The sequence below is a fragment of the Couchioplanes caeruleus genome (assembly GCF_003751945.1).
Lineage (GTDB): Bacteria > Actinomycetota > Actinomycetes > Mycobacteriales > Micromonosporaceae > Actinoplanes > Actinoplanes caeruleus.
This window is the reverse complement of record NZ_RJKL01000001.1, coordinates 4,965,856-5,023,185: the sequence shown is the minus strand read 5'-3', so window position 1 is coordinate 5,023,185 and position 57,330 is coordinate 4,965,856. Positions and strand designations below refer to the sequence as shown.

Sequence of the window (57,330 nt, the reverse complement as noted above, 5' to 3'; positions counted from 1 at the left end):
TACACATCTCCAGCGGACGGGGCAGTCGCGTAGCGGGCTGGAGTGACCAGTCCTGCCTCGTAGGCGACCACCACGGCCTGGGCACGACTACACAGGTCCAGTTTGGTCATGGTGCGGTTCAGGTGCGTCTTGACCGTCGCGGTACTGACCACCAGCCGGGCGGCGATGTCGTCGTTCGTCAGTCCCCGGCCGACCAGGCGGAGCACGTCGACCTCGCGGGCCGTGAGCGCGCTCAGGTCCGGCAGCTCGGACCCGATCTCGGCCCGCGTGGCGTACGCCTCCACGAGCCGGCGGACCACGGTCGGCCCGACGAGCACGTCACCCGCGGCGACGACCCGGATCCCGCTGATCAGCCGCTCCGGCGGGGTGTCCTTGAGGAGAAAGCCGCTGGCGCCGGCCCGCAGCGCCGAGTAGACGTACTCGTCGAGGTCGAAGGTCGTGAGGACCAGGACGCGGGGCGATTGCCCGCGGGCCGCGGCGCGGATCCGCCGGGTGGCCGCGACGCCGTCGAGGACAGGCATGCGGACGTCCATCAGGACCACGTCCGGGCGCGCCGCCGCGGCGACGCTCACCGCCTCCTCCCCGTTGCCCGCCTCACCCACGACGCGTAGCCCGTCGGCCGCCGCGACAAGCGCGGCGAGGCCGGCCCGGATGAGCACCTGGTCGTCCACGACGAGTACGTCGGTCACCGACAGCCCTTCCCCTCGGCTATCCGGGCGGCTCCCCACCCGGCGCATGCGCCGCCGCGACCGGAGTGGGCAGGAGGAGGACAACCTGGAAGCCGCCGTCCGGAAGCGGGCCCGCACTCAGCGCTCCACCATAGAGCCTCACTCGCTCCTGCATACCAGGCAAGCCGTGACCTCCGGGAGACACGTGACGGATCCCGGACGAGCCGGCCGTATTGACCACCCTGACCGTCACCCGCTCCCGCTAGTAAAGAACGTCCACGGTGGCCCGTGCGCCCTGGGCGTGCTTGAGCACGTTGGTCAGGCTCTCCTGCACCACCCGATAGGCGCAGAGGTCGACGCCGGAAGCCAGGGGGTGGCGCGGCCCGGTCACCCTCACCTCCACCGGCACCCCGGCGGCCCGCACCCGGTCGACCAACTCGCCGAGACGATCCAGTCCCGGCGCCGGCAGGTACCCGCCGGACCCCGCGTCGTCCCGGCTGTCGCCCGCGGGACCGGTGTGCAGCAGGTTCAACATCCGGCGCATCTCCCGCAGCGCCTCGCCGACGCCCTCCCCGACCACCACCAGCGCGTTACGCGCCGCCTGCCGATCGCCGTCCAGCACGTACTGCGCCAGCCCGGCGTGTATCGACACGACCGCCATGTGATGGGCGATCACGTCGTGCAGCTCCCGCGCCAACCGCACCCGCTCGTCGATGATGACGCGCCCGGCCCGCTCCCGCTGTTCGCGCTCCAACTCCACAGTGAACAGGGCGAGCCGGCGATTGCGCTCCGCCAGTTGCCGGGCGGTGTAACCAACCCGCCACACCACCGCGGTCCAGCCTCCACTCTGGACGATCGCGGTCAGCAACGCATCCTGTCCCGAGGATGAGCCGGCGTAGACCCAGACTCCGGCGAACAGTACGGCGGCCACCGCCGTCAGCCGCGTCGACCGGCTCGCCGCAACGGTGTACAGGGCGAGCAGGGCGCCGCCCGCGTTCACCACCGGCCAGTATCCGGCGGCCACGAACACCACCCAGAGCAGCCAGTACACCAGCGCCGCACCGAGCGGACAACGCCGGCGGACCACAAGCGTCAGCGTGACCGCACCCGTCAGGACGTAGCCCAGCGCGTCGAAGGGCCGCTCCCCGGGCTGCGGCGGCTGGACGGCGAGGGCCAGGCTCACCGTGCCCGAGGCGGCGGCGATCAGCGAGTCGGCCAACAACGGATGCCGTTCGCCGAGCCGTGCCAGCCGGACCAGCACGGCGGGCGATCCGGCGCGCTCGTCCGTCGACCCTGGCATGGGCGCACGGTAGCGGACCGGCATCGGTCCGTCCTGCCGCGACGGGTTGAGCGGGGTCGCCGACGTACCGCGGAGGGTTGACACGAGATCAGCCCTCCGTTCGACGCCCAGCGGTACGGAAAGCTCTAACTTAGGCCGAAAGGCCACGGTCGTGATTGACAAACGTCTTTGTGTAAAGACGCCGAAACTCGGCCGGACAGGCACTGGATTCAAGCTATAGGGAGGCGTTCAGTGGTCAAGAAACTGGTTGTCGTCTGGGCGGCGATGGCCGCGGTGTTGTTCGGTTCCGCCACCGCCGCGCACGCGGGATCGGACAGCGCCTGGGCCTACACCACCGATGCCAGTCCTGGCGGCAAGGCGCGTTTCATCAGCAACGGCGACAAGATCCAGGCGTGCGACAACCAGGAGGACGGCTACTACGCCTGGGGCTACATGTACGACCTCTTCGAGACCTACCTCGAAGCCGTCCGGGAGGAGACGACCGGGGACTGTGACTCCGACAGCCACGACGTCCCCGAATGGGAGACCATCCTGGTACGAGCCTGTCTGGGCAACTCCGACGCCTCGGTACGCAAGTTCTGCACCCCATGGTCGAAGGCCACCGTGGGAACCGCGTGACGGACTGACATCCCGTTCCCGCCGAAGGTGGCGGCCCGTTCCGAGACGGGCCGCCACCCGGTCTTCCCACAGAGGTGGTGTCCATGGTGCGCCGAATCGCGTACTGCCTGATCGCTGTCGTCCTTGCCGTGTCCGGCTGTGCCGACGGCGGCGGTCCCGCCCTACCGGCCGTGTCCCGCATTCCCGTCCCGAGCGCCGGAGTCGCGGCGCCGCTCCCTCTTGACGACTATTGGCCCAGCCCCGAGCAGGAAGACACGCTGATCCGCGCGAAGCGGCTGATCGCCGACAAGTGCATGGCCGATTTCGGCCTTGACCTGTCGGGCCTGCCCGCCTTCCCGCCCTCCGCGATGACGATGACGCGCCTGCGCCGGGCCCAACTCCTCGACGAGACCCTGGCAAGCCGCTACGGCTACCACTACGACCGGTATCCCGAGGCCCCGACACAGGACGGCCCAGGCGACCGGAGTTCCGGAGGTCCGGCGCAGCGCCCGGATCCGGCGGCCGTCCAGGTCTTCCTCGGCAGGACCCGGGAATACGGCGGCAGAGCCGTTCCCGCGGGCGGCTGCCGGGACCGCGCGGAGGGCGAGCTGACCCGCGGTGCGCCCTGGCCGGATCCACAACCGGGACCCGAGGGTGTCCTCTCCATGCGCGACGAGGTGTCCTTGGAGAACTTCCTGCTCGGCCTCCGCTACCAGGCGTACGAGTCCGCGCTGCGCGACCCCCGGCTGGAGGAGGCAGCCGACCGCTGGAGCTCCTGCATGGCGCGCAGCGGCTACCGCTATCCCCACCCGGCCGCCGCGGTCGAGGACAAGCGCTGGGACACCGACGGCAAAGACATCACCCGGCCGGAGACGGACGCGGCGACAACCGACGTGCGCTGCCGGGTGACGGTGAACTACCTCGGCATTCAGGAGGCGCTGCAGGCCGCCTACGAAACGCGGCTCGTCGGCGAGCACGCCGAACCGCTCCGGCTGATGAAGCAGAATCTGGAGATCCGCCTCCGGAACGCGGCCACGGCACCCGAGCCAGCTCCCGAACCGCGCCGGCATGGCGCTTGAGTCCGGCAGGGTCACGTCAGCGATCTGTCGCGTAGGGCAAGGGCTTCTTCCGGCAGGAGCGGACGAAGACCGACGCTCGAAACCGTATAGATGATCATGAGGCCCTGGCCGGCGTCTCCACCGGTCAGGGCCTTGCGCTGAGCCCCGGTCGGAATCGAACCGACGACATCCTGTCCTCGAACAATGTGACCTTGGACTTGTCAGCGTCTGTCGGAACTTGGCGCCCTCACATGCGTCTGCCTCGCCGTCATGGCCCTCGACCCGACCGGGGCCGGCCGCCGCCGCTGGATCACCCGTGGGAAACCCGCTCTCAACGCCTTCGACCTAGCCTTCGAAGGACGCCTGTCCGCAGGCCGTAACTGACCCCTCAGCAAGATCGAGTTACACCATTTTCTTGACAGTCCCCATGCACGAGGTCGTTAGCTCTGGTCACGCGACTGGACTGCTGACAACACCGACAGCCACGCGTAAGCTTCCACCTACCGCGCGGAGTAGGCATGCTGATGCCTGAAGCTATCGAGGAAAGGTCCGGAGAGGACTAGATCCGTCCCCCGGCCTCCGTCGCCGGCTCACGGGGCGGCGACCGCGGCGGGACAACCAGGGCGCTGGCGGACGTATACCCGGGCCCGGCGAAACGACATGATCCGGCCAGCGAGCGCCGGGCGGAACAGCGTGGGGCCGGCGCGGCCGACGACGGCACAACCTCGATGGCAGTCATTCTGGGCCGGCGTGGGCTGTGGCGTTCGGCGAGCGTGGGAGGAGGGAAGTGCCGTGGCTATGAGTCTGGACGCGAGAGAGCGCCTCGATGGGCTACTGCGCAGCAAGGAGTCCGAGATCGTCAAGCGGTGGACGGCAATCTCCACGAAATCACTGGGTGGGCGGATGGCGGCCGCGGACCTGGCACGTCAGGTCAGCGAGACCTACGCGTCGTTGCTCTCCATGTTCGGCGGGCAGGATGAGGTCGAGTTGAGGGGTAAGGCCGGAGACCTGCTTCGAACCAACCTGGCCGACCTGTCGACGAACTGGGTACGGCAGGGCTTTACGCCGGGCGAAACCGCCTCGACGGTGTTCGCCCTCAAGGACGCACTCCTCGGTGTGTGGGTCGCCGACGAGGGCGTATCCGCAGAGGTTGGCAGGGATCTGGTCGACTTCAGGGAGCTCTCCCGGCTGGTCGATCAGATGGGACTGCACATCTTCGAGACGTACGCCCGAGAGCGTGAGGAGATGATCGCCGAGCAGAGCGTGCAGTTGCTGGAACTGTCCACTCCGGTGATCAAGATGTGGGACGGAATCGTCGCGGTTCCGCTCATCGGCACCCTGGACTCGGCCCGAGCGCAGGTGGTGATGGAGACGCTCCTGCAGGCGCTGGTCGACACCGGTTCGGAACACGCGATCATCGACATCACTGGGGTTTCCGCGGTCGACACCCAGGTCGCTCAGCACATCCTCAAGACGGTCGTCGCGGCGCGCCTCATGGGCGCAGAGTGCATCATCTCCGGCATCCGCCCGCAGATCGCGCAGACTGTCGTCGGCCTCGGCATCGAGTTCGGTGACATCCTGACGAAGGCGACGCTCGCCGACGCGCTCGTGCATACGCTGCGCGCCAGCGGGGTCGAGCTCGTACGCCGGGGGGCGTGATGGTCCGGGTGCCCATACTCCAGCTCGGTGACGTCCTGCTGGTCTCCATCCAGATCGACCTGGAGGACCGATCCGCGCTGCAGTTGCAGGAGCACCTCGCCCAGCGGATTGTCGACACCAGCGCGCGCGGTGTCGTCATCGACATCTCGGCTCTGGACGTGGTCGACTCGTTCCTGGGCCGGACGTTTGCCACGATGGCGGCGGTGTCGTGGGTGCTCGACACCGAGACCGTCGTCGTCGGCATGCGCCCTTCCGTCGCGATCACCCTGGTCGAGATGGGTCTGTCGTTGAAGGGCGTACGCACCGCGCTCAACCTGGATCGGGCGATGAACATACTTACGGTGCGCGCGACCGGCCGGCCGCGGGCCGTCCCGGACCGCGGCCGGCCGTCGTGGATGCCCGTCGGCGCGCCATGACAAGCCTCCAGCAGACCGAGGAGGTGGGCCGGCTGTCGATCTACCGCGAAGAGGACGTCTTGCGGGTGCGCCAAGCCGTCCGGGCGGCGGCCAACGCAGTCAGGCTGCCCTTGGTGGATCAGACCAAGCTGGTCACCGCGGCGAGCGAACTCGCTCGCAACGCGCTTGTTCACGGCGGGGGCGGCTACGCGATCATCGAGCGGCTCGGCAACGGCCGCCGCGGCGGCGTGCGGGTCGAGTTCGTCGACTCCGGCCCCGGCATCGAGGACCTGGCGTTGGCGATGACCGATGGTTACACCACTGCGAGCGGGTTCGGGCTCGGGCTAAGCGGCTCGCGGCGGCTGGTCGACCAGTTTGAGATCGACACTGGTCCGGGTAGGGGCACCCGCGTGACGGTTACAAAGTGGGCCCGGTGAGCCGCCGGCCCGCGCCGCCAGCCGCGCCGGTCCCGGAGGAGGTTGGCTGGTTCGACGTCAACACGTCCGCCGGCGCCGGGATGGCGCGGCGGGCCGCGGCGGCGGCCGCCGATCGGCTGGGATTCGACGAGACCCGCACGACGGAGGTCGCCATCGTTGTCTCCGAGGTCGGCAGCAACCTCTACAAACACGGCGACAGAGGTCGAATCGTGATCCGCTGCCTGCGAAGCGGGAGCCGCGCCGCCGTCGAGCTGGTGGCGATCGATGCCGGGCCCGGCATGGCCGACCTCGTCCTCAGCCGGCGCGACGGACACTCGACCGTCGGAACGCTGGGCATCGGAATGGGTGCGATCGCTCGACTGTCCAGCCAATATGACGCGTACTCCGGGCTCGGTCGGGGCACCGTCCTGACGGTGCGGTTGTGGTCCCACAAGTCCGACTCCACCGAGCCCACCGTCGGCGGCCTGTGCCGGCCGACCGCGGGCGAGCAGGTCTGCGGTGACAGGTTCGTGTCTCGGATGCACGTAGACGGACCGCTCATGATGGTCGTCGACGGCCTGGGACACGGGCCGCTTGCGGCGGCCGCCGCCGCCGCGGCCGTGGATGCCTTTCAGACAACGGACGCCGATGAGCCCGCGGCGATCGTGGAACACGTACACCGGAGCATCCGGCAGACCAGAGGGGCGGCGGTCGGCGCCGCCAAGCTCGACCCGACCCACCGGACAGTTCGCTTCGCCGGGGTGGGCAACATCGCCGGTTTCGTGGCCGCGGGCGCCGACCGGTGCGCCATGGCGTCGGTGCCTGGGATCGCCGGTTACCACGCGCGCAGCATCAGAGCGTTCAGCTACCGGTTGGAGCCCGACGCGATCGTGGTGATGCACTCCGACGGTGTCACCGACCGGTGGAGCCTGTCCGCCTATCCGGGCCTGGTCAAGCACAGTGCGCTGATCATCGCCGCGACCCTGCTGCGCGACGCCGGGACCCGTCACGACGACGCGTGCGTGCTCGTGGCGAAGGCGGCCTGATCATGGAGGTGACACGCCTGGAGCTGCCGCGTATGGCCGTGCGGACCGAGCGTGATGCTTTCCTCGCCCGGCAGCGGGGGCGCGAGATCGCGGCGGCGTTGGGCATGCAACGGCTGGACCAGGTACGAGTGGCCACCGCGCTGAGCGAGGCGAGCCGGCGGCTGCTCGGCCCGGCCGGCGGCATGTGCGTAACCTTTGATCTTCGGGCAGAGCCCGAGCCGGCGCTCGCCATCGTGCTGGAAGACTTCGGCCAGCACCTCCCTCCGGGTGTGCGCGACTCGGAGGGACTCGTCGCCGCTGGGCGACTGATGGACGCCGTCGAACTGGTCGATGCCCGGTCCGGACCGATCGTCCTGATCAGGTACCTACCCCTCGCCGCGGCGCACATCGACCCGGGGCGCCTGGCGCGGCTGCGCGCGGATCTGGCGATCAGCGTGCCGACGAGCCCGCTGGACGAGCTGACGGTACGCAACCAGTGGCTGGCGGCCGCGCTGGAGGACGCACTGGCGGAGCGGGAGGAGTTACGCCGGCGGGGTGCTGAGCTAGACCGGCGGGGTGCTGAGCTAGAGCAGACCAGCCGCGGCGCCATGACGCTGTACAGCCAGCTCGCCCAGGAACTGGCACAGACCAACCGGGGCGTGGTCGCCCTGTACGCCGAGCTCGACGAGCGGTCGGCTCAGCTACGGGCGGCGAGCGAAGCCAAGAGCCGATTCTTCGCCAACGTGAGTCACGAGTTGCGCGCCCCGGCGACCGCGATCATCGGGCTGGCCCAACTCCTGCAAGATCCGAGATCGCAGGCGCTCACCGACCGGCACTTCGCCCAGCTTCGGCTGATCCAGACGGCAGCGGCAGACCTGCTCGGCCGCGTCAACGACCTGCTCGACCTGGCCAAAGCCGAGTCGAACCGGATCGAGCCACGCTGGGGCCCGGTCGACCTGCGTACCCTCTTCGGCCAGCTTCACGGCATGTTACGACCGACGGCGCGGGCCGGCGTCGAACTCATCGTCAGCGACCCGCACAGCGGGCACACGATCGTCACCGACGAGGTTCTCCTGGCCCAGATCCTACGGAACCTGTTGACCAACGGCCTGAAGTTCACCGAGGAGGGCGAGGTCCGCCTCACTGCCGTGCCGCACCCGTCGAGCGACCGAATCGATCTGGTCGTCACGGACACAGGGATCGGCATTCCCGAGGGCGAACAAGAGCGGGTTTTCGAGGAGTTCCACCAGGTGCGCGGCTCGCTGCAGGTCGGCACCACGGGCACCGGCCTCGGATTGCCGCTCGCCAGGCGGCTGACCACGCTCTTGGGCGGCGAGCTGACGATGCGCAGCAACCCCGGCGTGGGAAGCACCTTCACCGTAACCCTTCCGACGAGGCCCGCTGCGGACCGGGAGGGGCCAGAGGACGACCGGCCGCGGATCGGTCAGGGGCTCATCGTCGACGACGACCCCGCGTTCCGCCAGGTATTACGCAACGCGCTCGACGGCTTGGCGGACACCGTCGTGGAGGCGGAGGACGGCCGGGCGGTCCTCGACATGGACTCCCGGCACCGACCGGACGTGATCTTCCTTGACATGTGCATGCCCGATGTCGACGGCGTCGAAGTCCTGGCCGCGCTGGCCGATGACGAAACGCTGCGCGACGTCCCGGTCATCGTGGTCACCGCGCTCGATGTCGGCCAGATCGACTCCGCCAGCGTGGCCCACGCTGCGGTGGTGCTGGACAAGTCCAAGGTCAGCCGGCGTGCGGTCGAGGCGGCGTTACGCGAAGCGCTTGCCCGCCGGCGGTATGAGGCGGGCCCGTCCCCGCCAGCACCTGGCGCTCATGTACCCATGATGCCACTCTGAGTGAGGGTATGCCGTCGCAGCGCAGGCTTCCTGGCTGACCAGGTGCTCGCGCCCGCCGGATTGCGGGGACCGAGGCCGAGATCCGGGGTTGCCACTCGGATGGGGGAGGCCCGTGACGATGTGCGGGAACGGTGACCACCTGCCCGCCACCGACCGGGCGGAAGGTCTCGATCGCGACTTCGACCTGTCCTCGATCCGGCGGCTGCGCGACGAGGTGAGGGCCTGCGGCATCGCCTACGGCCTGGCTGACCTGCGGCTGGCAAAGTTCGTACTGGCCGTGAACGAGGTAGCGACCAACGCGGTACACCATGGCGGCGGTCGTGGTCACCTGCATCTGTCGCGGGACGGCTCTGACCTATGGTGCCGCATCACCGATCAGGGCCCCGGCTTTCCGCAGCAGCGCCGCACCCGTCAGTCGCGCCCCCCGCCCGTGTCGGCGGTGGAGGATCTATCCGGTGGCTACGGTTTGTGGCTGGTTCAACAGGTGTGCACGGAGGTCCGCATCGCCTCGACAGCCCACGGTACCGAGGTGGTGTTGCGCTATTCCTTGTCCGCCGGCTGAAAGCCCAACAGCTCGGATAGCCGGAAGACGGCGATCAGCGCCTCCGTGTACCCATCGGCGTTGGTGATCATCATGCGGTAGCCCGCCCGCGTCGCGGTGTCTCGCACAGCCAGCAACGCCCGCAGGCCCGCGACGTCGCAGAAGCTCACCTGCGAAAGATCAAGCTCCAGTAAGCCCTCCAGTACACGCACCCCGCCGTCGGGCAGCAGCGCCTCGACCTGGGTACGAAATCGGTCCACGGTCAGTAGATCCACCGGTCCGGAGACCGTGGCCAGTATGACGCCGGCCCGGCACGGCTCGACCGCGGTGATGGTCAATGGCTGGGACGTTTTGCTCATGATGCTTCTCCATCCCGCCGCACCGAAAGCTCTGCCTGCTGGTCAGCTCGGGTATCCGCTGCGCGACCCTTTCCTGACTATTCCGAGCCCACCGTCCCAGTGTCACGGGACGCTACGTCCCGTTTCGGTGGGTCCCTGTCCCAACCCGCTCGGGTCGCGACGGCGCTCCGGCCACGACAGCGCACTCCTCGCCCCACGACCGCGGGTCCGGAGTAGGTTAAGCAGGACGCCGATGCGGGATGCACCGCATTAACCGGGCAGGTTACACATGATCCGAGCACGCATGGCAACCAGCGCGTCGGCGATGGGCCATGGGTGACCGCATCCGGGTCCTGGTGGCCGACGACTACCCCATCATTCTGGAGGGGCTCAGGACTCTCATCGAGATCACGCCGACGCTGGAGCTGGTGGGTGCCGCGGCGACCAGTGCCCAGGCGGTCGAGATGGCCTCCGCCTCCGGACCCGACGTGGTCGTGATGGATATCCGGATGCCGGACTTCTCGGGGATCGACGCCACCCGACGGATCGTCGCGGCCCGCCCGGACGCCAAGGTACTGATCTTGACGATGCTCGAACACGACGACTACGTCTTCGCCGCGATACGGGCGGGGGCGCACGGTTACCTCCTGAAAGGCTCCGACCCGACCACCATCGCCCAGGCGATCACGGCCGTCGCCAGCGGTCAGGCGGTCTTCGGTCCCGGCATCGCGTCGCGCATCATCAGCTACTTCGCGCATCCGCCGCCGACCATCGCTGGCCATCCGTTCCCTGAACTCACCCATCGGGAGCGGCAGATACTCGCCCTGGTCGCGAAGGGACTCGGGAACGCCGCCATCGCCCGGGCCCTCAGCATCGAGTCAAAGACCGTCCGCAACTACGTCTCGAATATCCTCGCCAAGCTGCACGCGGCCGACCGGGTCGAGGCCATCGAACGCGCCAAGGAGGCCGGACTCGGGTGATGCCACGATGGTGGCGTCGCGCCACGCGTGTCTGCGCGAGATGGACAAGACGGCCGATGACGAGCGCACGGTTGAGCCTCACCCCAAGGTCGATGCGCCACTGACCTGGAAGAACACTATCTGTCCGTGTATGGGACCGAGCACGACCGCGGACGGGTCCTCCGCCCGGCCGGCCTTCTCCCTCGCCTGGCAGCGCAGCAGATCATGGATGATCTGGTCGGTGCCGTCGTCGCGCCACAACGCGAAGTAGTAGTACGTCGCGGACTTCGGTGGCAGGTCATGCGGCAGGTACGCCCACTGACACCCGGTGCGATTCTGATAGAAGATCGCGTTCACGATCTCCCGCAGCTCGTAGAGGCCCTGATGCCCCGACACCGACGGATGCCGGGCCTTCCACGCCGTCAGGAACGGGCCGACCACCGCCCACTGCTCATCGGTGAGATCGCTCGGGTAAGCCTTCCGTTCGCCCAGGCCCAGCCCTACGCAGCCCGGCACCGGCCAGCCTCACCACCAGCCGGAACACCACGCCATCGAGCGACGACGAACTACCAGAACCTCACGAACCGGCCTCTCACACACACCAGCTAGGGCCCAACCTGCCCAAAACACTCAGTCGCCAATGGACGACCGAGCCCGGTGGCTGCATTCGATCGACAACGCCGCGCTGACCCAGGCCTACGCCGTCGTCTCCGCGGTCGGTCACCCGCACCAACTCGGGATCGGCCTGCTGTCCGGCGTCCTCGGTAGCGGCGGCGCGGCTCTGCTCGCGGCCGCCGGACGGATCAGCCGCGCCGCCTGGTGCCGCTGGTTCATGCTCGCCGTCGCGGTCGTCCTGGCCGTGCACTCCACCGCATTGGTCGGCCTGGACGGCGGCGCCACCACAGTCTGCGCATTCCTGTTCCTGGCCCCACCCCCGCTGATCGCCCCTCACCGCGCCGCCCGCTCCGCGGTTCCCGTCCTGGGCCTGTTCTCCTCCCTCATCCTCGCCACGGCAGTCCTGGTCGGCGCCGATAGCTGGTGGTTCGTAGCCACCCACTTCGGCGGTGCCCTGGCCGCCGCAACGGTGTGCGCTCCCCAGAGAGTCAGATTCTCGGCCGCCGCTACATGAAGTCGAGACCGGGGCGGATCAGGCCGGATTCGTAGGCGAAGATGACGGCCTGGGTCCGGTCCCGCAGCCCGAGCTTGGCCAGGATCCGGCCGACGTGCGTCTTGACCGTCGCGTCGGCGACCTGCAGCCGCTCGCCGATCTCGTTGTTCGACAGGCCCTGAGCGAGCAGCAGCAGCACCTCGCGCTCGCGGTCGGTCAACTCGGGCACGTCGCCGGGCGCACGGGCCGGCGGTGGCGCGAGCCGGTCGGCGAAGCGGTCGAGCAGCTGCCGGGTGATCCGCGGGGCCACCACCGCCTCGCCGCCGGCCACCGTCCGGATCGCCGCCAGCAGATCGTCCGGCGGCACGCTCTTGAGCAGGAAGCCACTCGCGCCGGCTTGCAGAGCGGCGAACGCCTCCTGGTCGGTGTCGAACGTGGTCAGGACCAGCACCCGCGGCTGCGGGCCGGCGGCGCAGATGTGCCGGGTCGCGGCCACCCCGTCGAGTACCGGCATCCGCAGGTCCATCACCACGATGTCGGCCTCGATGCCCCTCAGCAGCCGCAGCGCCTCGGCGCCGTCGCCGGCCTCACCGACGACCGTCATGTCCGGCTGCCGGTCGAGCACCATGCGGAACCCGGCCCGCACCAGTTGCTGGTCGTCGACCAGCACGACCCGGATCACACCTCCACCGCCCGTTCCGCCGCCCCGCCGATCGGGATGCTCGCCCGCACCCGCCAGCCGCCGTCCGCGCGCGGTCCGGCCACGAACTTGCCACCGTACAGCTGCGCCCGCTCGCGCATGCCGACCAGGCCGAACCCGCCGGGCCGGGGCGGCGCCGCACCCCGGCCGTCGTCCTCGACCTCGACCTCGATGGCGTCCGGCCGGTACCAGACGTGCACGGTGGCGACCGGATGACGGCCGGCGTGCTTGAGCGTGTTCGTCAGCGACTCCTGCACGATCCGGGTGACCGCGAGCGCGACCCCGCCGGGCATTGCCGGCGCGACGCCGTCCACCACCAGGTCGACCGCGAGGCCGGCGCCCCGGGCCCGCTCGACCACGGTCTCGATCTGTTCCGGCACGGCCTGGCTCGGACCGCCCGCGTCACCGGCGTCACTGCGCAGGTGCTCGACGAGCTGCTGGATCTCGGCGAGCGCGTCACGTCCGGTCATGCTGATCGTTTGCAGCGCCTCGCGCGCCTCGCCGGGGTCCTGGTCGAGCACGTACGAGGCGCCGTTGGCGTGCAGGACGATCACCGACAGCGAGTGGGCGACGATGTCGTGCAGCTCCCGGGCGATCCTCGTGCGTTCCTCGGCCACGGCGATCTGCGCCAGGTGCATGCGATCGCGTTTGGCGCCGGCCCGGCGTTCCTGCGCGATGGTCCGCTGCTGCTGGATGAGGCGCACGATCAGGGCCGCCGCCCAGATCACCGCGCTGAAGGCGGCTACCTGACCGAACGCCTCAAGCGCGTCGAGCAGCTCGAACCGCCTCCAGCCCAGCCACGGAGGCGGCCGCATCATGACGAGGGCGGCGCTGAACAGCAGGGTCGCCAGGCCGGCGCCGGCCGCCATCAGGAAGTTCGGTACGTACACCAGCACGGCGTACAACGCGAAGCCCAGGGTGACCAGCGACATGCCCACGTGCAGTCTTGTGCCGTGCACCTGGACCACCGCGGCAATGGCGCACAGCACCATCACCGCAGCGAGGACAGGCAGCGGCCGGTGCCGCCGCCACATCAGCACACCGCCGGCCAGGCACCCGAAGAGCAGCCCTCCCCACGGGAACTGGTGCCACCACCAGGTGGCGACCACGGCCACCGTGCCCGACACGATCACGTCGGTCACCATCGCGTATTGCCGTGGTGCACCTCGCTCGTCCATTCCGCCCCCCGGTCGGTTGGTTCCGGTCCGCCATTGTGCGCCTCATTCGGTGCGCAGCTCCTGGACCCGGGTGAAGCGGAACAGCAGCGGCAAGCCGGCCGCGGTGACCGCGAGCACCACGGCGATGGCGGTGGCGGTGAGCCCGGCGATGGCCACCTCGTCGAACTCGATCGGTCCGTTCGTGGCGGCCAGCAGCGCCGCCGACAGGCCGCTGCCGACCGACACGGCCAGGGCGAGCCCGAGTACGGCCGGGATCGCGCTCTGATAGAGCAGCGACATCGAGAGGACCCGCCGGGGCGTGCCGAACGCGGTGAGCATGGCCAGCAGCCGCCGGCGTTCGCGGAGCTGCTCGACGCTGCTCACCAGCAGGCTGGCCCCGATGAAGATCAGCAGCAGGACGGCTCCGGCCTGAGCCGCCTGGGCCGCGCCGGCGAACTGGTCGGCCACCCGACGGTCACCGAACACCTCGACCGTGGCCGCCGGCGCCAGCCGGGTCGTGACGTTGCGGACCCGTTCGATGGCGTCCGGGTCGCCGGCGTCCAGCGACACGAGGAGTCCGTCCTGGTTGAGGCCGCGCAGAGATGGCTCGATGCCCACCGCCTTCGGGGTCGCCAGGTACTCCCACAAGCCCAGCTTGATGTTGCTGTACCGGGTCACCGTGGTGATTTTCGCCGGCACCGTCGGGCGGGACAGGGCCTTGTCGCCGGCGTAGTCGTACAGCTGGACGGCGGTGCCCGGGCTCAGCGATGCCCCGTCCGATCCCGGCATGCGCACAGCGAAGATGTCACCGTCGGCGCACGACGGCAGGGCGGCGGCCTGCCGCAGCACGTCGCAGTCGCCTACCCGCACCCCCGCATGGGGCTGCTCGGGTCCTTCGATCCGCAATTTTCCGTACGCCGTCCGGCCGACCTCGCGGACGCCCTCGACGCCGCCGAGTGCCTCGGCCCAGCCGTTGGTGTCCCCGCTGTCGCTGAAGACGACGGCCGCGAAGCGATCAGCGGGAGGCTGCGCCGCCAGGTTCGCCGTCACCGAGGCGTTGAGGATGCCCTGGAAGGCGATGATCCCGGCCACCGACACCGCGATGCCGGACACGGCCCGCACCGCGGTGTCGCTGTCCAACTGCAGGCGGCGCACCGCCAGCTGCCATGCCACGCCCGACGCGCGGAGCCGGCGGACCACCGCCGGGACCAGCCACGGCAGCAGTACCACGACGCCGATCAGGAGCAGGGCGACCCCGATGGCGACCTGGCCCAAGGAGGCCCCGGCGCGGTTGCCGCCGAGCAGCGGGACGAACAGCGCCGCCCCGATCGCCGGCGGCATCAGCCGCCACCACAGCCGGCGACGCTTGGCGCCGGCCTGCCGCACCACCCCGAGCGGCTCGATGACGACTTGGCGCAGGGCGGCCAGGGTTACCGCCACGGCCGCGGCCGGCACGAAGCCCGCGATCAGCGCGGCCGATGCGGTCGGCGGGCTCATGTCCGAGGTGAACGGGGCGAAATCCGCGGGCAGCAGCTCACCGGCGAGTGGGCGCACGGCCAGGAACATCAGGGCGCCCAGGCCGAGCCCGAGGACGGCGCCGACCAGGCTGTCGCCGGCCGCGATCCGGTGCGTCATCCGGCCGTCGGCACCGACCAGCCGGATCGCCGCGAGCTGGCGTTCCCGGGCCGAGCTGCCGAAGCGCACCGCGGTGATCAGGAAGATCAGCACCGGCACCAGCATGATGACCGCCCCGACCACCGCCAGCAACAGGAACTCCGCCCGGACCGTGCCGGCCGGCCGGCCGCCGAACGAGCTGACCCGCACCGTGTTCTCGCCGCCGGCCAGGTCACCGGAACCGACGTACACGTACACCTCGCGCGGGCCGGCCAGGCCCGGCGGCGCGATCGTGCCGGCCACCCGCGCCGACCACCGCGCGCCGAGCACATCCCCGCCGGGGCCGTCGAGCAGCTCCGCCAGGGCCGGCGACACGAACATCTCGCCTGGCGCGGGCAGCCGGGGCAGACCGGGCGGCACCGGCGCGACAGGGCCGTCCGCGCGCACCATCCGGCCCCGAACGGGCTGGTCACGGAAGCGCGACTCGATGGTCCGGACCAGCAGTCCGCCCTTGTCCGTGGTGTGGGTCAGGCCCCGGTCACTGCGCCGCTGCTCACGGTTCCCGCTCGCGGTGGGCACCGAGGCCACCAGCAGCAGCATCGCGACGCCCAGGCCCACGCCGGTCGCGATCATGGCGAGCCGCAGCCAGCCGGACCGCCCCGCGGCGATGCTCAGCCGCACCCCGAGCATCAGATCCCTCATCGGACGGCCCCCATCTCGTGTCGGCCGGTTCGCGCCTCGCTTACCTGGCCGTCGCGAACCACCGCCTCGCGATCGGCGTACCGGGCGATCCGCGGTTCATGGGTGACCAGCACGACCGCGGTTCCGCGCTCCTTGGCCGCGCCGATCAGCAGGTGCATCACCCGCTCCCCGTTGCGCGAGTCGAGCGCGCCGGTCGGCTCGTCGGCGAAGATCACCTGGGGGCCGGCAATCATCGCGCGGGCGATCGCCACCCGCTGACCCTGCCCGCCTGACGCCTGACCGGGGCGCTTGTCCGCCACGTCGGCGACCTCGAGCCGGGCCAGCAGCTCGGCCGCCCGCCGGGCCGCCTTCACCCGCCGCACACCGTCCAGCCGCAGCGGCAGGGCCACGTTCTCCAGGCAGGTGAGCTCGGGCACGAGCTGACCGAACTGGAAGACGAACCCGAAGGTCTGCCGCCGCAGCGCGCTGCGTTCCTGGTCGGACAGGTCGGCCAGGTTCCGGCCGGCGAAGCTCACCTGCCCCTCGTCCGGCGGGATGATCCCGGAGAGGCAGTGCATCAGCGTGGACTTGCCCGAGCCGGACGGCCCGGTCAGCGCAACAACCTCACCGGCGCGTACTCCCAGCGAGGCGCCATCGAGTGCCCGCGTGACACCGTACGACTTGACCAGCGCATCGGCGTGCAGCAGCGGTTCGGCGGGACTACTTCCATCGGTCTGAACTGGCATGACCATGAACCGTAGGGCTCTCGATCAGTGAGAGCGTCCCCGAAAAGAATGAGGGCTTCCGTACGACCTAAGACTTACGCCGTACCAGCGAGGCCGCATTTTTGTACCACCGGAGACCTCGTGCCGAGCGTAGCGGCAGCGAGGCGACACGACCTGACGACGTGCAGTGGACGGTGCTCAAACCGGTGCTGCCTGCGGGAACGGGTTGAGATCGGCCACGCAGACCCTGACGGTCGTGGACCGGGCAGGTCTCGTATTCGTCGGGACTTCGGTAACCGAGTTCCTTCTGGAATCGTCGGGTGTTGTACCAGATGTCGATGTAGGTGAAGGTCGCGTCCTCGGGCTTCGTCGCGGGTTCGCCACGAGGTTCGGCGTGGCACAGCGATCGCGGCGACGGGGGCGGCTGCGCCAGGGCTTAGTAGCCGGACACGGACACGTCCAGCACGCGGCAGCACAGGTCGACGGAGAAGCTCGCTTTCTGCAGCGGATCCGGGCTGATCTCGAACGACATGGTGATACCACAAGGATCTATGCCAACTTTGTGGGCGGTCTGGAACGAGCCGAGCTCGCCTGGCAGGTCCCGCCAAGGTGAGCAGGTGCGGTACATCCACACGATGGCCTCAAGGGTTCGGCGATGGTCGGCCCACCGCCGTCCGCGCACCAGACGGACGGTTCCTGATCTACATCTCTTCAACCTCAGCGCTCGGTTGATGCGGACGGTGTAGCTTGATCCACTCGCTGACGTCGTACTCGAGCCAAATCTGCCAGGCGACAGATCTCTTGTCGCACCAAAGCCGTCTACCGTAGGTCCCTCTCGTGGGACGCTGTGTCCAGCAGCCTTGGGGGCAGCGAGTCGTTCTGGCGGCCACCCGAGTCGCTTCATCGCCAGTGGGCGAACGCCGATGGCTTCTTGCCGCCGTGGGGCGGCTGCACTCGGGTCTGGAGTGACGGGCATGGACAGCAGTGGCGCGCGGGTTGACACTCCGGTCGAGCTGCGGTTGCGAGAGCAGGTCGCGCTGCGGCGGGCGGCGCTGTCGGATCGGGTGTGCTGGGCGGTAGCCGGAGCCGGGGTCGTCTGGCTCGGGCTCTACGCGGTGCTGACGGCGCTGGCGCAGGACAGTCCACGGCTGGCCTGGTTCCAGGGCAATGTGCTTTACCCCGTTCCGATGCTCGTGGCAGTGGTGCTGAGCGCGATGGCCGCACGGGTCAGTCAGGGCCGTGGGCGCGCGATGTGGCGGCTGTTGTTCGCGGTAGGTGTCTGCTCGCTGGCGGGCGACCTTATCTGGACGGGCTACGGGCTTGTCACGGCCGGTGGTCCGCCGACCCCGTCGATCGCCGACGCGGCGTATCTGCTCGCCAACGTGCTGACCGTCCCGGCGATCGTGATCGGCTTCGGCGCCGCCCATGTGCTGCGCCGCGCGCGCGGGCTGCTCGACGCGGCGCTGATCGCGGTCGGGCTGGGTGCCGTGGGCTGGCCCCTGCTGATCGCCCCGCAGCTGCCCGACAGCTTCGACCTGGATGCCGTGGTCGTGGTCGCCTATCCGCTGCTGGACGTGATGATCCTCGCCACCCTGGCAGCGGTGGGCTTCGCTGGTCACCGGCTCGTGCCCTACCCGGTGCTGCTGATGGCGGCGTCGTACTTGGTCATGGCGGTCACCGACTGTGTGTTCACCTACGTCGCGGTGGTGCACACCTACACCGACGGCAGCTGGTTGAACGTCCCCTGGCAGGCGCGCCGCGTGCTTATCGTCCTCGCCGCGCTGGTGGCCGTGCGCCACCGCAGCGAGGCCCGGGTGGCACGGTTCGACCGCGACCTGGCCTTTCCTGCGGTACTGGTGGCCGTGTTGTCTGTCGCGGCCCTGGTCGGTGCCGAGCAAGTACGCAACGGCCGGGTCGGCGGCGGCACGCTCGGCGTCGCCGCGTTCGTCTGCGGCGGGCTGCTGGTACGGCAGCTGTTCACCACCCGCGACCGTACCCGGCTGGCCCACGAGCTCCAGGTCTCGCTGCAGGAGCAGGAGCGCCTCGCCGTCACCGACTCCCTCACCGGTCTGTACAACCGGCGGTTCTTCCAGGAGATGCTCAAGTTGGAGTCGGAACGAGCCGTCCGTGCCGACGAGCCGATGGCGCTCATCGTGGTGGATCTCGACCGCTTCAAGCAGATCAACGACACGCATGGCCACCCCACCGGTGACGCCGTCCTGGTCCAGGTCGCCGACCGGATCCGGCAAGCCGTGCGGAACAGCGACATCGTGGCCCGCTACGGCGGCGAGGAATTCGTGTGCCTGCTCCCCGGGGCCGGCGAGGAGGCAGCGGCCGAAGTCGCCGAGCGGGTCCGCTGGTGCGTGCGCCGCACCCCGATCCAGACCGGGCCGGGCCACGAGATCGCCGTCACGGCCTCGCTGGGCTTCGCCGTCACCACGTCCGTCACGACCGACGGCGCGGGCACCGACGGCATCGATGTCGAGCGCCTGGTCGCCGCGGCCGACCGGGCCCTCTACGAAGCCAAGGCCGGCGGTCGCGACCGGGTGGTCAGCGCGGACCGTCCCCTCGCGACCCCGATCGAGGAGGACATCGCGCTGCCGGCGGGACTGCTGTGGCTCGCTGACCAGGTCGACGCCGAGCACGGCACCGGTCAGCACAGCGCGGTAGCCCGCTGGTGCCTTGCCGTCGGTGACCGACTCGGCCTGGACATGGCCACGCTTCGCGCCACGGCCGCCGCCGGACGACTGCACGACATCGGCAAGATCACCGTAGACGAGGCGGTCCTGCGCAAGCCGGGGCAGCCCGACGCCGACGAATGGGCACAGCTGCGCTGCCACCCGCAGGAGGGCGCCCGGCTCGTGGCTAACCTCGGCGAACACGGCGACCTGGCCTCGCTGATCGCCGCCCACCACGAACGCTACGACGGCACCGGCTACCCGCAGGGCCTCGCCGGTGAGCAAATCCCGATCGGCGCGCGCATCATCGCGATCTGCGACGCCTGGGCAGCGATGCGCACCGACCGGCCCTACGCCCGCGCCCTGACCACCGCCGAGGCCCGCGCCCAGATCGAGCTCGGCCGGGGTGGGCAGTTCGACCCGACGGTGGCCGACGCGTTCCTCGCGCTGCTGGACGAGGGCGTCATCGACGACATGCCACCGGCCCGCGCTGTCCCCCGCGACGACGCAAGGGCTCGCTAGATCGCCGCAACCGTTCATGGTCCCGTTTACGGGTGGTCGTCGCAGGCCCCGGCCGCCGAGCGGTCATGCCGTCGCGAGAGTGGCGGTCTGTGCCAGGACGGCGCTGATGTCGTTGCGTAGCTGCCGAGGCGAGAACGGCTTGGACAGCCAACGGGTGATCAGCCCGTCCCGGTCGAGGTCCGGGTCAGCCGCCGCGCTGAGCACCACGATCGGCGCGGCTGCCGTGGCCGAGGCCCTGCGGCGACGATCAGGTTCGTCGGACCGTCGGATTCGCGATGGTCGGGGCTGTCGTCGTGGGCGCGGTCGTCGTGGGCGTGGGGGTCGGTGCCGTCGTTGCGGGGGCCGTGGTGGGAACGGTCGACGGTGTCGCTTCGCCGGTGTGCGTGTACGCCCGCACGTAGTCGACCAGCAGCCGCCGCGGGAACGTCGTGCTGGCGTCCGGGTCGCCGGGCCAGCTGCCGCCGACCGCCAGGTTGAGCAGCAGGGAGAACGGGTGCTCGAAGACCCAGGTGTTGCTGCCGACGGAGGCCGGTGTGGCCCGGTGGTACTCGACGCCGTCGATCTGCCAGACGATGAGGCCGGGTCTCCAGTCCACCGAGAACACGTGGAAGGCGTCGGAGAGCGGCGCGCTCAGGGTCTTGGACGACTGAATGCCCGCGGCCGCGGAGTAGCCGGGGCCGTGGATGGTGCCGTAGACGGTGTTCGGCGCCTTCGCGCCGAGGTGCTCGAGGATGTCGATCTCGCCCGAGGCCGGCCAGCCGGCCGTGCCGATGTCGTCGCCGAGCATCCAGAACGCCGGCCAGATGCCCCGCCCGCCGGGCACCTTGATCCGCGCCTCGAACCGGCCGTACGCCTGGGTGAACTTGCTCGCGGTGATCAACCGCGCCGACGTGTACTGGCAGGCGCCGTACCAGCATTCATAGCCGGCCGGATTCTCCTTGCGGGCGGTGATGACCATGTTGCCGGTGCCATCATGGGCGGCGTTGCTCGTGCTGGTGGTGTACCACTGCCGCTCCTGGTTCGCGGCGCCGGGCTCGCCGGTCTCCATCGTCCACTTGGTCGCGTCGACTGGCGTGCCGGCCGGGGCGTTGAACTCGTCGCTCCAGGTGAGCTTGGTGGTGGCCGCGCCGGCCGAGTCGTGGCGGGAAGCCGCGTAGAGGCTGCCGCTGAGGGCGGCCGCGACGGCCAGCGTCGCGACGAGTTTCCGTGAGCTACGCATGGGTGATGCCTTTCGAAGGAAGTTTGGAAGCGCTTCCTGTCAATGACCGTCCCACCGTGCGCCACGTCGCCAACCCCAGTCAAGGCCACCGCGGGCATCTCTCTCGATGTTTTTCCAGTTCACGAGCGCTTCGTGAGGACCTGCGTGACTTTCGGTCAGCTTTCCTTAATGAAGCTTTTAATCTTGCTGAAGCCTCGAACAGGAAGCGCTTCCAGTAGGCGGTCAAGCGGATTCGCGGACGGCCATGCGGGTGGGGAGGATGAGCGGCGCCGGCTGCTGGCCGTCGAGCAGGGCCACCAGCATGCGGGCCGCCTCCCGCCCCAGCGCCTGCACCGGCTGGTGCACGGTGGTCAGCCGCGGCTCGGTGTGCACCGCGATCGGCAGATCGTCGAAGCCCACCACCGCCACGTCGCCGGGAACGGTACGTCCCGCGTCGCGCAGCGCCCGCAGCGCACCCGCGGCCATGTTGTCGTTCGCGGCGAACACGGCGTCGAGATCTGGATGCGTCCGTAGCAGCCCTCGCATGGCCTCGGCGCCGCCGGACTCCGTGAAGTCGGCCGGCTCGCTGGCGTACGGGGCGAGTCCCGCCAGCACCAGAGCCTCGGTGTATCCCCGACGGCGGGCCTGGGTGACACCGGTGTCGGCGGGTCCGGTGATCATGGCGATGCGGCGGCGTCCGCCGGCGACGAGGTGCTCGGTGGCCGCCCGCGCGCCCCCGACGTTGTCCACGTCGACATACCAGGGCGGGGTGCCGTGCAGTGGCCGTCCGCCGAAGACCGTCGGCAGCCCGGACTCCGCGGCGGTGCCGATCAGCGGGTCGTTGCCGCGCAGCGCCATCAGGATGACGCCGTCGGCACCCCGCGTACGCAGGAAGCTCTCCAGCCGCTGCTGGCCGTTGCCGGTGGTGGCCAGGCTGAGCACCAGGTGCAGGTCGGTCTGCTCGAGCGCGGCCGAAACCCCGACGATGACCTGCGCGAAGAAGGGGTCCGCGAACACCTCGGGCCCGTCACCGGAGACCGCCAGCACCACCACGCCGGTCTGCCGGGTCGCCAGGGCCCGGGCCGCCCGGTTGGGGGTGTAACCGAGCTCCCGGATCGCCTTCTCCACCGCGTCCCGCTTGGCGCGGCTCACGTGCGGCACATTGTTGATCACGCGGGACGCGACCGTCCGCGACACCCGCGCCCGCTCGGCGACCTCGTCCAGGGTCGGGGGCCGCCGGGGCGAGGCCGGTGTCGCCATTCGTCATCCCATCAGCGGCGCCTATTGATCTCCAGGCCAGTGTAGGACCTCAAGAGACCGTCACCCGCGCCAGCGCGGCCTGGATGTCGCCGCTTTCGGCGAAGGCCAGGACGACGAGCATCCGGGTGCGATTCAATGGGCCACCCTCAAGATGATCTTGCACCTCAGGGCGAGTCTGGCGAGCCCGGTGGCTCGATGGTTGCGGGGCTCCAGGCATGACGGCTGTCGACTGCCCCGTGTCGGTGAACATACCGGCGCGGCGGCGTACGCGTGGGTGAAGCGCACGCCGTCGACGGCGAGCCGGTCGATGTTCGGTGTCTCGTTGAACGTATTGCCGTAGCAGCCGAGTTCTCGCCGGGCGAGGTCGTCGATGATGATCACGACGAGGTGAGGTCGCCCGGCAGCGGCCACGGCATCCCTGGCGATCGCGTCGTCGCTCGCCGGTGCGGCCATCGCGTCAGGCGGCGTCGCGGCTGCTGGAGCTGCCGCGGCGAGCCCGCCGAGGCCGCGCAGGACCGACCGGCGTTTCCAGTTGTTCGTTGCCATGCTGCACTTCTCGGAGTCGGTAGGTCAGTTCCCGCAGCAGGTGACACCGGAGCATGTGGTGATCACATCGAGGCGTCGGGTCAGGTCGGCTCGGATCGATGCATAGGCTGGTTCGGTGTAGACGTTGACCTTTTCTCGCGGATCCGTGATCAGGTCGTACAACTCGCGTTCGCCGTTGTCGTGCTCGAGCAGCTTGTACGCGGCGGTACGGATGCCGCGGACCGTCGCGTCGGGGACGTCGTAGTACTCCTCGTCCACACCCATCAGCGGTACGTCGCGCCTTCACACCTCGGCCGGATTCTTCAGTAGGGGAAGCAGTGATCGTCCGTCGAGCGGCCGGGCCGGATCTGCGCCGGCCACGTCCATGAGGGTGGCCGGCAGGTCGGCGTTGGTGACGAGGGTGTGCGAGACCGCTCCCCGTTCGGCGCCGAGTCCGGGGGCACGGATCATGAGGGGGACGCGCAGTGCCGCCTCGTACGGGATGCGTTTGCCGTAGGTGATGCGGTGTTCCCCGAAGAACAGACCGTTGTCGGAGGTGAACACAAACATCGTCCGGTCCAGCTCGCCGGTGGCTTTCAGCGCGGCGACCATCTGACCGACGGCCTCGTCGACGGCGAGCAGGCTGCGTAGCACGGCACGGTACCGCTGGGTGATCGTGTCCTCCACGGCCGGGGTGAAAGAGGGTAGGCCGCGGATCCACGACGGCTTGTCGGACACGTCGGCCTCGTTGTACGGCAATGCCTTGTCGGGATGAGCGTTCGGGAACGCGGAGCTGTGACGTGGCGCGGGAATCGGGTTCTCGCCGATGCCGTTACGCACCTGGGTGTGCGGCGCCAGCGGAGCCAGCGTGAGGAACAGGGGCGCCTCGTGCGGCACGGTACGCCCGATGACCTCGACGGCCCGGCGCGCCAGTACGTCGGTCTGATAGTCACCCGGCGCGTGGCCGTACTGCCGGATCGTGCCGTTCTCGCTCAGCTTGTAGTCGTAGTACTGATAGGTGGTCGGGTCGACCAGGCCGTACCACTCGCTGAAGCCCTGCGGTATCGCCGTCTGGTGTTGCTCGCTGTGGGGTGCGCAACGCGTCACATCAACAACGCAGCCCAATCCGAGTCGACATAGCCAACCATGAATGGCTCGACGTCATCACTTTCCGCGCTGGGAAGGTAACGCAAACCGTGTCGATCTGGCGTCTACCTCCTGCCCTGGCCGGCGCTCCTGTACGGGGTGGAGGTTTGATGCAGGCAGAGACGCCGCCGGACGGCTTTGCCGAGTTCGTCGAGGCGAACTCGGCCGCCCTGCTGCGTGCTGCATGGTTGTTGACTGGCGACTCGGGGAAGGCGGAGTCCGGAGCTGAACCCGACCGAGGGCCTGTGGGCGCACCTCAAGCACGGGATCGGCAACCTCGCCGCGTGCACCACCGACCAGCTCGCCGCCTTGGGCCGCACCGGGGCAGCGGCGATCCATAGGCAGTGGCCACACCCGGGCGCAGGCAGATGGAACCCGATCGCCCACAGGCGTTATCGGGGGGCGGTTCGAAACAGCATTGATAAACATGAGGCCCCGAACAGCTTCTCCGCTGGTCAGGGCCTTGCGCTGAGCCCCCGGTCGGAATCGAACCGACGACATCCTGTTTACAAGACAGGTGCTCTGGCCAACTGAGCTACAGGGGCGCGGGCCCCAGCATAGCCGCTGACGTCCGTACGGGCGGAAACGCCCAGCGACCGGCTTGTCCTTGGCAAAACATGAAGAAACCTTTACGGTGGCGAGGCGTGTGTGGTGCGCCACACCGTCGTTCCTCCCACTCGGATCGTCCGGCACGTTCCTGCCGGTGGAAAGGAAGTCGATTCCCCATGGCTACCGTCACGTATGACAAAGCCTCCCGGATCTATCCCGGGGCCGAGCGTCCCGCCGTCAACGAGTTGAGTCTCGAGATAGGCGACGGCGAGTTCCTCGTTCTGGTCGGCCCCTCGGGTTGTGGCAAGTCCACCAGCCTGCGCATGCTCGCCGGCCTCGAGGACGTCGACCGCGGCCGGATCCTCATCGAGGGCAAGGACGTCACCAATCTGCCCCCGAAGTCGCGCGACATCGCGATGGTCTTCCAGAACTACGCCCTCTACCCGCACATGTCGGTGTACGAGAACATGGCGTTCGCCCTGAAGCTGCGGAAGACCCCGAAGTCGGAGATCGACCGCCGGGTCAAGGAGGCCGCCGCGCTGCTCCAGCTCGAGGAGTACCTGTCGCGCAAGCCGAAGGCGCTCTCCGGCGGTCAGCGGCAGCGTGTCGCCATGGGCCGGGCCATCGTCCGCGAGCCGCAGGTGTTCCTCATGGACGAGCCGCTGTCGAACCTCGACGCCAAGCTGCGCGTCCAGACCCGTTCGCAGATCGCGACGCTCCAGGCCAAGCTCGGCATCACCACCGTCTACGTGACCCACGACCAGGTCGAGGCCATGACGATGGGCCACCGGGTGGCGGTCATGCTCGACGGCGTGCTCCAGCAGTGCGACACCCCGCGCGCCCTGTACGACACCCCCGGCAACGTCTTCGTCGCCGGCTTCATCGGCTCGCCGGCCATGAACATCAAGACCGTGCCGCTGGCCGAGGCGGGCGCGAACTTCGGCCCGCTGGCCGTGCCGCTGACCCGGGAGCAGGCCACCGCCGCGCAGTCCGGCGGCGGCCGGATCACCGTCGGGTTCCGCCCCGAGGCCACCGACCTGGTCGCGCCGACCGCGGGCGGGCTGCCGATCGTCGTCGACCTGGTCGAGGACCTGGGTTCGGACGCCAACGTCTACGGCCACGCGGCCCTCGACGGCGGTTCGGAGCGCTTCGTGGTCCGCACCGACCGGCGCGGCATGCCGACGATGGGCGAGACGGTGTTCATCAAGCCGCAGGCCGACCACGTGCATCTCTTCCACGCCGAGACAGGCCAGCGCATCTGACGCTCGACAAGGGCGGCTTCCCGGTGGGAGGCCGCCCTTGTCGCGTCTCAGGACGCGAACGTGTGCAGGACGAAGTCCTTCTCGGCGACGCAGGCCAGGTGCTTCTGGTCCCACGCGCAGGTCGCCGACCGTACGCCGGCCAGCGAGCCGAGCGGCACCGCGGCGTCGCCGACGTGCTCGCCGGAGAGTCCGGGATCGTCGGGCGAGGTGGAGAGCGCCTTGGAGAAGTGCAGCACGTTGCCGCCGTCGAGCCGGCCGGCCGCACCGGCCCGGGTCCACGCGACCGTGCCCCCGGCGTCGAGGAGCGACACCTGAGCGGGTGAGCTGTTCTGGGTGACGAGCACGGCGTCGCCGACCGGCACCAGTTTCTCCGCCTGCGGCAGGGGCCGCGACCATTGCGCGCCGCCCTTGGCCACGTCGACCGCCACCACGTGAGCGGTCTTGGCGTCGTACCCGGTCGTCTGCACGAAGCAGACCCGGTCGTCGCCGCAGGCGGTGAGGCGCTCGATCTGGCGGTTGTCCGGGGCGGTGTACGGAACCTCGGGCTCACCCAGCTTGTCGAGGTCGTAGACGAGGATGCGGCGGGTGTTGCCGGACTCCGCCACGATCAGCCGCCCGTGGTGGGCGATGACCTCGTCGTCCGGGTCGGCGACGCTGGGCCGCGGCGCGGTCACCTCGTCACCGGTGCCGGCGTCGAGGACGCGGGCCGAGCGGTCGGCGCCGATCTGCACGAGGCGTTCGTCGTCGTCCATCGGCTCGGCGAACGGGACCCCGCCGGTGGTGGCGGCCCCGGCGAGATCGCCGGAGGTGGTGGCCGTGACGACCTTGGTGGTGCTCTGGCCGTACTGGGATTTCGGGTTCTTCTGGTCCCATGCGACCCAGCCGCGGCGGCGGACCTCGAGCCCGACGACCCGGCTCTCGGCGCGGTCGACGAGAACCGCGGTGTCTCCGGTGAAGAGCATGCTGTCGTCGCTCGCGATCCGCCGCTCCCACATCTTGTTGCCATGGCCGGGGTCGAGCAGGACCATCCGCCGGTCCCGGGTGTCGGAGTCGGTAGCGCTGATGGCGACGACCGCGTGCGGGAGCGTGAAGAAGAACTCCCAGCGGTCGGCGACTCCGGCTTCGGTGCTGCGCCACAGCGTCTCACCGCTGTCCGCCGCGGCCGCAACGACGCCGAGCTGCCCCTGGTCATCGGCGCCGGCGAAGTAGGCGCGTCCGTCGCGCAGCGCGGCAGCGGAGAAGGACGAGGTCAGCGGCGCCACCGGAGCGATCCGCCGCGGCTCGCCGAGCGGCTGGTAGTCCAGCGCGGAGTAGCCGGGCCAGAACAGCGCTACGACGGTCGCGGCCACACCCAGCACGACGACGGTCGCGGCGGAGACGATCCAGAGACCTTTTCTCCGGTACGCCGGAAGCGCCGGTTCCGGCGGCGGCTGCGCCGACGCGAGCCACGGGTCGCCGGTCGGCTGGATGGGGGTGGGCGACACGGAGGCACCGGAGGTCGGCAACGTGAAGGTTTCACCGTGGGCGGCGGCCAGCGCGACCGCCTCCCCGGTGGCCCACGGGTCGACCGGCTCGGCATAGCTCGGCTCGCCGGTCGGCTCGACCGTCGGCGCGGCCGGAGAAGGCGGCGGCGCAGACGAAGTCTCGGCCACGGAAGCCGACGGAGAGGCCGGAGTCCCGACCACGGAAGCCGACGGAGAGGCCGGAATCGCGGCCGGGGAAGCCGGAGAGACCGGCGCCGGGGGCGGAGTCGCGGCCAGGATCGCTCCCTCGGCCACGGGCAGTTCGGGCTGCTCGAGCACCGTCGGCGCGACGCCCAGCTCGCTGTGCAGCAGCCGCGCCACCAGCGGCACCCGCGACGAGCCGCCGACCAGGAACAGCCCCGCCAGGTCCGCCGGGGTCAGACCCGCTGCCTTGATCACCACGCCGGCCTCGGCGACGCCGCGGCGCACCAGCGGCGCCGTCACCAGCTCCAACTCGTCGCGGGTCAGGTGGACGGCATGCTCCAGGCCCGGGACCGCCACCGGAGCCTGCGCGGTCCTCGAGAGCATCTCCTTCGCACCGCGGACGTCGTCCCAGAAGTGCCGCCGGGCCCGCCACTGGGCGAGGGTGACCGGCTCTCGCAGGGCGGCCCAGGCGGTGGGCTCGGACGCCGCCAGTTCCATGCCCAGGTGGTCGACCAGGGCCGCGTCGATGTCCAGGCCGCCGAGGTCGTCCAGCCCACCGGAGGCGATCACCGCGAACCGCCCCCGGCCGTCCGGCGCGGTGCCCTCGTTGCGCACCACGGCGACGTCCAGCGTGCCGCCGCCGAAGTCGAAGACGGCCAGCGTCGCACCGACCGGCACCGGGCGCCGCAGCACCTCGGCGAAGTAGCGGGCCGCCGCGACCGGCTCGGGGACGAGCTGGGTCTCCGGCGGCCAGCCCGCCAGGGCGAGCGCGCGGGTCAACACCTCGCGGCGCGCCGTGCCCCAGGCTGCGGGATGGGTCACGACCGCGGGCGGCAGGAGACCGGCGGCCGCGACGGCCTCCCGGGCGACGGCCTCGAGGAGGGCAGCGAGCAGCTCGGGCACCGGCACCTCGGCGTCGCCGAGCAGGATGGTCGCCGCGTCGACGTGCCGCTTCGGGTGGGGTTCGAGCCGGGCCGGTTCCGCGTAGCCGAGCCGGACCGCGTCCTGGCCGACGTGCAGGCGACCGTCGGCGTCCCGGAAGACGGCGGACGGCAGCAGCGGCCGGCCGTCGAAGAGCAGAGGCCGGACCCGCCCGTCGGGCCAGCGCAGCATGGCGACCGTGTGGGACGTGCCCAGGTCAACACCGAGCATGCGCTGCCCCTCCGCCAACGGACGACTCGGCCCGCCACGTTACAGGGCGGGCCGGGCCACCCGCCGCCGCACCGGGGCGTCGGACCCACCCGGCCGGCGTCGGGTCAGCCGTACGTGCGGCGGCGCGCCACCTCGGGCCGGCGTCAGGTCAGCCGTAGGTGCGGCGGCGCGCCACCTCGGCCAGCGTCACGGCGGCGGCGACGCTCGCGTTGAGCGACTCCACCGTGGAGACCATCGGGATGCTGACCCGGATGTCGCAGGTCTCGCCGACCAGCCGGGACAGCCCCCGACCCTCGGAGCCGACGACCACGATCAGCGGGCCGACCGCCGCCTCGAGCTGGTAGAGGTCCGTCTCGCCGTCCGCGTCCAGGCCGATCACGGTGAACCCGGCCTGCTGCGCGGCCTTGATCGCCCGGGTCAGGTTGACCACCTGGGAGACCGGCACCCGGGCCGCCGCGCCCGCGCTGGTGCGCCAGGCGGTCGCCGTGATGCCCGCCGCGCGGCGCTCGGGCATGAAGACGCCGTGCGCACCGAAGGCGGCCACGGACCGGATCACCGCGCCCAGGTTGCGGGGGTCGGTCACCCCGTCGAGGGCCACCAGCAGCGGCGCGGTCTGCTCCATCGCCGCGGCCACGAGATCGTCGAAGTTCTCGTACGCGAACGGCGGCACCTGCAGGCCGATGCCCTGATGCAGCACGCCGCCGGTCATCCGGTCGAGCTCGTTGCGGCTGATCTCCAGGATCGGGATGCCGCGGTCGCCCGCCGTCCGCACGATCTCGGTGACCCGGTCGTCGATGTCGATGCCCTGGGCCACGTACAGCGCGGTGGACGGGACCAGGGCGCGCAGCGCTTCGACCACGGGGTTGCGGCCGAGCAGCAGCTCGGGGCCTTCCTTGGTCGGGTTGGAGCGCCGGCCCGGTGCGACGCGCGGTCCGCGGCTCGGCGTCCGGCCGCCGCGCTGAGGAGCCGGGCGCCCGGCGGCGCGACCGCCCCCGCGACCCCAGGTGGTGTCCTTGGTGCCCGGAATGCCGACCTTGGGGGCCCGCCCCTCGGCCGCCGCGGCGCGCCGCTCCTTCTCCTGCTTGCGGGCCGTCTTCTCGGGCAGCTTCTCGGTGCCGGAGTAGCCCTTGTGCCACGGCCGCTCGTCGGCGGGCAGGGTCTTGCCACGGCCCTTGAGGCCGGCCCGGTTCTTGCCCCCGGACCCCGTCGTCGCGCCCTTCTTCGACGTGACGCGCTTGCTCGCGTTACGGGAGTTTCCTGGCATCAGTGCTCTCCTACCGTCCAGCGCGGCCCGGTCGGAGTGTCCTCCACCTGAATTCCCGCGTTCTTGAGCTGGTCGCGGACCGAGTCGGCCGCCGCCCAGTCCTTGCGTGTGCGGGCCTGCGCGCGCTGCTCCAGCGCGAGCGCGACCAGCGAGTCGACGACCGGCTTGAGGTCGCCGCCGGACTCCGTGCCGCCGCCCCAGGCCTCGTCGAGCGGATCGAGGCCGAGCACCGCGAGCATGGCCCGCACCTCGGTCAGGGCCGCTCGGACGCCGGTCTCGTCGCTCCCGGCCAGCGCGGTGTTGCCCTCGCGGATCGTGTCGTGCACGACCGCGAGCGCCGCCGAGGTGTTGAGGTCGTCGTTCATCGCCGCGGTGAACGCCGGCGGCACCTCCTTGGGCCGGCCGGGGCCGACCACCTCGACGGCCCGTTGCACGAAGCCCTCGATCCGCCGGTACGCCGTGGCCGCCTCACGCAGCGCGTCGTCGGAGTAGTCGATGCGCGAGCGGTAGTGCGGCACACCGAGGTAGTAGCGCAGCTCGACCGGGCGGATGCCCATGGCGCGCACGGCCTCGACGTCGATGACGTTCCCCAGCGACTTGCTCATCTTGGCCTCGCCGAGGTTGAGCAGCGCGTGGTGCACCCAGTAGCGGGCGAACGGCAGGCCGGCCGCGCGCGACTGGGCGATCTCGTTCTCGTGGTGCGGGAAGGTGAGATCGAGCCCGCCGCCGTGGATGTCGAACTCGTCACCGAGGTAGCGGCGGGCCATCGCGGAGCACTCGATGTGCCACCCCGGGCGGCCGCGGCCCCACGGCGACGGCCAGGAGGCGTCGGCGGGCTCGTCGGCCTTGACGCCCTTCCAGAGCGCGAAGTCCTCGGCGTGCCGCTTGCCGCGCTCCGGTGCCTCGCCGGCCGAGAGCATGTCCTCGGGCTTCTGCCCGGAGAGCGCGCCGTAATCGGCGTAGCTGGGCACGTCGAAGTAGACGTCACCATTCGCCTCGGACGACTCGTACGCGTGGCCGCGCTCGATGAGCGTGCCGATGAGCTCGTGCATCTCCGGGACATGACCGGTGGCGAGCGGCTCGTAGGTCGGCGGCAGCACGTTGAGCGCGCGGTAGTCGGCGTCGAGGACGATCTTGTTCGCGTACGCGATGGCCCAGAACGGCCGGCCCGTCTGCTGCGACTTGACCAGGATCTTGTCGTCGACGTCGGTGACGTTGCGGATGAAGGTGACGTCGTAGCCGGAATGGGTCAGCCAGCGCCGCAGCACGTCGTAGTTGACGCTGCTACGCAGGTGGCCGATGTGCGGCACGGACTGCACCGTGAGACCGCAGAGGTAGATGCCAGCCTGACCGGGCGTCTTCGGGACGAAGTCCCGGACGGATCGGGTCGCGGTGTCATGCAGCCTCAGCGTCACCGTACAAGGGTACCGACACTGAGAAGTTGATAACCGCCCCGTCCGAGTGCACGGGCGGGGCGGTTATCCACAGGGTTGTCCACAGGTGCGGGGCTCAGCGCCCGCCGACCGCCTTGTACGCGTCGACGATGCCGTGCCCGTAGAAGCTGTTGAAGTCCTTGTCCCCGTCGCAGTACGCGTCGAACTCCGCCGGGTAACCCTCGTTCGCGTAGCTACGCAGGCGCGGCTCCGGGCACGCGGTCTTCTGGGCCGTGCGGTAGAGCCGGGCCTCGACCAGCTTCGGGTTCATCTTCAGGCCGCCACGCCACCAGTCGCGGTGGCCGTACTTGCTGACGATCAGCGCCGCGACGCCCGCCGCGTGCGGCGCCGCCATCGACGTGCCGGCCAGGTAGGTGTAGTAGCCGCACTTCCCGTCGGCGGTGCACTCCTTGAAGACGTTCGGACTGACCGGGTTGCCGTCCGCGTCGACCGTCCCGTTCGCCTGCAGAACCTTCAGCGGGTACGTGGACAGGATGTTGTTCGCCGCGTTGTTGTACTGCGGCGTACCGAAGAAGTCACGGGTGAAGCCGCCCGGCGCCGAGACGCCGATCTGCTCGGTGCCGTAGTTGGAGTAGTGCGACTTCGACGTCGACGGGCCGAGCGCCGAGACGCCGATGACGTTCGGGCCCTCGGCCGGCAGCGAGAAGCAGGTCGCGTTGTCGATCGGCCGCTCGTACGGCTCGCCGCCGTAGTCCGGGCTGGTCGTGTCGACCTGCGGGTCGTTGAGGTTGTCGTGCTGGTTACCCAGCGCGCCCACCAGCGTGACGCCGCGGCTGTGCGCGTAGTTCAGCGCCCGCTTCATGCCCGTGATGATCGCCTGCTGCTCGGCCTGCGCCTCGGGGGAGTCCGCGGCGTTCGCCTTGCAGTTGTAGAGCCACGGGTCGACGTAGAACGACATGTTGACCACGTCGAGGCCGGCGTCGCCCGCGTACGTGAGGGCGTTGACCACCGGGTCGAGGAAGAAGTAGCCGGAGTCCTGGCCACCCTTGAGCTCGACCAGAGTGACGTTCGGCGCGACGCCGGAGAGCCCGGAGCCGTTGGCCGCGGCGGCGATCGTGCCGGCCACGTGGGTGCCGTGCCCGCCGTCGTCGGTGCCGACCGGGTCCAGGCAGCCCTCGACCTCGCAGGGCCCGTCGACGTCGACCAGGTCGGGGGCGAAGTTGCGGGACAGCTTGCTGCTGAAGTTGGCGGCGAGGTCCGGGTTGGAGGCGTCGAGGCCGGTGTCCAGGACGCCGACCGTGACGCCGCGCTCGCCCTTCTCGATGGCGCGGGCCTTGTCGGCCTTGACCATCTTGAGGCCCCAGAGCTTGTCGTCGAGCGGGTCGGGGGTCGTGGCGCCGCGCGGCCCGCGTCCCCGCAGCGCCTCGGTGACCGGCTGCTCGACGGCCGGCGAGACCTTGGGTGCGTGTCCGATGGCCTTGCGGGCCGAGGCGCCGATCAGCGCCTCGGAGCGCGCGGCGCGGGTCGTGAAGTCGGCGGCGGAGGAGGTGACCTTGTATGTGCCGACCGCCGTGTTGCTGGCGACGACCGTGCCGCCGGCAGCGGTGATCGCGGCGATCGCGTCGGCGGCGGCGACGCCGTCATCGGCGACGACGGTGTACTCGGTAGTGGTGGCGGCGGCCGCCGGCGTGGTGGGCAGGCCGACGAGGAGGGCGGCGAGGCTCGTCGCGGTGGCGACGGCCCCGGCCGTCAAGCGTCTTCTCATCCCCGCATTCCATCGAAGAAGACGATCATTCACAAGGGTTGATCGTTTTCTTCTGCCCGCGTTCGGTTACGGACGGGTCATCCGAAGGACGTCCAGCGCCGAGTCCAACTGCTCCTCGGTCAGGGTGCCGCCGGCGACATGTCCGCGTTCGATGACAACCGCCCGGATGGTCTTGTCTTCCCTCAGCGCCTGCTTGGCGATCGCGGCGGCCTCGTCGTAACCGAGGTAGCGGTTGAGGGGCGTGACGATCGACGGCGAGCCCTCCGCGTACGCCCGCGTGACGTCCTCGTCGGCCTCCAGGCCCGCGACGCAGCGGTCGGCCAGCATCCGCGAGGCCGCGGCCAGCAGTTTGATCGACTCGAGCACGTTGCGGGCCATCACCGGCAGCATGACGTTGAGCTCGAAGTCGCCCTGCGTGCCGGCGAACGCCACCGCCGCGTCGTTGCCGATGACCTGCGCGACCACCTGGCGCACCGACTCGGGCACGACCGGGTTCACCTTGCCCGGCATGATCGACGAACCGGGTTGCAGGTCCGGCAGGCGCAGCTCGCGCAGCCCGGCCCGCGGTCCCGAGCCCATCCAGCGGATGTCGTTGACGATCTTGTAGAGGCTGACGGCGACGACCCGGAGCTGCCCGGACGCCTCCACCAGGCCGTCCCGCGCGCCCTGCGCCTCGAAGTGGTTGCCGGCCTCGGTGAGCGGCAGCCCCGTCGTCTCCCGCAGCCGCTCGATCACCGCGGCGGCGAACCCCGGCGGCGTGTTCACGCCGGTGCCCACCGCGGTGCCGCCGAGGGGCAGCTCGGCCAGGCGCGGCAGCGTGGCGGTGAGCCGGTCGATGCCGTGGCGCACCTGGGCCGCGTACCCGGAGAATTCCTGCCCCAGGGTGACCGGCGTCGCGTCCATGAGGTGCGTCCGGCCGGACTTGACGACCTCGGCCCACTGTTCGGCCTTGGCGCTCAGCGCCGCCGCGAGATGCTCCAGCGCAGGAACGAGGTCACCGGTGACGGCCTCGGTCGCCGCGAGGTGGATCGAGGACGGGAACACGTCGTTGCTCGACTGCGAGGCGTTGACGTGGTCGTTCGGGTGCACCGCCCGGCCCAGCTCGCGCGAGGCCAGCGTGGCGATCACCTCGTTGGTGTTCATGTTCGACGAGGTTCCGGACCCGGTCTGGAACACGTCGATCGGGAACTGGTCGTCGTAGCCGCCGTCCGCGACGTGCGCCGCGGCGGTCGCGATGGCCTTGGCCAGGTCGTCCTCCAGCACCCCCAGCGCGGCGTTGGCCTGGGCGGCCGCGCCCTTGATCCGGGCCAGCGCCCGGATGTGCGCGGGCTCCAGCCCCCGCCCGGAGATCGGGAAGTTCTCCACCGCCCGCTGCGTCTGCGCCCGCCACAGGGCATCGGCCGGCACCCGGACCTCACCCATCGTGTCGCGCTCGATCCGGAATCCGCTCTCGTCAGTCGTCGTCACGACTTCCATCCTGCCCCCGCCGCGAGCGGCACGCAGTTGATCCGCGCCACTGTTCAGCGGTCGAGCCCGGCCAGCCGCCGGGCCACCTCGTCCTTCGCGGCGAAGTCCATCCGATCGAAGAGTGCCAGCGCCTGCTGCCAATACCGGCGCGCGGCGTCCGGATCGTCCTCCACCAAGCACGCCCCCAGACCATGCGACGCCCGGCCTTCCTCGAGCGCATAACCGATCCGCCGGGCGATCGCCAGGGCATCGCGGTGCAGTTGCATGGCACCCGAGACGTCACCCATGGCGAACAGGACGGCACCGAGGTCGTTCGAGATGAGCGCAACAGCGGGCGCGTGACCTACCTCGCGGGCCACGGCAAGAGCCGACAGGAACGACTCCACCGACCGCTCCCACCGCCCCCGACGCTGTTCGACCAGACCGAGGATCCGCAGCACCTGACACTCCTCCGATCGCATGCCGTCCTGCCGGAACAGCCGTAGCGCGGTGTTCAGGACGCGATCGGCCGCGTCCACATGGCCCAGGCCGGTTCTCGCATGGCCGATGTTTCGCAGGCAGAGTCCGACAAGGCGGTCGAATCTCAGTTCCGCCGCCAGTTGCAGGCCCATCCGGGCATGCCGGAGTGCCTCTTCGTAGCGCCCGCACTCGTTGTACAGGCTGGCGAGATCGACGTTACGTGCCGCCAGATTGCGGCCGTAGCCCAGTTTCTGCCAGGTCCGCCGTGCCAACTGGGTATGCCCGATGGCCTCGCCGGGGCGGCCGAGCCGCATGAGGGGTCCGGCGATGTTCGCGCGGACCCGTGCCTCGCCCCGCACGTTCCCGGTTCGCGTCTGATACTCGAGCATGATCGACAGCCGCTGCAGCGCCTCGTGGTACCGGCCCGTGCGATAGAGGGCGGAGGCCACATAGTTGCTCAGCAGGGCGACACCGCGCTCGTCGCCGGCCTGTTCCGCGACCGTGATCGCCTCGCCGAGCACCGCGACCAGGTCGTCGTAGTAGTTGCGGTGGTAGAGGAACGGCCAGCTCACGCGGGCGAGCAGCCAGGCGCGCTCCGGTTCGCCGATCGCGGCGGCGGCCCGGACCAGCGCTCGCAGCAGGGGTCGCTGCTCCTCCAGCCAGTCCAGGTCGGTGACCGCCCGTTCGACGAGGTCCGGCCGGAGCGCGGGGGCCGTCGGATAGTCCTGGGTGGCGCTCTCGGTCTCGCCCGGTCCGTTCAATCGCGCGGCCGCGTACAGATGCAGATCGACCAGCCCGGACACCGAGGCATGCCGTTCCCGTTCGGACAGGGCGTCGGCGAGCGTCGCCGCGTACTGGCGGACGAGGTCGTGCAGCCGATAACGGTCCGGATCGGGTTCCTCGACCAGATGCATGTCCACCAGTTCGTCGAGCAGGTCCTGCGCGTCGCGCAGGGGCAGGTCGCCCAGCGCGGCGGCCGACACGGCTCCGAAGCGCCCGGCCGGGTGCAGGCCGAGCAGCCGGAAGAGCCGCCGGGCCGGCTCGATCAACTGGCCGTAGGAAAGGGCGAACGCGCTCGCCACCGTGCGGTTCTCGGCGGCCAGCTCGGGAAGCACCGCCTCGTCCAGGCGCCGCACCAGATCGGCCACCGCCCACCGGGGACGGTGGGCAAGGCGGGCGCCGGCCAGCCGGATGGCCAATGGCAGGCGACCGCACCGGCGCACGAGCTCCCGAGCGGCGTCGGGCTCGTGCGCCACCCGGTCGCCGACGATGCTCCGGAGCAGCCCGAGGGCCTCCCGCTCCGCAAGCACCGGGAGGGACTCCGTGTGCCCGCCGTCGAGGCCGAGCAGGCGGCGCCGGCTCGTGACCAGGCAGAGACAGGTCGTTCCGGATGGCAGCAGCGGACCGATCTGAGCGCTCGACGCCGCGTTGTCCAGCACGACCACGACCCGCCGCTTCATCAGCTCCGATTGCCACAATGCGGCCCGGCCGTCCACATCCGGCGGGATCCGGCCGGGCTCCAGGCCGAGCTGCCTCAGCAGAGCCACCAGCGCGGCACCGGGCGTCAACGGATCCCGCTCGCTGTGCCCCTGCAGATCCAGGAAGAGTTGGCCGTCCGCGTAGTCGGTCCGCAGCTTCGCCGCAAGCTGGACCGCCAGGGTGGTCTTGCCGCTTCCGGCCATGCCGTCGATGACCAGCACATTGGTCCTGGCGGCCGCGCCCAGCAAGCGGGTGATCACCTCAGCCCGGCCGGTGAAGTCCTCGACAGCCCGCGGCAGGCGATTCACCGGCGTGGCCGGCTGCTCCGCGACCGGCTCCCGCGTCATCTCGCCCTGCAGGATCCGCCGATGCACGTCTCGCAGCAGGGGACCGGGCTCGATACCGAGCTCCTCCCGCAGCAGCGCCCGCGCCCGGCGGTACTCCGCGAGCGCGTCGGCCTGCCTGCCCAGCCGGTGCAGCGCCAGCATGAGCTGTGCCCGCAACCGCTCGCGCAGCGGATGGCGCTCGACCAGCCCGGTCAGCTCGCCGACGATCTCTCGCGCGTGCCCGGCGGCCAGCTCGAAGTCGATCCATTCCTCGACGGTGGCGCCGTACTCCTCGTCGAGCACCGCGGCGAGACCGCGTACCGCGGGTGCCTCCAGGCCGGCCAGCGCGGAACCCCGCCACAGCGCGAGAGCCTGCCGAAACAGCGCAGCAGCCCGGCCTTCCGGCGTATCGCCGGAGCGGGCCCGGGTCGTGAGCCGGATGAAAAGATGCAGGTCCAGTTCATGGGCAACCAGCACGATGCCGTACCCGGCGGGGTCGGTCCGGATCACACCGGGCGCAAGCAGCCGGCGGAGCCGGGACACACACGTCTGCAACTGGCCGCGCGCGGTCGCCGGCGGGTCGTTCTCCCAGACCGCATCGATCAGCTCGTGCAGACTGACGATCCGGCCCTCGTGCAGCAACAGCATCGCCAGCACCGTCCGGTCCCGGCCCGCGGTGACGGCGACCTCCACGTCTCCGTCTGTGATGGTGAGCGGCCCCAGAATGCCGAATCGCACTGAGCCTCCTCCCCCGGACGGTGATCGGCCCTCGAAGATACCGGCGATAGCGGGCCGACAGCCGATCGAGAGCGCGTCACGGCATGCTGCTGGCCAGGCCGTTCCATTCCCGTGACGATGTCACGTCCCCCTTTTGGAGCGGGGCGGCCGTAACGGGGATGCACAGCTCGTCCGCCTCGCGCGGGCGAGCTGTTCACGTTCCGGGGGATGACACCGGTTGGACGCCGCACGTAGGCGGAAGTATCGTCCCGAGGGTTTGCACACCCCGGACGAAGAGGATCTTTGTCATGCGACGCACCCTTCTCGCCGCGGCTGCGGGCGGCCTCCTCCTCGCGGGAGCGGGCTGCGGCAGCAGCGACACGACAGCGTCCGCGGCGCCCGCCCAGGCCGCTCCCTCGACCGCGGTGACCACCACCCCGCCCCCGGACTACTCGGCCGACACCAAGAAGGTCTGCGACCGCCTGGAGAAAGTCTTCGACGCCGACCTGAAGGGCTTCGGCACGGAGCTCGGCAAGATGATCGCGTACAAGGAGGCCGAGCAGGCCGACAACGCGAAGGCGGCCCAGCAGGCGGCGGGCAAGGAGCTCAAGGAGGTCGCCGCGCGGGTACGCAAGGAGACCGCCGCGGCGCAGGACCCGAAGCTCAAGGAGGCGGGCGCGTCCACCGCCACCCGACTCGCCAAGAGCGCCACCGACACCAAGCTCTTCGACGGCATCAAGGCCGAGAAGGACCTGGACAAGGTCCTTCAGGGCGCGATGACGAACTGGCTCACCCCGGTCGCCGGCCACTGCGCCTGAGGCGGCCACGGACCGGCGCCGCCGGACCTTCCAGGTGGAACGACCCGGTGGCCCGCCTAGGCTCCCTTGCCGATCTGCAGGACGGCCTTGGGGCGGGTCACCTCGGCGAAGAAGTCGTTGCCCTTGTCGTCCACGACGATGAAGGCCGGGAAGTCCTCCACCTCGATCTTCCACACCGCTTCCATGCCGAGCTCCGGATACTCGAGGACCTCGACGTGCCGGATGCAGTCCTGCGCGAGCCGCGCCGCCGGCCCGCCGATCGAGCCGAGGTAGAAGCCGCCGTGCGCCTGGCAGGCCTCGGTCACCTGGGTGGAGCGGTTGCCCTTGGCCAGCATCACCAGCGAGCCGCCGGCGGCCTGGAACTTCTGCACGTAGGCGTCCATGCGGCCCGCCGTCGTCGGACCGAACGAGCCGGACGCGTAGCCCTCGGGCGTCTTGGCCGGGCCGGCGTAGTAGACCGCGTGATCGCGCAGATACTGCGGCATCGGTTCGCCCGCGTCGAGGCGCTCGGCGATCTTCGCGTGGGCGATGTCGCGGGCCACGACCAGCGGGCCCGACAGCGACAGGCGGGTCTTCACCGGGTACTTCGCCAACTGTTCCCGGATGGCGTCCATCGGCTGGTTGAGGTCCACCCGGACGACCTCGTCGGTCTCCAGCGTCTCGTCGGTGACGTCCGGCAGGTAGCGGGCCGGGTCCGGTTCGAGCCGCTCCAGCCAGACCCCGGACGGGGTGATCTTGGCCAGCGCCTGCCGGTCGGCCGAGCAGGAGACCGCGATCGCGACCGGGCAGGAGGCGCCGTGCCGGGGTAGGCGGATCACCCGTACGTCGTGGCAGAAGTAGCGCCCGCCGAACTGCGCGCCGATGCCGAAGTCGCGGGTCAGCTCGAGGACCGCCGCCTCCAGCTCGACGTCGCGGAAGCCGTGCCCGGTCATCGAGCCCTCGCGCGGCAGATTGTCCAGATACTTCGCGCTGGCCAGCTTGGCGGTCTTGAGCGCGTGCTCGGCGCTGGTGCCGCCGATCACCACCGCCAGGTGGTACGGCGGGCAGGCCGACGTCCCGATGAGCCGCAGCTTCTCGTCCAGGAAGGCCATCAGCCGCGCCGGGTTCAGCAGCGCCTTGGTCTCCTGGTAGAGGTACGACTTGTTGGCCGAACCGCCGCCCTTGGCCATGAAGAGGAACTTGTACGCGTCCGGCTGGCCGCCCGGGTCCTCCGCGTAGAGCTCGATCTGCGCCGGCAGGTTGGACCCGGTGTTCTTCTCGTCCCACATCGTCAGCGGGGCGAGCTGCGAATACCGCAGGTTCAGCCGGGTGTACGCCTGGTAGACGCCGAGCGCGATGGCCTCCTCGTCGGTGCCGTCGGTCAGCACGTGCCGGCCGCGCTTGCCCATCACGATCGCCGTACCCGTGTCCTGACACATGGGCAGCACGCCGCCGGCGGCGATGTTGGCGTTGCGCAGCAGGTCAAGGGCGACGAACCGGTCGTTCGCCGACGCCTTGGGGTCGTCGATGATGGCCCGCAACTGGGCGAGGTGTGCCGGGCGCAGGAAGTGCGCGATGTCGTGCATGGCCTCGGAGGTCAGGTGCGTGAGCACGGCGGGGTCGACGGTGAGGAACCGGCGGCCGCCGGGGCCGTCGACGACGTCCACGCCCTCGTCCGAGAGCAGTCTGTACTCGGTGGTGTCCTCGCCGGTCGGCAACAGCGGCGAGTACGAGAAGGCGGCGGCTCTGCTCATGACGGGCAAGCCTAGGCCAGCGCATGCCGGCTGTGCGAACCCGCGGGGTCATGCCCACATACCGGTTCGATCACCGTGCGGCGGCCGAATCGTACGGAAGGTAGGCCATGTCGCGCCCGGAGACCAGGATCAAACCCTCCGGACCGGCCGCGAAGACCTTCGCGTCCGTGCGGGCCTCGGTCAGGACCTTCCCGGTGGCCGGGCTCAGTGCGACGACCCGGGCCGGTTTCGCCTCCGTCACGATCGCCGCGTACGGGGTGAGCGCGGCAGCGGCCTCCCCGCCGAGGTCGCGGACCCACACCACGGACCCGCGGCTGAAGGACCGGGCACTGAGCGTCTTCTTGTCGGCACTGCGGATCAGCGCGTGCGCGTTGTCGACGGCGAGCACGCTCTGCCCCTTCTGCCCTCGCCACAGGTCGCGGCCGTCGTGCGCGGCGATCAGCTCCTGGCGTCCGGTGGGATCGACGCCGAGGACGACGTCGGAGCCGCCCGCCGGGTCCCGCTCCTGCTTGCAGTCGGAGCCGTTGTCGGCCGTGCGCAGGTTGAGCCCATCGCGCTCCCAGACCGGCCGGCCCGAGGGCGGGTCGTGGGCGATCACGTCGTAGTAGCAGGTGCCGTCCCGGCCCTCGCCGGTCACGGTCAGCACCCGGCTGCCGACGACGGCGACGCGCTGGTCCCGGCCGGGCGTACGGGTCTGCGTGACCCGGCCCTGCGCCGTGTCGATGATCTGCACCTTGCCGTCGCCCGGGAGCCCGATGAGGTCCGGCAGCGGCGTGGGTCCGCCGGCCCGCGCGTCGACCCGCTCGGCGGCCAGCGGCCGGGTGTCGGGAAGGTCCGGGTTCGACGCGTTGAGGACGAAGCCGATGCCGGGCGTGGAGATCGTCCACATCGGCTTGCTGCCGTGCGGCTCCCAGGCGCTGAGCTCGCACTCGCCCGTCTCCGGGCAGCGCAGGTCGAGGATCGCGTCGGAGTACGTCCAGACGGCCGTGGCCGCGGTGTCCTTGCGCCGGACCGCGCCGGTGGCCGGGTCGAGGACCTCGTAACCCTTGGTCAGCAGCCGGCCCACCACGACGACGGCGTCGGGGCCCGCGCCGGCCACCCCGGCCCAGTCGGCGTCGGACTTCCAGAGCCGCACCCCGGCGGTGAGCCCGTACGCCTCCACCGACGTGCGGTATTCGACGATCGCCGCGCCGCCGGTGAGCGTGACGCTCTGCGGCGAGCCGCCGATCGCCGTCTGCCAGCTCGCGACCCCCTCGGCGATCGGGTCGCTACGGGTGATCCACGACCAGAGCCGCGGGAAGGGGTTCCAGACCCCGGTGGTGGCCAGGACGATGACGGCGACGAGGCCCACGAGCGCGATGCTCTTGAAGTTCGGACCGCCGGAAGCCACGCCGACACGGTAACGAGATCAACACGGCGCGCCGGTCAGCCCGATAAGACCGTGTCGATGCCTTATATCCCGCTGGCCGCTCGCACCAGCGGCGTCGTCCGATACGGCACCTGCTCGGCGAGCGCGATGATGGTCGACGCTCGCATGATCCCCTCGTACGCCAGCACGTTGTCGATCACGCGCTGCAGGTCGGCGTTCGAACGGGCCACGATCCGGCACAGCAGGTCGCCGCTGCCGGTGATCGTGTGCGCCTCCAGCACCTCCGGGATCTCCGCGAGATGCTCGGTGACGGCGGTGTGGCCGTACCGCTGGGAGATCTCCAGGGTCACGAAGCTCATCACCCCGTAGCCGATCGCGGCCGGGGAGACGTCCGGCCCGAAGCCCCGGATCGCGCCACGGGCGATCAGCTTGTCCAGCCGGGCCTGCACCGTTCCGCGCGCCACGGCCAGCCGGCGGGACAGCTCGAGGACGCCGATCCGCGGCTCGTCGGCGAGCAACGCGAGCATCCGGCCGTCGAGGGAGTCGAGGTGGACATCTTGCACAGTCATGATGCGTTCAGACCCTACCGAATGCGCAGCCTGGCCACCGCAGAACCCAAGCCGTCGAGCGGCAGCGGGTGACGCGCGGAAACCTGTAACACTGTCCTCGTGACCGAAGCACGAGACCACGCCCCGCCTGGCTACGGACCACCGCGCCCGCCCGCGCCCGGGTGGGGGCCGCCGCCCGTGCCGCTGAGTCCGGACGGCCGCCCGCTCGCCGACTTCGGCACGCGCCTGCTCGCGTACATGATCGACGCGGTGATCCTCGGAGCCGTCGCGATGGTCCTCTTCCTGCCGCCGTTCGCGTGGTTCATGGTCAACGCGATGTCCGACATCGCCGCGCGGAGCGATCCGTCGACGCCGGGCACTCCCGTCGCCGTGGAGTACGAGCAGGTGTTCAACCAGTTCTTCCTGCCGCTCCTTCTGCTGGAGCTCGGCTTCTTCGTGTTCCTGCTGGTCGCGTACTACGTCTACTACGTCGAGATGATGTTCCGCAGCGGCCGGACGCTGGGCAAGAAGCTGATGAAGGTGCAGGTGGTGCCGCTCGAACCGGGCGCCACGCTCACCCGGGGCATGGCCGCCCGGCGCTATCTCGTCGAGTGCGTCGGCGGTTCCTTCGTGCCGTTCCTCGGCCTGCTGGACGGGCTCTGGCAGCTCTGGGACAAGCCGTACCAGCAGACCCTGCACGACAAGGTCGCCAAGACCATCGTGATAAAGGTTGCGCCATGAGTTCGCTTCCCGCCGGCTGGTACAAGGACCCGGCCGACCCGTCGACCCAGCGCTGGTGGGACGGCGAGGGCTGGCTGGGCCAGCCGATACCGGCGGACCAGGTGCCGCCGGAGGGGCCGCCGCCCGCGGAGGAGCCCCCGCAGAAGGCCGAGCCGGCTTCGGCGCCCGGCGCGCCCTCGGCCCCCGCTCCCGCCCCGGCCCCGGCCGGCGCCGACCAGCCCCCGCCGGGATATCCGCCACCGCCGCCCGGATATCCCGTGCCGCCGCCGGGCTGGCAGCCACCCCCGGGCTGGCAGCCGCCGCCCGGATATCCCATGCCACCCCCGGGCTGGCAGCCACCCCCGGGCTGGCAGCCGCCGCCCGGATATCCCATGCCACCCCCGGGCTGGCAGCCACCCCCGGGCTGGCAGCCTCCGCCCGGGTTCATGTATCCCTACCCGGTCCGGGCGCGGCCGCACGGCATGGCCCTGGCCGGGCTCGGCCGTCGGCTGGTGGCACGGCTCGTCGACATCGCGGTCGTGCTGCTGCTCAACGTGGTGGTCAACGGCTGGCTCGCGTACCAGTGGTGGCGCGAGGTCGAACCGGTCGTGCGCGCCGTCATGACCAACCCGGCGGTCACGCCGGAGCCCGCCCCGGCCCGGGCCGGCTACATCATGATGACCATGCTGCTCGTGGCCACCGCGCTGTGGTTCGCGTACGAGGTCCCGGCGCTCGCCAACAGCGGCCAGACCCTCGGCAAGCGGCTGCTCGGCGTCAAGGTCGTCAAGCTGGAGGACACCACCGCCATCGGCTTCGGCCGGGCCTTCCGGCGCTGGGGCCGCCTCGGCATGTGGACGCCGCTCTGGTACTGCTCCGGGATCGGGTTCCTGGCCCAGCTCGTCGTCTCCGGGTCGGTCCTCTTCGACCATCAGCTCCACCAGGCCCTGCACGACAAGACGGCCGGCACCGTCGTGGTGTCCGCACCGCCCGGCCACAACCCGAACTCCGTCCCGGCCACGCCGGACAACGCCGACGACTCCACCGGAGGAAAACGATGACCAGGCTGACCCGCGCCGACCTGGACGCGCTGCCCGTGTACGTGCCCGGGCGCAACGTCGCCGACCTGGCCCGCGAGCTCGGCATCGCCGAGGCGATCAAGCTGGCCAGCAACGAGGTGCCGTTCGGCCCGCTGCCCGGCGTGGCCGAGGCGGTCGCGGCGGCGGTCACCCAGTCCCACCGCTACCCGGACATGGGCGTGGTACAGCTCCGCGACCGGCTCGCCGACCGGTACGGCGTCAGCCCCGACCGCATCGTCACGGGCTGCGGCTCGGTCGCGCTCGCCGAGCACCTCGCGAAGGCCACCTGCCTGCCCGGCGACGAGATCGTGTACTCGTGGCGCTCCTTCGAGGCGTACCCGATCATCTCGGCCGGGGTGGGTGCGACCAGCGTGCGCGTCCCCAACACCGCCGGGCACGGGCACGACCTGCCGGCGATGGCCGACGCGATCACCGACCGGACCCGGCTCGTGATCGTCTGCAACCCGAACAACCCGACCGGCACCAGCGTCCGCCGGGCCGAGCTGGACCGCTTCCTCGACACCGTGCCGGACGACGTCCTCGTGGTGCTGGACGAGGCCTACCGCGAGTTCGTCACCGACGACACGATCCCGGACGGCCTGGAGGCGTACGGTGACCGGCCCAACGTCGTCGTGCTGCGCACGATGAGCAAGGCCTGGGGGCTCGCCGGCCTGCGCATCGGCTTCCTCGTGGCGCAGCCCGACGTGGCGGTGGCGATCCGCAAGGTGCTGACCCCGTTCTCGACCAGCCTCGTCGCCCAGGCCGCCGCGCTGGCCGCCCTGGACGCCGAGGACGAGGTGAGGCGGCGCTGTGGCCTCGTCATCGCCGAGCGGGAGCGGGTCACCGAGGCGCTGCGCAAGCTGCTGCCCGACGTGCCGTCGAGCCAGTCGAACTTCGTCTGGCTGCCGCTGGGCGACCAGGCCGCGGCCTTCGGTGCCGCCTGCGAGAGCCGCGGGGTCATCGTCCGCCCGTTCCAGGGCGACGGCGTGCGCGTCACCATCGGTACGCCGGAGGAGAACGACGCGTTCCTGGCGGCCGCCGAAACGGCCCTCTGACCCCGGCACCGTTCCCCCGGCGGAGCGAGCCGAAAGGATCACCGCGCCGAACACGCCGTGCGCCGCCGCCCAGATCGGCCAGGACGGCGCGAGGATGGAAAAGGGGAGTCCGAGAAGGAGGAACGGTGTGACGACGCGCGCGACCGAGCTGCTGCGGGTGGTGCACGCCCGGCCCGGCGTCACCCGGGCCGACGCCGCCCGGCTGATCGGCGTCGGCACCGGCGCGACCACCGAGCTCGTCGGGCGGCTGGGCCAGGCCGAGCTGCTCGCCGAGGGGCCGGCCGCGCCGAGCGGAGCCCGTGGCCGTCCCACCACCGCCCTCATCCCGCACCCCCGCGGCCCGCTGATCGCGGCCACGTCGATCACCCACGAGGCCTGGCGGGCCGACGTCGTCGAGCTCGGCGGCGGGATCCTGGCCACGGTGGGCGAGGAACTCCACGGTCGCGGCGGCAACGAGGTGGTCGCGGCGATCGGTACGGCGGTGGCCGAGCTGCGTACCCGGTTCGCGGGCCGGATCCGCGGCATCGGCATCGCCGTACCGGGCACCGTCTCCCGCGACCTCATGCTCGACGCCAGCAACCTGGGCTGGCACGACGTCGACCTCGCCGCCGCGTGGCCCGGCGCGGAGATCTTCGTGGCGGGCAACGACGCGACGCTGGCCGCCTCGGCCGAGTCGCATCGCGGGGTGGCGGTCGGCGCGTCCGTCGCCCTGCATCTGCGGATCGAGGCCGGGCTGGGCGGCGCGGTGGTCAACGGCGGCCAGGTCCTCGTCGGCGCCCTCGGCGCGGCCGGAGAGTTCGGGCACATGCCGTTCGGCGACCCCGCGGTGGTCTGCCCGTGCGGCGCCCGCGGCTGCTGGGGCACCGCGGTCGCCGGCTCCGCCCTGGCCCGCGCCCTGGGCCACGAGCAGCCCCGCGACCCCGTCTCGTACGCCCGCCGGGTCATCGCGGCGACGGACGCGGCAGCGACGGACGCGACGGCGACGGTGGCGGCCGCCCTGGGCCGGGGCATCGCGGGACTGGTCAACGGCCTGGATCCGGACCTCGTGACGCTCGGCGGCCTCGGCGTGGATCTGCTGGCCGCGGCCCCGGACCGGATCGAGGAGGCGTACCGGGCGGGCCTGATGGGCTTCCGCCGCGCGGCGCCCCCACCGGTGCTGGCGGCGGCGCTCGGCGACGACGGCCCGCTGGCGGGCGCCGCCGAGGAGGCGTGGACCGCCCTGCTGACGAACCTCGTCTAGATCGCGGCCAGGATCTCGGGATCGATCGTGTAGTAGTGGTCGTGCTCGTCCGGATCGGCACCAGCGCCCGGACGCAGCCGTTCGAGTGCGACGAAGGCGTCGGTCACCTGCCACAAGTGCGGCTTCCACGGCTCGACCCGCTCGTTGTCCGTGTACGCCGCGAACCGCGCGAGCTGACGCCCGGTCTGTGCGTCCAGGGTCACCAGCTCGAGGGTCGCGGTGAGCAGCACGACCTTGTTCGCGCGTACGCCGAGAACCTGGGCGTTTCCCGGCCAGCTCCAGGACGCCGCGCCGGAGGCGGTCACCGCATCGCCCGACGTGGCGAGGACCAGGCCGCCCGCGGCGGTGGTGCCGGGCTGGTCGAGGGCGGTGGCGCGGTGCGGGCGGCGGTCCCCGGTCAGCCAGCCCTGGCCGGAGGCGTCGCGCAGCCCGCCGCAGGCGGACCGGGCCACGTCGCAGCCGACCGGGGTCGACGGGCCGGACGGCCAGCCGCGCACCACCGCGCCGGAAAGGACGTCCCAGGCGCCCGTGCCGCAGACGAAGCGCCCCCCGGCGGTGACGAACGAGTTGTCCGCGCACCCCGGGGGCAGGTCGGCGGTCCACCGCAGGGAGCCGTCCGCGGCCGACCGGGCAAGCAGTCGTTGCCCGGCGGCGACCAGGACGCTGGTGCCCGCGACGTGCAGTCCCGGCGGTGCCCACACCGCAGCCGCCCCGGTGCGTCCGGCGAATCCCGGTCCGGCGGGGCCACCGGCCCGCCAGGCGACCGTGCCGGTACGCCCGTCGAGCGCCACCAGTTCCCCGTCGGTCCACCGGCTCACCACCGTGGTGCCGACCGCCACGACCCCGCTGACCTGCGCCGGCCACCGCCGGAACGACCAGCGGGGGGTGTGCATCGTCCGGAAGTCGACCGGGCCGTCGGCCTTGACGAGGCGCTTGCCGGCGTACACCCGGATCCGCCCGTCGACGATCAGCGGCGCCTGCGTGGTCTTGCCCGCGACGCCGGGGGCCCGGACCACCGCCACCGGATAGGGCTCGGTGGCCACCTCGATCACCTCGGCGGGCCCGAGCACCCGCCAGCCGATCAGGGCGGCGGTCGCGAGCACGACGACCGCGGCGAGGGCGCGCAGCAGGTTCCGGGTCACCCCCGGCACAGTAATTCAGGCGGCCGCGGCGAGGTCGTCGAGGTCGCGGCGCAACGCACCCTCGACCGTACGCGCGGCCAGCCCGCCGAAGACCAGCGCGAGGAACCGCCCGGCCGGGGCGGTCGGCGCGCCGTCCTGCACCACGGTGACCATGGTCGCGCCGCGGTGCCGTCCCTCGACGACCGGCTCGAACGTGTAGGTCATCCGGTAGTCGGCACCGATCCCCGGGGACGCCACCACGAACCGTTCCGGAGCCACGCACTCGCCCACCCGGAACTCTTCGGTGACCTCATCGCCGTCGGCCATCGTGCGGGTCTCCCGCCACACCGTCCCGGCGGCGAACGCGCCGGAGGTCAGCATCTCGACGCGGGTGACCGTGGACAGCCACTCGCAACGCTGGGGCAGGTTGGTGAAGACCCGCCACACGTCGACGACCGGCGCCTCGACCAGCCGTGTCACTGCGACCGTGGACATTGCGTGACCTCCCGCGTACACGGTACGGGGAGTCGCCTCCCAAAAACAGACAGTTCCGGCGACGTGGCGTCCGGCGTCGCTCAGACCTCGGTGCCGCCGTTGATGAGACCCAGGCGGATCAGCTCGGTCAGCGGCTCCAGCACGTTGCCCGCGCCGAAGCCCACCCACAGCGGCCGGGCGTCCTCCCACCGCGCCCGGGCGGGCTCGACGAGCGGCAGGGGATGCGTCGCCGCCAGCACCTCGGCGACGTCCGCCACCTCGCCGCCGTCGACGGCGAGCGCGGAGGCGACGAGCACGTTGAGGAAGCCGTGATGGGTGAAGCCGGTCTCCGGGTCGGTGTGCCGCAGCGCGTGCCGCAACCCGGCGGCCAGCTTGAACGGCAGCTCCCGGTCGCGGCACGCGCAGATCACCGCGGCCAGCTCCACCGGGGTCGGGAACAACTCGGCCGCCAGCCCCCCGACCCGGAACTTCGGGCAGATCGCCACCCCGTCGGCGCGCGCGGCGGCGACGGTGTCGAGGGCGGCGAGCAGGCCCCAGCTCAGCGGGATCTCGGCGTACACCCGCAGGCCTTGCTCCCGGATGGCGAGGTCGCGCAGCGCATCGAGGCCGGGCCGGGGATCCTCACCGCGCCGCGCCACGAGTGCCTCGGCCTGCGCCACCACGGCGCCGGCGGCGCGCAGCTTGCCGATGGCGACGGGCAGGGCGGCGATCGCCGCGTCGTTGACCACGGCCACCGGCAGCCCGCGCGGCGACACTTCGAGATCTACCAACGACGCGGGTACGAGCAGAGCGCCGACCAGCGGGGAGTACCAGGCGGCACGGTGCTTGCGATGAGCCGCCAGCGACTCGGTGACACCACCCATGGCCGGCGGCAGCATGGACGCATCGTCCACGAGCCCGGCGAAAAGGGGTGGCACCTGGGTCAACACGAACTGAACCTAATGGACTCCGCGAGAGCCGGACAACACCGCCCGCCCAGAAGGCGGGGAACCCCCGTGGCTCCCCGCCTCCCGTGTCCTACGCGCACCTCGACCTACTCGGACCGTGCCCATCTCGCCCGGCTGACCTACTCCCTCGCGGAGCCGGGCGGAGTGCCTCGTGTCCACTCGGGACCTCTTCGCTTCGGCCGTTCCGTCACGGGCAACCTGCCGTCACGCTAGGTCAGTAAAATTGATTAATCAATAGGCACCCGTCAAGCCGTAGGGTATTGACTTCCATCGAGGGGCGGACCTACGGTCCAGCCAATTGTTAACCCATTTTCCAATTCGAGGAGGAGCCTGGTGACACGCCTGGCGGGATCGTCCAAGCTGCTGCGCGCCATGAACGCGAGCGCGGCACTGGCCCACCTGCTGGAGGTGGGCGAACTCACCCGCGCCGACCTACGCCGGCTGACCCAGCTCTCCACCCCGACCATCTCCGAGGTGCTGCGCAGGCTCACCGACGCCGGGCTGGTCTCGGTCGTCGGCTACCACAGCGGGCGCCCGGGCCCGAACGCGGAAATCTATGCCGTCGACCCCGACGCAGCGTACGCCGCCGCGCTGTCCGTCCGCGACATCGGCGCCAGCGGGGGCCCGTCGGTCGTCGCCGCCCTCTGCGACCTCACCGGCGAGGTCCGCGCCCGGATCGAACGGCAGGTCGACTTCCTTCGTGCCGATCCCCGTACCGCCCTGGTGGAGGCGATAGCCGACCTGCATGCCGAGGCCGGCGTCCCCGCCGACAAGATCCACCACGTCCAGCTCGCCGTCGCCGGGTCGTACGACGCCCGCGCCGAGACCATCCGCCACGTCGACGTGCCCGGCTTCGCCCGCCCGGGCCTGGTGCCGGAGACGGCCGCGGCGCTGGGCACCCGCGTCGGGGTCGACAACGACGTCAACCTCGCCGCGGTCGCCGAGCGCCGCCGCGGCGTCGCCCAGGAGGCCGACGGCTTCGCGCTGCTCTGGCTCGGCCAGGAGGGCCTCGGTCTGGCCATCGACATCGGCGGCACCCTGATCCGCGGCGCCCGAGGCGGCGCCGGCGAGATCGGCTACATGCCGCTGTACGCCCCCGGCTCCATCCACCGCAAGGTCGACCTGCAAGACCTGGTCGGCGGCGCCGCGATCATGGCCCTCGGCCAGGACCACGGCATACCGGGCCGAACCCCCCTCGACATCGTCACCACCGCCGCGACCACCCCGGGCCGGTCCGGAGAATTCATCACCCAACTGGCCGACCGGATCGCCGTCGGCCTCGCCGCGGTCATCGCCGTACTCGATCCCTCGCTCGTGGTGCTCGCCGGCCCCATCGCCCGGGCCGGCGGCGAAACCCTGCTCGCCGCCGTCCGGGACGCGGTCCACCGGGCCGCCCCGCTGGAGAGCACCATCGCCGTCACCACGATCGCCGACGACGCGGTCCTGCTCGGCGCCCTCGACGCCGGCCTCACCGCGGTGCGCGAGTCTCTGATCGCCGCCATCCGCGACAACCAGACCTGAAACGCTCTCGCCGGTCAGGCGCGCCGGGTGAGCACCGCGAGTTCCGCGACCGCGGCCACCGCCATGGCCGCGATGAGGGGAATCGGGCCGCCGACCAGGGCATGGGCCACCAGAAGGACGGGTGCCAGCGCAGTCGCACAGGTGGCGAGGGCGAGCTTGCGGGAGGACCGTCCGAGCACCACGCCGATCGGCTCCGGGCGGAGCTCCCGAGACAGCCACACCGTCACCCCGAGCAGGATGACCACCCCCATCACGCCCGCCCACATCCGGGCGACGCCGGAACTGGCCAGGTTCATGACGGCACTGACCACGGCCGCGACCACCACGGCGTTGGCGCCGAGCAGGATCGCCCGCCGGATCGCCTCCGCCGTGGCCTGGGAACGGTCCAGCACCGGACCGACCGGCAGGCTGATCTCCGGAGAATCGAACCCAGGGCCGGGCCACTGTCCCGCCGAGCCGGGCCCCTTCCCCACCGAACCGGGCCCTTTCTCAGTCGAGCCCGGCGCCTGGCCCTCGAGGCCGCGCTCCTGGGGTGAGGAACCGAGGGCCCGGTCGCCCGAACCGGCTTGAGCTGTCGGACCGGGTTGAGCTGTCGGTCCGGGATCCTGAACTGACGGGTCGGACGGGGCTGCCACGCCGGGACCCTGAGATGCCGCGCCGGGAGGCTGGGCCGACGGGTCGGGTGGCGGCGGCAGTGTCGCCTCGTCGGCCAGTTGTTCCAGCGCGGCCGCCCAGCGACGCCGTTCCAGGCGGACGATCCCGACCTGGCGCTGGGCGTCACCGAGCCCCGCGTCCAGGTCCAGGGCCTCGCTGTATCCCCGCTGCGCGAGGTCGAACAGGCGCAGGCGGGCGGCGACCACGGCGAGGACGAGGTGCGCCTCGGCCTCCCGCGGGGCCAACCGCACGCCGTTCCAGGCGGCGTTGAGCGCCTCCTGGCCGTTGCGCGACTCGCTGAGCAGTGCGGCACCCGTACGTTGCGCGAACGCGTCGCCCGGCCAGCGAGCGAGGATCTCGGTGGCCGTGTGGGCGGCCTCGGCATACCGGCGGTCGTCGGTCAGCGCCATGGCCCGGACCACGAGCGGTTCGATCGTGCCGGGCGAAGCCGCGGCCGCCCGGTCCGCCGCGGCCAGCGCCGCCACCGCCTGCCCGGCGGCCACATGCAGCCGGGCAAGGGTGATCAACAGCCCGGGATCATCGGGCGCCGACGCGAGGCCGGCCGCGATCTCGCCCGCCGCCTCGTCGTAACGGCCCAGGTCGGCGAAGAGCAAGGCTCTCTGCCGGTATTCCTCAGGCGTCGTCTCGGGCTCGGACTGGGAGGTGGGCTCGCTCGACACCCATCGAGCGTAGGTCGTCTAGTGCGTGATCACCTTGCGCGGGGTGACCCGGCAGACCACCCGCACCACCTCGGGCGCGTCGAACGTCCACGGCCGGTCGTCGTACTTGAGGCTCAGCTCGTTGATCAGCTCCGGGCCGCCCTCCTCGTCGAGCGTCACGGCGCCCTCCACGGTGAAGGAGAAATACGGCTGCGCCGGGTCATACGCACACACCGACACGCGCGGATCCCGCTCCATGTTCCGGGTCTTCCTCCGCCCTCGCACGGTGGAGAAGATCAGGTCGTCGCCGTCCCGCTTGATCCAGATCACGGTCGATTGCGGACTGCCGTCGGAATTGATCGTGGTGACGACGGCGAATGTGGGACCGTCGATCAACTTACGAACATTATCGGGCAACGAGATCGTCATGCTCCGATCATGCCGCACCCGCCGGACCACGCCGAGGCGAACATCACCGCCACCACCGGGTCTGCCCCCCATGGATCCGCCCCCATAGACCCGCCCGCATGGACCGGCCCGCATGAGCCCGCCCCTATAGACCCGCCCACATGAGCCCGCCCGCAGCGGAACGAACTCCATCTCCGCCGACAGCCTGGTCCGAGGTGCCGGAGTGCGTGGAGCAGCGCGGTGGGCGCGGTCAGAGTGCGTGGAGCAGCACGGTGGGCGCGGTCAGAGTGCGCGCAGCAGCGCGGTGGCGATGGCCGCGAGCCCCTCGCCACGGCCGGTCAGCCCGAGCCCGTCGGTGGTGGTGCCGGAGACGGTGACCGGGGCGCCGACCGCCTCGGAGAGCACCCGCTGGGCCTCGTCACGGCGCTTGCCGACCTTCGGTTTGGCGCCGATGACCTGGATCGCCACGTTGCCGATCTCGTAGCCGTGCTCCCGGACCCGGCGCGCGGTCTCGCTGAGCAGGTCCACACCCGGCGCGCCGGCCCAGCGCGGCTCGGAGGTGCCGAAGTTGCTCCCGAGATCGCCGAGCCCAGCGGCGCTGAACATGGCGTCGCAGGCGGCGTGCGCGGCGACGTCGGCGTCGGAGTGGCCGGCCAGGCCGGGCTCGCCGGGCCACATCAGGCCCGCGACCCAGCACACCCGGGCGGGGTCGAAGGCGTGCACGTCCGTACCGATGCCGATGCGCTGGTCCACGCCGTCAGGCTACGCGGAGCAGCGCCTCGGCGATCACGAGGTCCAGCGGCCGGGTGATCTTCATGGCCAGATCGGAGCCCGGTACGCAGACGACCGGCGTCCCCGCCTTCTCCACCATCCCGGCATCATCGGTGTGGCTGACCCGCCCGCCACCGCCGGCGCCGCCGTCCGGACCAGCGTCGTCAGCACGAGCAGCCAGACCAGCGTCAGCACGACCGGTCGGACCAGCGCCCTCTGCACGAGCGGCCGGACCAGCGTCGTCAGCACGAGCGGCCGGACCAGCGTCGTCGGCACGACCGGCCGGAGGAGCGTCGCCGGGGTGTGTGAGCGGCCCGAGCCCGTGCGCCGCGGCGAGGACGGCGTGCCGGAAGCCCTGCGGGGTCTGCACGCTGCGCAGGACCGAGCGGTCGACCGTGCCGAGAACGGTCTCGCCCGGGCCGATCTCCTTGATCGTGTCGACGACCGGGAGCACCGGGATCACCGCGGGATGCCCGGACCGTACGGCCGCAGCCACCGATTCGACCAGGTCGGGTGGGGTCAGGGCGCGGGCCGCGTCGTGCACGAGGACGATCTCGGTCTCGGCCGGCACCGCGGCGAGCATCGCGGCGACCGAGTCCTGGCGTTCGGCGCCGCCCGGCACGACCACGACCGGGGCGATCGGCTCGAGCAGCACACGGACGGCATCGACCTCGGCGGCCGGAGCGGCGACGACGATCATGCGTACCGAGGGGGCGGACGCGACGCGGCGGACCGCGTGGACGAGGAGGGGTTCGCCGGCGAGCGGGCGGAGGGCCTTGGGCGCTCCCGGGCCGAGGCGGAGCCCCGAACCCGCCGCCGGAATGAGGACCGCGACGTCACCGCGAGCATTGAGCTGCGCGGTCACGTCGCGGTCCTCAGTTCGGAGATGGTGCTGTGGAGAGGTGGTGGGAAAACGTCAGGCCTCGGTGAGCACCTTGTCGAGGAGGACTTCCGCCTCGTCCTTGGTGCTCTTCTCGGCGAGGGCCACCTCGCCGACGAGAATGTCGCGGGCCTTGGCGAGCATGCGCTTCTCCCCTGCCGAGAGACCACGCTCGCGCTCGCGACGCCAGAGGTCACGAACAACCTCGGCAACCTTGAGCGGGTTGCCGGAGGCGAGCTTCTCGAGATTGGCCTTGTAACGCCGCGACCAGTTGGTCGGCTCCTCGGTGTGCGGTGCGCGGAGGACGTCGAAGACCTTGCCCAGGCCTTCCTCGCCGACCACTTCGCGCACGCCGACGATCTCGGCGTTCTCAGCGGGCACGCGGACCGTCAGGTCGCCCTGGGCGACCCGCAGGACGAGGTACTGCTTCTCCACGCCCTTGATCGTTCTAGTCTCGATTGCCTCGATGAGTGCGGCCCCGTGGTGGGGGTAAACAACGGTCTCGCCGACACTGAAAACCATAGGTTCGAAACCCCTTTCGCTGTGTCTAGGGTAACACGCTCAGGCAGCGATGTCCCACCCAGACGGTGACTGTTAGTGCAGCTCAGGGGCCCTGTGAGCCGTCTTTCTACCGCTTGACATGCGGGCGAAGAACTGCCTCAGTCACCCAGCGTGATGACATCGTGACCACCGGATCCAGCGAGTCGGATATTCCGGACCTGGAGTCTTTGTGAGGTCAAGCTTATCGCTAGCGACCGGAACGTCCCACCACTGGCGGTGCGGGCCCCGAGTGGGGGAGGCTGGGTGCACGGTCCCCGCAGCACGTGAGACTCTGCGGCAGAGGGGAGGGTGAGCCATGGGCAGTTTGAGCGACAACGGCGGCGGCTGGGCGGGCGACGGCGGCTCCCCCGACGGCCTGCCCGGCCTTCCCGAGGAGTGGGGCGTCATCGTCGTCCCGGACGACCTCTCCGAGCTTTCCGACGAGGTCACGGCCGTCCAGGAGGAGCTGCACCGGTCCCGGAGACGCACCCCGTGGCAGCGGTTCGTCGACCGTCCGGGCGTCCGGGTGCTGCGCCGGCTCGGCCCGGCGGGCCTGCGTGCGCCGGTGCTCATCATCTCCATGGCGATCGTCGTGACGATCGCCAGCCTCTTCGCCTCCGCCTGGTCCGGGCCCTCCCGTTCCCCAGCGACCCAACGCACGGCGAACACCACGGACGAGGGCCCGGAGACGCTTCCCGCCCTCGAGCTGATCGGTACGAACGGACAGCCGGTGCCGCTACGAGGCCAGCTCCCGGCGGTCATCCTGCTCACCGAGGGTTGCGACTGCGAGCAGCTCGTCGCGGAGACCATCGCGGCCGTGCAGGCCGGGATCACCGTCGTGACGGTCCACGGTCCGGCGCCGGCGGTGACCAAGCACACCCCGGCGACCAGCTCCACGCCCCAAGCCCAGGGCAAGAACGTGCGTGAGCTCCGCGATCCCACCGGCGGGCTACGGTCGGCCACCCACCTCAACCGCCCCGACGGCACGGCCGCGGTGCTACTGGTCGACCGCACCGGTGAAATCGTCCGGAAAGTCCCCCGAGCCGCCACGGTCGCCGTCTTCGAACCCGACCTGGCACGCCTCGCCACCCGCTAAGGGGAACCACCCGCCCGGAAGGAGGCCACCCGCCCGGAAGGAGGGCCACCCGCAGGGCGCGGGCAGCCGACCAGACGCCACTCTGATGTCACGCGTCGCCCTGACTGAGCAGAACCCCCTGCCGAGCGTCAGAGCCGGCTGAGCAAGACCCCGTAGAGAGTGAGGCCGGGACCGAAGGCCAACATCACCACGTGCCGCGGAGGCGTCCCCCTGCGGCGCAACTCCTCCAGCACCAGCAGGACCGTCGGCGACGAGCAGTTCCCGTACGCCGCCAGCACCCCGCGCGACGCCGCCAGGTCGTCGTCGGTCAGGCCGATCCGCTCCTGCACCACGTCGAGGATCCTCGGGCCGCCGGGGTGCACCGCCCAGCCGTCCACCTCGCCCACCGTCAGCCCGTTGCGGCCCAGCAGATCCTCGACCAGCGCCCGTACGTGCATCGACAGCACGTCCGGGACCTGTGCCGACAGCCCCATGCGGAAGCCCATGTCGGTGACGTCCCAGGTCATGTGCCCGGCCGTGGTCGTGTCCGTGAGGGCGGTGACGTCCATGACCACGTACCCGCCGACGGCACCCGGCGAGAGAACGACGGCGGCCGCGGCGTCCGAGAAGAGCGCGTGCGAGACGATCTGCTGGATGTCCACCCGGTTGTCCGGCGGCTGCAGGTGCAGGCTCGTCAGCTCGGTGCAGAGCAGCAGCGCGGGCCGGCCGCGGGCCGCCACGAAGTCCGCCGCCGCGCCGAGGCCCGGCAGGGCCGCATAGCAGCCCATGTGCCCCACGAAGAGGCGTTGCAGCGCCGGGGACATGCCCATGTCGCGGGCGAGCAGGATGTCCAGGCCGGGCGTGGCGTAGCCCGTACAGGAGCAGACCGCGAACAGGCCGACCTCGTCGGCCGCGACGCCGGCGTCGGTGAGCGCGCGGCCGACCGCTTCCTTGCCCAGCGGCACCGCCTCCACCTGGTAGCGGCGCATGCGGCGCTCGGTGGACCAGTCCGACACGTCCTCCAGCAGCGGGCTGACCGCGGCCTGCCGGGTGCGGACCCCGGAGTTCGCGAAGATCCGCTGGGCCAGGCCGCGCCGGCCACCCGCCGCGTAGTGCCGAGCGAAGTACCCGTCCCAGAGCTCGTCCTGCACCGTCGAGGGCGGCAGTGCCACCCCCAGGCCGGCGATCACCGCCTGACCGCTTCTGTTCACTTGCGCCTCCCCAGGCCGACCCCGTTTGATACCCGCGCAGGCCATCACCAACGTGGGGCGGTTCCTTGCGAGTCCGGGTCTCCGCCCAGCGCCGCGACGCCGAGCCAGTCGGCGCAGACGTCCGAGGTCGCGGGCTGTAGGGAACCCGCTCGCGCGTCCCGGTAGAGGCGTTCCAGCGGATGGCCGCGGCGCATCGCGGACGTGCCGGCGGCCTCCAGCATCGAGGCGGCGACGTCGGCCGCGGTCGTACCCGCGACCAGCTTGGCCCGCCACACCCACCGGTTGGTCTCGGCGTCGCCGGGCGCCTCGTCGACCCTGCGGGCGGCCTCCATGACGGTCAGGTGGGCGGCCGCGACGGCGGCGTCGGCCCGGCCGATGCGCGCGCGTACCGCCGGCAGGTGCTCCAGCTTGCGGGCCTCGACGTGCTCGACGGCGGCGTCCACGGCCGCCCGGGCCACCCCGACGTAGACGGCCGCATAGCTGGCCACCATCCAGTGCGGAGCGAGCTGAGCGACGACGAGCGCGAGCCCCTCCACGCCGCCCAGCAGCGCCGTCTCGTCGACGACGACGTCGACGTGGACGTCGTGCGAGCCGGTCGCGCGCATACCGAGCGCGTCCCAGGTCGGCTCGATCGAGAGCCCGTCCCCGGCCGGCACCAGGAACTGCGAGACCTGCGACGGGTCGGCGGCGCTGCGGGCCGCGACCAGGTACGCGTCGGCGTGCCCCGCGCCCGAGCAGAAGGTCTTCGCGCCCTTGATGTGGAAGCCGTCGGCGGTCCGTTCGTAGCGGGTCGCCATCTCGGAGAGCCGGGAGCCCGCGCCGCGCTCGCTCATCGCCACGGCGTACCAGT

At 71.1% G+C, this 57,330-nt stretch carries 49 protein-coding genes, 1 tRNA gene and 4 pseudogenes (2 of these 54 cut by a window edge); 20 read left to right on the top strand and 34 right to left on the bottom strand.

The annotated features are described in order from the left end of the window. Positions 1-689, bottom strand: partial view of a response regulator gene (locus tag EDD30_RS22310; protein ID WP_211277911.1) — the 5' portion only. It extends 1 nt beyond the left edge of the window; only the first 689 of its 690 coding nucleotides appear in the window; its start codon is at positions 687-689; only part of the stop codon is in view: it crosses the left edge, with 2 bases visible at positions 1-2. A gap of 241 nt (positions 690-930) precedes the next feature. Continuing rightward, positions 931-1,968, bottom strand: a complete 1,038-nt coding sequence (locus EDD30_RS22305; protein ID WP_211277910.1) for a sensor histidine kinase — start codon at positions 1,966-1,968, stop codon at positions 931-933. A 231-nt stretch (positions 1,969-2,199) separates the two neighbouring features. Between EDD30_RS22305 and EDD30_RS22300 the strand changes: the two genes are divergently transcribed. The 9 genes and pseudogenes from EDD30_RS22300 (at position 2,200) to EDD30_RS22260 (ending at position 9,548) form a co-directional block, all read left to right on the top strand. Next, positions 2,200-2,586, top strand: coding sequence for a hypothetical protein (locus tag EDD30_RS22300; protein ID WP_071807859.1), 387 nt, complete (start codon positions 2,200-2,202; stop codon positions 2,584-2,586). A gap of 83 nt (positions 2,587-2,669) precedes the next feature. Then, positions 2,670-3,644: a hypothetical protein gene (locus EDD30_RS22295; RefSeq protein WP_071807858.1), complete on the top strand. Its 975-nt coding sequence runs from the start codon at positions 2,670-2,672 to the stop codon at positions 3,642-3,644. 210 nt (positions 3,645-3,854) lie between these two features. After that, a pseudogene (locus tag EDD30_RS40790) lies at positions 3,855-4,007 on the top strand (IS256 family transposase); the annotation flags it as partial. Between the two features lie 414 nt (positions 4,008-4,421). Continuing rightward, positions 4,422-5,282 carry an STAS domain-containing protein gene (locus EDD30_RS22285; protein WP_211277912.1) on the top strand — a complete coding sequence of 287 codons (861 nt, stop codon included), beginning with the start codon at positions 4,422-4,424 and terminating at the stop codon, positions 5,280-5,282. Next, on the top strand, positions 5,282-5,698 hold the full coding sequence (locus EDD30_RS22280; RefSeq protein ID WP_071807856.1) for an STAS domain-containing protein: 417 nt from the start codon (positions 5,282-5,284) through the stop codon (positions 5,696-5,698). The genes EDD30_RS22285 and EDD30_RS22280 overlap by 1 nt, the downstream gene beginning before the upstream one ends. Further along, positions 5,695-6,114 (top strand): anti-sigma regulatory factor, encoded by a 420-nt coding sequence (locus EDD30_RS22275; RefSeq protein WP_071807855.1) that lies wholly within the window; start codon positions 5,695-5,697, stop codon positions 6,112-6,114. The genes EDD30_RS22280 and EDD30_RS22275 overlap by 4 nt, the downstream gene beginning before the upstream one ends. Further along, complete coding sequence (locus EDD30_RS22270) at positions 6,111-7,139, top strand: SpoIIE family protein phosphatase (RefSeq protein ID WP_244945361.1); 1,029 nt, start codon at positions 6,111-6,113, stop codon at positions 7,137-7,139. The genes EDD30_RS22275 and EDD30_RS22270 overlap by 4 nt, the downstream gene beginning before the upstream one ends. A 2-nt stretch (positions 7,140-7,141) precedes the next feature. After that, positions 7,142-8,986, top strand: a complete 1,845-nt coding sequence (locus EDD30_RS22265; protein ID WP_071804938.1) for an ATP-binding protein — start codon at positions 7,142-7,144, stop codon at positions 8,984-8,986. A 118-nt stretch (positions 8,987-9,104) separates the two neighbouring features. Next, positions 9,105-9,548: an ATP-binding protein gene (locus EDD30_RS22260; protein WP_071804968.1), complete on the top strand. Its 444-nt coding sequence runs from the start codon at positions 9,105-9,107 to the stop codon at positions 9,546-9,548. Here EDD30_RS22260 and EDD30_RS22255 read toward each other — a convergent pair. Then, positions 9,527-9,865 (bottom strand): STAS domain-containing protein, encoded by a 339-nt coding sequence (locus EDD30_RS22255; RefSeq protein ID WP_170047230.1) that lies wholly within the window; start codon positions 9,863-9,865, stop codon positions 9,527-9,529. The two genes, EDD30_RS22260 and EDD30_RS22255, sit on opposite strands and share 22 nt — an antisense overlap. A gap of 356 nt (positions 9,866-10,221) precedes the next feature. Between EDD30_RS22255 and EDD30_RS22250 the strand changes: the two genes are divergently transcribed. Then, a complete protein-coding gene (locus tag EDD30_RS22250) occupies positions 10,222-10,845 on the top strand; it encodes a response regulator (protein ID WP_244945360.1) in 624 nt (207 codons plus the stop codon). A 138-nt stretch (positions 10,846-10,983) separates the two neighbouring features. Here the strand turns inward: EDD30_RS22250 and EDD30_RS22245 are convergent. Next, positions 10,984-11,316, bottom strand: a pseudogene (locus EDD30_RS22245) (transposase); the annotation flags it as partial. A gap of 148 nt (positions 11,317-11,464) precedes the next feature. Here EDD30_RS22245 and EDD30_RS22240 point away from each other — a divergent pair. After that, positions 11,465-11,953 (top strand): hypothetical protein, encoded by a 489-nt coding sequence (locus EDD30_RS22240; protein WP_071804944.1) that lies wholly within the window; start codon positions 11,465-11,467, stop codon positions 11,951-11,953. Here the strand turns inward: EDD30_RS22240 and EDD30_RS22235 are convergent. The 5 genes and pseudogenes from EDD30_RS22235 to EDD30_RS42070 form a co-directional block, all read right to left on the bottom strand. Beyond that, positions 11,946-12,614, bottom strand: a complete 669-nt coding sequence (locus EDD30_RS22235) for a response regulator (RefSeq protein ID WP_071804946.1) — start codon at positions 12,612-12,614, stop codon at positions 11,946-11,948. The genes EDD30_RS22240 and EDD30_RS22235 overlap by 8 nt on opposite strands. Next, positions 12,611-13,774 carry a sensor histidine kinase gene (locus EDD30_RS22230; protein WP_211353756.1) on the bottom strand — a complete coding sequence of 388 codons (1,164 nt, stop codon included), beginning with the start codon at positions 13,772-13,774 and terminating at the stop codon, positions 12,611-12,613. Before EDD30_RS22230 ends, EDD30_RS22235 begins: the two co-directional genes overlap by 4 nt. 78 nt (positions 13,775-13,852) lie before the next feature. Then, entirely contained in the window at positions 13,853-16,105 is a 2,253-nt protein-coding gene (locus EDD30_RS22225) for an FtsX-like permease family protein (RefSeq protein ID WP_071804950.1), read from the bottom strand. Further along, the gene (locus EDD30_RS22220) at positions 16,102-16,830 is read right to left on the bottom strand and encodes an ABC transporter ATP-binding protein (RefSeq protein WP_071804972.1); all 729 of its coding nucleotides are present in this window, start codon (positions 16,828-16,830) and stop codon (positions 16,102-16,104) included. Before EDD30_RS22220 ends, EDD30_RS22225 begins: the two co-directional genes overlap by 4 nt. A gap of 550 nt (positions 16,831-17,380) precedes the next feature. Further along, positions 17,381-17,713: pseudogene (locus tag EDD30_RS42070) on the bottom strand (transposase); the annotation flags it as partial. Between the two features lie 70 nt (positions 17,714-17,783). On the opposite strand from EDD30_RS42070, the gene EDD30_RS22205 reads away from it, so the two are divergent. Continuing rightward, complete coding sequence (locus EDD30_RS22205; RefSeq protein ID WP_071804952.1) at positions 17,784-20,009, top strand: bifunctional diguanylate cyclase/phosphohydrolase; 2,226 nt, start codon at positions 17,784-17,786, stop codon at positions 20,007-20,009. Positions 20,010-20,072: 63 nt separating this feature from the next. Here EDD30_RS22205 and EDD30_RS39285 read toward each other — a convergent pair whose 3' ends face one another. The 6 genes and pseudogenes from EDD30_RS39285 to EDD30_RS22175 all read right to left on the bottom strand — a co-directional run bounded on the left by EDD30_RS39285 (position 20,073) and on the right by EDD30_RS22175 (position 24,683). Further along, positions 20,073-20,216 (bottom strand): hypothetical protein, encoded by a 144-nt coding sequence (locus tag EDD30_RS39285; RefSeq protein WP_170047232.1) that lies wholly within the window; start codon positions 20,214-20,216, stop codon positions 20,073-20,075. A 40-nt stretch (positions 20,217-20,256) separates the two neighbouring features. Next, complete coding sequence (locus EDD30_RS22200) at positions 20,257-21,228, bottom strand: glycoside hydrolase family 16 protein (protein ID WP_071804954.1); 972 nt, start codon at positions 21,226-21,228, stop codon at positions 20,257-20,259. 222 nt (positions 21,229-21,450) lie between these two features. Then, positions 21,451-22,467 (bottom strand): LacI family DNA-binding transcriptional regulator, encoded by a 1,017-nt coding sequence (locus EDD30_RS22195; RefSeq protein ID WP_071804955.1) that lies wholly within the window; start codon positions 22,465-22,467, stop codon positions 21,451-21,453. 132 nt (positions 22,468-22,599) lie between these two features. After that, positions 22,600-23,013 (bottom strand): sulfatase-like hydrolase/transferase, encoded by a 414-nt coding sequence (locus tag EDD30_RS22190; RefSeq protein WP_084556319.1) that lies wholly within the window; start codon positions 23,011-23,013, stop codon positions 22,600-22,602. Positions 23,014-23,037: 24 nt separating this feature from the next. Next, positions 23,038-24,099 (bottom strand): annotated as a pseudogene (locus tag EDD30_RS22180) (sulfatase-like hydrolase/transferase). Between the two features lie 510 nt (positions 24,100-24,609). Beyond that, a tRNA-Thr gene (locus tag EDD30_RS22175) sits at positions 24,610-24,683 on the bottom strand. Positions 24,684-24,863: 180 nt separating this feature from the next. On the opposite strand from EDD30_RS22175, the gene EDD30_RS22170 reads away from it, so the two are divergent. Beyond that, positions 24,864-25,949 (top strand): ABC transporter ATP-binding protein, encoded by a 1,086-nt coding sequence (locus tag EDD30_RS22170; RefSeq protein WP_071804963.1) that lies wholly within the window; start codon positions 24,864-24,866, stop codon positions 25,947-25,949. A gap of 47 nt (positions 25,950-25,996) precedes the next feature. Here the strand turns inward: EDD30_RS22170 and EDD30_RS22165 are convergent, their stop codons facing one another. From EDD30_RS22165 to EDD30_RS22140, 6 genes are all read right to left on the bottom strand, one after another. Further along, positions 25,997-28,768, bottom strand: coding sequence for an Hsp70 family protein (locus tag EDD30_RS22165; RefSeq protein WP_123678460.1), 2,772 nt, complete (start codon positions 28,766-28,768; stop codon positions 25,997-25,999). Between the two features lie 148 nt (positions 28,769-28,916). Next, entirely contained in the window at positions 28,917-30,032 is a 1,116-nt protein-coding gene (gene rlmB / locus EDD30_RS22160; protein WP_123678459.1) for a 23S rRNA (guanosine(2251)-2'-O)-methyltransferase RlmB, read from the bottom strand. Beyond that, a complete protein-coding gene (gene cysS / locus EDD30_RS22155) occupies positions 30,032-31,447 on the bottom strand; it encodes a cysteine--tRNA ligase (RefSeq protein ID WP_071806769.1) in 1,416 nt (471 codons plus the stop codon). The genes rlmB and cysS overlap by 1 nt, the downstream gene beginning before the upstream one ends. Positions 31,448-31,541: 94 nt before the next feature. Continuing rightward, a complete protein-coding gene (locus EDD30_RS22150; protein WP_071806768.1) occupies positions 31,542-33,191 on the bottom strand; it encodes a S8 family serine peptidase in 1,650 nt (549 codons plus the stop codon). Positions 33,192-33,257: 66 nt separating this feature from the next. Continuing rightward, the gene (locus EDD30_RS22145; protein ID WP_071806767.1) at positions 33,258-34,667 is read right to left on the bottom strand and encodes a class II fumarate hydratase; all 1,410 of its coding nucleotides are present in this window, start codon (positions 34,665-34,667) and stop codon (positions 33,258-33,260) included. Positions 34,668-34,711: 44 nt separating this feature from the next. After that, positions 34,712-37,660, bottom strand: coding sequence for an AfsR/SARP family transcriptional regulator (locus EDD30_RS22140; protein ID WP_071806766.1), 2,949 nt, complete (start codon positions 37,658-37,660; stop codon positions 34,712-34,714). 287 nt (positions 37,661-37,947) lie between these two features. Here EDD30_RS22140 and EDD30_RS22135 point away from each other — a divergent pair, with 287 nt between their 5' ends. Then, positions 37,948-38,457, top strand: a complete 510-nt coding sequence (locus EDD30_RS22135) for a hypothetical protein (protein ID WP_071806765.1) — start codon at positions 37,948-37,950, stop codon at positions 38,455-38,457. 56 nt (positions 38,458-38,513) lie between these two features. On the opposite strand, the gene EDD30_RS22130 is transcribed toward EDD30_RS22135, so the two are convergent. The 3 genes from EDD30_RS22130 to EDD30_RS22120 all read right to left on the bottom strand — a co-directional run bounded on the left by EDD30_RS22130 (position 38,514) and on the right by EDD30_RS22120 (position 42,128). Continuing rightward, complete coding sequence (locus EDD30_RS22130) at positions 38,514-40,190, bottom strand: fumarate hydratase (RefSeq protein WP_071806771.1); 1,677 nt, start codon at positions 40,188-40,190, stop codon at positions 38,514-38,516. Between the two features lie 70 nt (positions 40,191-40,260). After that, positions 40,261-41,580 (bottom strand): PQQ-binding-like beta-propeller repeat protein, encoded by a 1,320-nt coding sequence (locus EDD30_RS22125; protein ID WP_071806764.1) that lies wholly within the window; start codon positions 41,578-41,580, stop codon positions 40,261-40,263. 62 nt (positions 41,581-41,642) lie between these two features. After that, positions 41,643-42,128 (bottom strand): Lrp/AsnC family transcriptional regulator, encoded by a 486-nt coding sequence (locus EDD30_RS22120; protein ID WP_071806763.1) that lies wholly within the window; start codon positions 42,126-42,128, stop codon positions 41,643-41,645. A 99-nt stretch (positions 42,129-42,227) separates the two neighbouring features. On the opposite strand from EDD30_RS22120, the gene EDD30_RS22115 reads away from it, so the two are divergent. From EDD30_RS22115 to EDD30_RS22100, 4 genes are all read left to right on the top strand, one after another. After that, the gene (locus EDD30_RS22115) at positions 42,228-42,848 is read left to right on the top strand and encodes an RDD family protein (RefSeq protein WP_244945358.1); all 621 of its coding nucleotides are present in this window, start codon (positions 42,228-42,230) and stop codon (positions 42,846-42,848) included. Then, positions 42,845-43,885 carry an RDD family protein gene (locus tag EDD30_RS22110; RefSeq protein ID WP_123678458.1) on the top strand — a complete coding sequence of 347 codons (1,041 nt, stop codon included), beginning with the start codon at positions 42,845-42,847 and terminating at the stop codon, positions 43,883-43,885. Before EDD30_RS22115 ends, EDD30_RS22110 begins: the two co-directional genes overlap by 4 nt. Then, positions 43,882-44,958: a histidinol-phosphate transaminase gene (gene hisC / locus EDD30_RS22105; protein ID WP_071802746.1), complete on the top strand. Its 1,077-nt coding sequence runs from the start codon at positions 43,882-43,884 to the stop codon at positions 44,956-44,958. Before EDD30_RS22110 ends, hisC begins: the two co-directional genes overlap by 4 nt. 127 nt (positions 44,959-45,085) lie before the next feature. After that, complete coding sequence (locus EDD30_RS22100) at positions 45,086-46,198, top strand: ROK family protein (protein ID WP_071802747.1); 1,113 nt, start codon at positions 45,086-45,088, stop codon at positions 46,196-46,198. On the opposite strand, the gene EDD30_RS22095 is transcribed toward EDD30_RS22100, so the two are convergent. From EDD30_RS22095 to EDD30_RS22085, 3 genes are all read right to left on the bottom strand, one after another. Continuing rightward, positions 46,195-47,340, bottom strand: a complete 1,146-nt coding sequence (locus tag EDD30_RS22095) for an outer membrane protein assembly factor BamB family protein (RefSeq protein ID WP_084556031.1) — start codon at positions 47,338-47,340, stop codon at positions 46,195-46,197. The genes EDD30_RS22100 and EDD30_RS22095 overlap by 4 nt on opposite strands. A 15-nt stretch (positions 47,341-47,355) precedes the next feature. After that, on the bottom strand, positions 47,356-47,814 hold the full coding sequence (locus EDD30_RS22090) for an SRPBCC family protein (RefSeq protein WP_071802748.1): 459 nt from the start codon (positions 47,812-47,814) through the stop codon (positions 47,356-47,358). A gap of 80 nt (positions 47,815-47,894) precedes the next feature. Then, on the bottom strand, positions 47,895-48,743 hold the full coding sequence (locus EDD30_RS22085; protein ID WP_211277637.1) for a hypothetical protein: 849 nt from the start codon (positions 48,741-48,743) through the stop codon (positions 47,895-47,897). A gap of 351 nt (positions 48,744-49,094) precedes the next feature. Between EDD30_RS22085 and EDD30_RS22080 the strand changes: the two genes are divergently transcribed. Next, positions 49,095-50,282 (top strand): ROK family transcriptional regulator, encoded by a 1,188-nt coding sequence (locus EDD30_RS22080; RefSeq protein WP_071802749.1) that lies wholly within the window; start codon positions 49,095-49,097, stop codon positions 50,280-50,282. 14 nt (positions 50,283-50,296) lie between these two features. Here the strand turns inward: EDD30_RS22080 and EDD30_RS22075 are convergent, their stop codons facing one another. The 5 genes from EDD30_RS22075 to EDD30_RS22050 all read right to left on the bottom strand — a co-directional run bounded on the left by EDD30_RS22075 (position 50,297) and on the right by EDD30_RS22050 (position 54,176). Beyond that, complete coding sequence (locus EDD30_RS22075) at positions 50,297-51,616, bottom strand: tetratricopeptide repeat protein (RefSeq protein WP_071802750.1); 1,320 nt, start codon at positions 51,614-51,616, stop codon at positions 50,297-50,299. A gap of 18 nt (positions 51,617-51,634) precedes the next feature. Then, positions 51,635-52,024: a PPOX class F420-dependent oxidoreductase gene (locus EDD30_RS22070; RefSeq protein WP_071802751.1), complete on the bottom strand. Its 390-nt coding sequence runs from the start codon at positions 52,022-52,024 to the stop codon at positions 51,635-51,637. 261 nt (positions 52,025-52,285) lie between these two features. Beyond that, on the bottom strand, positions 52,286-52,756 hold the full coding sequence (gene ispF / locus EDD30_RS22065) for a 2-C-methyl-D-erythritol 2,4-cyclodiphosphate synthase (RefSeq protein WP_071802752.1): 471 nt from the start codon (positions 52,754-52,756) through the stop codon (positions 52,286-52,288). A 4-nt stretch (positions 52,757-52,760) separates the two neighbouring features. Next, the gene (locus tag EDD30_RS40775; protein WP_084556033.1) at positions 52,761-53,639 is read right to left on the bottom strand and encodes an IspD/TarI family cytidylyltransferase; all 879 of its coding nucleotides are present in this window, start codon (positions 53,637-53,639) and stop codon (positions 52,761-52,763) included. A 51-nt stretch (positions 53,640-53,690) separates the two neighbouring features. Beyond that, positions 53,691-54,176 (bottom strand): CarD family transcriptional regulator, encoded by a 486-nt coding sequence (locus tag EDD30_RS22050; RefSeq protein WP_041832964.1) that lies wholly within the window; start codon positions 54,174-54,176, stop codon positions 53,691-53,693. A 334-nt stretch (positions 54,177-54,510) separates the two neighbouring features. On the opposite strand from EDD30_RS22050, the gene EDD30_RS22045 reads away from it, so the two are divergent. Then, positions 54,511-55,290 carry a hypothetical protein gene (locus EDD30_RS22045; RefSeq protein ID WP_071802753.1) on the top strand — a complete coding sequence of 260 codons (780 nt, stop codon included), beginning with the start codon at positions 54,511-54,513 and terminating at the stop codon, positions 55,288-55,290. 128 nt (positions 55,291-55,418) lie between these two features. Here the strand turns inward: EDD30_RS22045 and EDD30_RS22040 are convergent, their stop codons facing one another. Beyond that, positions 55,419-56,525: a type III polyketide synthase gene (locus EDD30_RS22040; protein WP_084556034.1), complete on the bottom strand. Its 1,107-nt coding sequence runs from the start codon at positions 56,523-56,525 to the stop codon at positions 55,419-55,421. Next, positions 56,525-57,330, bottom strand: partial view of an acyl-CoA dehydrogenase family protein gene (locus tag EDD30_RS22035; RefSeq protein ID WP_071802754.1) — the 3' portion only. The gene runs 352 nt beyond the window's last position; 806 of the gene's 1,158 nt are visible here — the last part of the coding sequence; the start codon falls outside the window, past its right edge; the stop codon is at positions 56,525-56,527. Before EDD30_RS22035 ends, EDD30_RS22040 begins: the two co-directional genes overlap by 1 nt.

Coding starts and splice junctions, on each gene's coding strand:
- EDD30_RS22150 (WP_071806768.1), bottom strand. CDS start 33,191: ATGAGAAGACGCTTGACGGCCGGGGCCGTCGCCACCGCGACGAGCCTC.
- EDD30_RS22045 (WP_071802753.1), top strand. CDS start 54,511: ATGGGCAGTTTGAGCGACAACGGCGGCGGCTGGGCGGGCGACGGCGGC.
- EDD30_RS22120 (WP_071806763.1), bottom strand. CDS start 42,128: ATGACTGTGCAAGATGTCCACCTCGACTCCCTCGACGGCCGGATGCTC.
- EDD30_RS22275 (WP_071807855.1), top strand. CDS start 5,695: ATGACAAGCCTCCAGCAGACCGAGGAGGTGGGCCGGCTGTCGATCTAC.
- EDD30_RS22135 (WP_071806765.1), top strand. CDS start 37,948: ATGCGACGCACCCTTCTCGCCGCGGCTGCGGGCGGCCTCCTCCTCGCG.
- EDD30_RS22295 (WP_071807858.1), top strand. CDS start 2,670: ATGGTGCGCCGAATCGCGTACTGCCTGATCGCTGTCGTCCTTGCCGTG.
- EDD30_RS22285 (WP_211277912.1), top strand. CDS start 4,422: ATGAGTCTGGACGCGAGAGAGCGCCTCGATGGGCTACTGCGCAGCAAG.
- EDD30_RS22200 (WP_071804954.1), bottom strand. CDS start 21,228: ATGCGTAGCTCACGGAAACTCGTCGCGACGCTGGCCGTCGCGGCCGCC.
- EDD30_RS22190 (WP_084556319.1), bottom strand. CDS start 23,013: ATGGCAACGAACAACTGGAAACGCCGGTCGGTCCTGCGCGGCCTCGGC.
- EDD30_RS22165 (WP_123678460.1), bottom strand. CDS start 28,768: ATGCTCGGTGTTGACCTGGGCACGTCCCACACGGTCGCCATGCTGCGC.
- EDD30_RS22195 (WP_071804955.1), bottom strand. CDS start 22,467: ATGGCGACACCGGCCTCGCCCCGGCGGCCCCCGACCCTGGACGAGGTC.
- EDD30_RS22040 (WP_084556034.1), bottom strand. CDS start 56,525: ATGGCCTGCGCGGGTATCAAACGGGGTCGGCCTGGGGAGGCGCAAGTG.
- EDD30_RS22220 (WP_071804972.1), bottom strand. CDS start 16,830: ATGCCAGTTCAGACCGATGGAAGTAGTCCCGCCGAACCGCTGCTGCAC.
- EDD30_RS22260 (WP_071804968.1), top strand. CDS start 9,105: ATGTGCGGGAACGGTGACCACCTGCCCGCCACCGACCGGGCGGAAGGT.
- EDD30_RS22280 (WP_071807856.1), top strand. CDS start 5,282: ATGGTCCGGGTGCCCATACTCCAGCTCGGTGACGTCCTGCTGGTCTCC.
- EDD30_RS22130 (WP_071806771.1), bottom strand. CDS start 40,190: ATGAGCAGAGCCGCCGCCTTCTCGTACTCGCCGCTGTTGCCGACCGGC.
- EDD30_RS22240 (WP_071804944.1), top strand. CDS start 11,465: ATGGACGACCGAGCCCGGTGGCTGCATTCGATCGACAACGCCGCGCTG.
- EDD30_RS22145 (WP_071806767.1), bottom strand. CDS start 34,667: ATGGAAGTCGTGACGACGACTGACGAGAGCGGATTCCGGATCGAGCGC.
- EDD30_RS22265 (WP_071804938.1), top strand. CDS start 7,142: ATGGAGGTGACACGCCTGGAGCTGCCGCGTATGGCCGTGCGGACCGAG.
- EDD30_RS22090 (WP_071802748.1), bottom strand. CDS start 47,814: ATGTCCACGGTCGCAGTGACACGGCTGGTCGAGGCGCCGGTCGTCGAC.
- EDD30_RS22305 (WP_211277910.1), bottom strand. CDS start 1,968: ATGCCAGGGTCGACGGACGAGCGCGCCGGATCGCCCGCCGTGCTGGTC.
- EDD30_RS22070 (WP_071802751.1), bottom strand. CDS start 52,024: ATGACGATCTCGTTGCCCGATAATGTTCGTAAGTTGATCGACGGTCCC.
- EDD30_RS22170 (WP_071804963.1), top strand. CDS start 24,864: ATGGCTACCGTCACGTATGACAAAGCCTCCCGGATCTATCCCGGGGCC.
- hisC (WP_071802746.1), top strand. CDS start 43,882: ATGACCAGGCTGACCCGCGCCGACCTGGACGCGCTGCCCGTGTACGTG.
- EDD30_RS22205 (WP_071804952.1), top strand. CDS start 17,784: ATGGACAGCAGTGGCGCGCGGGTTGACACTCCGGTCGAGCTGCGGTTG.
- EDD30_RS22225 (WP_071804950.1), bottom strand. CDS start 16,105: ATGAGGGATCTGATGCTCGGGGTGCGGCTGAGCATCGCCGCGGGGCGG.
- EDD30_RS22050 (WP_041832964.1), bottom strand. CDS start 54,176: ATGGTTTTCAGTGTCGGCGAGACCGTTGTTTACCCCCACCACGGGGCC.
- rlmB (WP_123678459.1), bottom strand. CDS start 30,032: ATGCCAGGAAACTCCCGTAACGCGAGCAAGCGCGTCACGTCGAAGAAG.
- EDD30_RS22110 (WP_123678458.1), top strand. CDS start 42,845: ATGAGTTCGCTTCCCGCCGGCTGGTACAAGGACCCGGCCGACCCGTCG.